The following is a 57,671-nucleotide window of genomic DNA, read 5'->3' as shown; positions in this document are numbered from 1 at the left end:
CACGGAACCGAGATTGATGAGCACGTTTTTATATGCGCCCCAGATGCCCGTCTCCAGCGCCTTTGCGCCGACTTCGAGATCGGATTTGGATGCGATGTTCCCATGCTCCGCCATTTGCAGCATCTGTGGCCAGCAGCGGTCGGCGATGCGCATCGTCGAGAGCGGGACGTCGATGGCCTTTTTGAGGCCGTCCTGCATGGCCTGGCTCCGCACATCTTTCTGTTCGGGCGTTTCTTTCGGAAGTCCGAGCGCGGCCATATAGTCGTTGAAAGCATTGGTGTCGGCATCGATCATGGGGATCAGGTCGCGCATCGCCGCGTCGAGGGGTGGAATCAGTTCGCGCATGATAGCGTCCTTCTCCTCGAATTTCCTCTTGCCGTAGGTCATCCAGCCGACCATCGCTCCGAGGCCCGCGCCCATGGACGCGATAAGAGCGGAGGCACTGCCGCCGCCCGGAGCGGGGGTGCGCGCGCCGAGCAGTTCGACGAATCCCCGCACAGTGAGTGATGCCAGAGGTTCCTGCGCGCCGTCCTCGATCATATAGTCGATGATGCGTTTTTGCGGTTCGAAGCGCGACACGGAATTCAGTCCGAGGCGTTCGACGGCGAGGCGTATTTTTTGATGCTCGTCGATGATAAAGAGATTTTCCCTTTCGATGTAGTAGTCGGCGGCCATGAGCAGGGCTTCGAGCGGGATGAGTCCGACAAGCTCGGATCCAGCGACCGCCAGATTCAGGGCGCGGGCATCGGCGGCCACTTCCTCGAACGCGACATGCGGGGGAGTGACCTTGTAGTTGTCGAGGTTGATCGAGACTTGTGCCATGTTGTATTCGTCGACCCACCACCCGATGGCCTTCACCGCTTCGAGCCGACCAGGTTCGCCCGGGCCGCGGCCCTGCTCACGGATATTCAACGCGATGCGGTGCGCCTGCTCTTTTGTGCCCAGCACATTCACGTTGTAGGCAATGAGGAAGAAACGCGCGCCGGTGCACGTCGCACCCCATGCTGGGACAAACGCTGCGGGGCCATAGTCGGGCTTCCATTCCTCCGTCACGATACGATCGGCAAGACCCTCATACTCGCCCGCGCGTATCTGCCGCAGCGATTTCCGGTACTCGCGTGTCGATGCTTCCTCGTAGAGGTATATGGGAATGCCGAGTTCCTCGCCCGCTCGCCGCCCGAATTCGTGCGCGAGGGCGACACAGTCCTCCATCGTCACTCCAGCGACAGGCACGAAGGGGCAGACGTCCATCGCCCCAACACGCGGATGTTCTCCCGACTGCGTGCGCATGTCGATGAGCGATTGCGCAGCGCGGGCAGAGTTGAGAGCGCCTTCGACCACCGCCTCGGGCGAGCCGACGAAGGTATACACCGTACGGTTGGTCGATTTTCCGGGATCGACATCGAGAAGCGTACAACCCGGAGTTTTACGGATGCTTTCGGCGATGGCTTCGATGATGCGGGGGTCGCGGCCTTCCGAAAAATTCGGAACACACTCAACGATTTTTTTCATGGAGATGCGGGGAGAGAAGGTGAGAGGGGATGAATGGCGCGGGCGCGCCCCGTGAGACCGGAGCGCGCCCGCAAAAATAGAGCGATTCCCTCGCTCGGACAACTAGCCGCGGTGCGGCTACTTGATTACCACCGCGGTGCCGCTGGCCGTGACCATGAGCATACCGCCGCTCGCTCCGAGGTTTTCGTAGTCGAGGTCGATGCCGACAATCGCGTTTGCGCCCATCTGCTGCGCGCGTTCGGTCATCTCCTGCAGCGCAATGTCCTTGGCCGTGCGCAATTCGTTTTCATAGGTCGCCGAGCGTCCGCCGACGATGTCGCGGATGCCCGCAAAAAAATCCTTGAAGATGTTCGCGCCAAGAATGGCTTCGCCGGTCACGATCCCTTTGTACTCGACGATGGAACGGCCTTCGACGGTGTTTGTTGTTGTGAGTAACATGATTGACCCCTTGTGGTGATTGTGTCGTATTGACGTGACCAGTGTGATACGGCGTTATCGGTACCGGGATGCGTCGATCCCAAGTTCTTCGATTTTTCTGTAGACGGTCTTTCGATCGACATCCATACGTTCGGCCACGGCGCTGATGTTGCCGCGATGATCTTCGAGCGCTTGTGTAATAAACGCGGTCTCGGCTGCCTGCACAACACTCCGCATATACTCTTTGAACGGCAGGTCTGACGCGGCAGGATTCGTATTCCCCGCGGGCGGGGAGGTATGAGTCTGAACAGGAATATCGACGGCCAGGATGGAATCGCCCGTGGCGGTGACAAGCGCGCGCTTCATCAGGTTCTCGAGTTCGCGGACGTTGCCCGGCCAGTCGTATCGCATCATCACCTGCAATGCTTCCGGGTGTATGTGGGCCACCGTGCCTCCTGCAATCGACGCATGTTTGCGAAGGAACGTATCCGCGAGGAGGGGAAGATCGTCGCGCCGCTCACGGAGCGGCGGGAGCTGCACCGGCACCTCGTTCAGGCGGTAGAAGAGGTCCGCGCGGAATTCGCCCGCTGCTATCATCGCCGTGAGATCACGATGTGTGGCCGCAATCACGCGCACATCGATGGGGATGGAATCATTGCCGCCCAGGCGCTGAATCTCGCGTTCCTGCAGGACGCGCAACAACTTCGTCTGCATTTGCAGAGGGACATCTCCTATTTCATCCAGAAACACGGTGCCGCCCTGCGCTTCTTCGAATTTGCCGATCCTCTGCCGGAGAGCTCCCGTGAAGGCGTTCCGTTCATGGCCGAACAGCTCGCTTTCGAGCAGCGTCTCGGGGAGAGCCGCGCAGTTAACCACGATAAACGGGCCATTCCGACGCGCGCTCGAGTAGTGGACCGCGCGGGCGGCCAGTTCCTTGCCGGTACCCGTTTCGCCCAATAGAAGAACCGTGAGATCCGTATCGGCCACGCGGCGGAGCAGCGAGAACACCTTGTGCATCGCCTCATTCTGTGTGACGATGTTTCCGAAGGCCGAGGTGTCGCGCACGGTTTCGCGGAGTCTCTCGAGTTCGCGGTCGCGCGAGCGGGCGTCGAGCGCGCGGCGGATTTTTACCCGCAGCTCGGCATTGTCGCACGGCTTCGTGATGTAGTCGAACGCGCCGAGCCGCATGGCCTCGACGGCGGTATTGATGGATCCGAATCCGGTGATCATGATTGCCGGTGTATCGGGAGCGTGAACCGACAGCCACTGCAGCAACTCGATGCCGTTCATCCCTTCCATCACGAGATCGGAAAGCAGTAGGTCGTAGCGGGCGTCTAGGAGCAGGGGCATGGCGTCACGCGCATCGCCGCAACTGCGCACCGCATACCCCTCGTCTTCCAGCAGCGCCGTCGTTGCGATCCGGAAAGCCTTATCGTCGTCGACAATCAGAATGTGTTCGTTCATCGGGCTGCGTGGTCTGCGTGTGATAGGATGCGGGCGTGGAAATCAGGCGGCCGCGTGCTGCGTGACAGGCAGTGTGATGGTAAACGTGGTTCCCGCGCCCGGCTCGCTTTCGACGTTGATGGAGCCGCCATGAAGGGATACAATGCCGTAGACGACGGAAAGGCCAAGGCCGACTCCGCTCACTTTTCCCTTCGTCGTAAAAAAGGCGTCGAAGATTTTGGGCAGATGCTCGCGGGGTATGCCCGTCCCGGTATCGGTGACAGACACGGCGATGGTTGCGCCGTCACAGTGACCACGGATGTCGAGCATCCCGCCTTCCGGCATCGCATCACGGGCATTGAGCACCAGGTTGAGGAACACCTGTTTCAGTTTGTCCGCGATTCCATCGACGCGTGGCAGATCGGAGGCGAGATGCAGGTGTTGTTCAATGCCGCATTCCCGCAGGTCGTTGGACACAAGTGCAAGCACGTCGCGCAGCACTTCGCCTAGATCCACCGGGGAGAGTTCCTCGCGCACGATGGAGGTGCGGTATAGATCGAGCAACTGCCGCGTCAATCGCGACATGCGTTCGATTTCCTCGTGCGCAACTTCTATCAGATCGCGACCCTTTACGTCGGAGGGCAGGCGTGTGAGCGCAGTCTGCAGGCAGCTTCGGATATTATGCACGGGATTGTTGACCTCGTGCGCGAGTTGCGCGGCGAGTTTACCCGAGGCGGCCAGCCGTTCGTTCTTGATGATCTCTTCCTGCGCTTCGCGCAGTTTGTTGAGCGCGTCATCGAGGTCCTTGTTCCGGCCCACCAGATCCGCATTCACCTCCGCGAGGCGGCGGATCGTGTCCTTCAGTGCGGAGCCCATCGCGACAAAACGGGCGGCCAGATCCGAAAATTCGTCCCTCCCGCGCACATCGATGCCGATGTCATAATTGCCGCGGGCAATTTCCGCCGTACCGCGCACCAGTGCGTTTATCGGACGCGTGATGCCTCGCGCAATGACATGACCCAGCACCGTCGTCACGGCGAGGAAGAGAAGGGACAGGAACACAAAGGCGTCCCGCACGGGCTGCATCCCCTCGCGCAGTGCTCGTCCGATGGGTTTTGCGAGGAGGTAGCGCAGCGCGCGCGTGTGGCCGTGTCCGCTCCCGAATACTCGCTCGAGGGCGACATAGGACTCATCCCCTGAAACAAAGCGCACAGGTTCAGCGGCGGGTGCGGTCGACGCGTCGCGTGCGCCCGCGACGCCGACAAAGGCGGCGGCCAGGCGCTGCGCCTCGGCCTCCGGCACGTTCGACAGCAGGACCCTCGCATCATCCAGGATAACCACGTCGCTGCCGGTCGCGCGGCGCAGTGTCAAAACATCGGACACACGTATCCGATATCCGAGCGTCAGAGAGCCGAAGACGGTGGACCCGATACGGAAGGGCGCGGTGACGATGCGATAGGGTTGTGCATCAAGCGCGCAGAGGTCTGTGGAGGGCGTCCCCTGCAGCGCGGCTTCGACTGTCGGCAATCCGACAAAAGGGCTGACGGTCTTGCGGCCCTCGAGTAGTCCGGCCAGAGGCCGTCCCTGCGCGTCGGTGAGCAACAGAAGATCGGTGACGGTTGTGTTCGAGATTTCCGCGGCAAGCTGTTCCGCCGTGCCGGCGTCTCCCAATTCGATGACGGCGCGCAGGCGCGGCGATTCGGCGATCACGGTGCAACTGCGAACGAGCTGTTCGGCCTGCAGGTCGCCGAGCACGGCGAGTGTGGAGGCGTTGGTCTGCAGCTCGGCGCCGAAGGTGGCCTCGATACGCGAGCGCATCCACCTGTCGGCGATGAAAAACGTGATCAGGAGAAGCGAGACCACGACCCCGTAAATGGAGACAAGTATTTTGTTTCGGAACCTCATTCAGAATCGGACGGCGAGCTGCGAAACGATCTGATCGCTGATTTTGCTTTGTGTCGCGGCGAGCCGGGAATGCCGCCAGGCGAGTTTTGCAAGCACGTTTCTGTCGATACGGTACACAAGTCCGCTTTCGATGTCCAGTATGTCGTCGTCCCACGCGGAGGCCTGCGCCTGCGTGTCGTCGAGGCGGGCGTCGTCAAACGTGATTCCACTCAGACGGGTGGCAAGCGTGAGGCGTGGTGAGACCGCGTACGAGACTTCCGCGTTATACCCGAGAGCGCGGAAGTGTTCATCGCGCTGTTCGAGCGGGTACCGTGAATCGGACCAGGTACCCTGCGCGTACACGGCAAGATGGCCGATCGTCACCTCGGCATCGATTTCGGCAGTGTATTGTTTGTAGTCCCGGACGTTCACCACACGGCCGAGGCGCGCAGAGTCCTGCGCCGCATCGGCGAGATAGGCACCGAAGCACAAGCCGCCGCCCAGAATCCAACCCTGTAGCGGTTCGACGGTGATTCGCAGGACCTTCCCGAAGTCGCCATTCGTATTCAGCGCACGATTCCCGGGCGCGCTTACAGTACCATTTGTGAGCGCTGCGGCGAAACCGACGATGCCAGAGGAACCGTACACCATCGCGCCGATGTCGTAGATGCCGAAATCCATGAGACGCATGCCGCCTCCGGCGCCACGACGGCGTTGCAAGTCCTGCGTCGGAACGCGTTCGGCCGGCAGGGCGGTGGAATAGTCGTACGGAGCGGGGAGACTGTACAAGGTGTTCCGCATCGCGAAACGTCGTTCACCGAGATTGCCGAAAGGGATGTCGAATTTTCCAACCTGGAGATTGAGGCCGAGAGGGAGATCCATCACTCGAATCGCGAGAAAGTCGAAGGTCGGATCCTCGTTTTGGAACACACGGAGTCCGCTGAGGAAGGAGACGTTTTCAGCCACGATTGCATCGGCAAAAAAATCAACCCTCCAACCGAACGTGGCCCGTCCCTGTGCCGTCGTACGGTTTGATATCGTGCGATCCGTCTGTATACCATGAACGGCCGCTTCGCCGCTGAACACAATTTGAGACAACACCTGTCCGTGTATCAAAAGGAAAAGGATCGAGCCGGTCAACAGAGTGTGCAGAAGCATCGCCGAAGGCCTGCGTGATGGTGTGTGTGGAGATGGAGTGGCCATGGTCGACTCCGGTGAATCGTGTGTCGCTGGAATGGCATGAGACGATGCGACTCCCGGCACGATCTGCGCGGCGCGTGGCGAGACTCGTGGCGGCGTGTACGGGGTATCGTGAGGTTGAACGCGTATTCGACAGGACATCCGCGCCTCACAGCACAAAATCAATTGTCAGATTGTCGCCAGGACGCAGCGTCACCGTACGTTGTGATACATGCGCGCGTCCATACCAGCAGTGGACCACATACTCGCCCGGTGGTATGTCGGAGATCTCATACATGCCCCGTTCATCCGGAGCGGAAAAAAAAGGATTGTCCAGCACCAGGATGATCGCGTTCATCGATGCGTGGATGTCGCAGTACACACGCACGATGCCGGGCGTATCAAAACGGACGGATCTCGAATCACCCTTGGGATATCGTCCGAGATCGAAGTCCCCTGGCTCGGAATACGAAAAGACATTGTGGAACACATTATCCTGATTCGGGAATTCGACGGTGGTCCCCGCAAGTATTGCGAGCACCTGGGGCCGGAACTGCATGCCCCGCTGATCGAGTACGGGTCTTTTTGCCGACGCCGGGAATTTCATGCCTTTGAACACCGGGCTCTCGAGGTAGACAACCACTTTTTCAGCGAGTGTCGGACGTCCTTCCGTTGCACTGTCCGAAGCGGCGGCGAGCGCCTTCGCAATCGCGTATTTGTTAAGAAGCGCGAAACGGCGCACCGCGTCTTCAGGTGATTCGTGCGTGGTGGCAACAACATTTCCCCGAATCGTGGCTGCCGCTCGCGCGGACTGTGCCTCCGCCTGATACTGCGTTAACACACAACACGCTGCCACAAGCAGGAATAATCCCGCCCGCAGATGCATGCTGGGTCGTGATGGCTGTATCGTGGTGGCAGCGTAAAGGTGCATACTGGTCGCGCTCAAATTCTGGAGAACAGGTTGAGGACAATAAAATACAGAGCGACACGCATGAAAACAGGACTCGATGGATGAAAAAAAATGCTTGACACGCTCCATGTCTTGTGTTATGTTTGAATGTAGATAAAAGACTCGATTATCGATATGGCTATAATTTTCTCAAAAGGATGTGAATACGGCATGCAGGCGGCGTTATTCATCGCAACGCAGCACGAGCGCCGTGTGGGTATCAAGGAGATAGCCCAGGAGCTTCAGATTCCGGTGCATTTTCTCGCGAAGATACTGCAGACACTCAGCGAAAAGGGAATCCTGCAGTCGTTCAAGGGAAGCAGCGGGGGTTTCACGCTCAACGGCGAGCCATCGGCCATCAGGTTGTTCGATATCGTGCAGGCGATAGACGGCGACCAATTGTTTTGCCGGTGTGTCCTGGGTTTCCCCAACTGCGGCGACGAGCATCCCTGCCCGGTCCATCAGATCTGGGGTGAATTGCGGAATACGATCCGGGACATGCTCTCGAAGGAATCACTCGAGGATCTGCTCCCGATCTCACGCAGCAAAATAGCGTCACTGCTCGACCCCGTCACCTCGTTGATGGAGACGCGACTCACATCCGCCTGACAACAAGCACGTGTCCGCGGCCCAAGTGCGGCGGACGTTCAGAATTACAAGACAGAAAGCACCTCGTAGATGAAAAAGCAGTTTGAACGACGAAGCGTTGGGAAGGGCCAGCAGCTCCGATTTTGGGTACAGAGCGCGTTTATAGTCCTTTGCCTGTGGATAGGAGTGGAATTTGTCCTGTGGCACCATGCGCACAGCAGCGGCGCAGTGCCGCCGGTGAACAGGCCTCCGGGAGTTGAAGGATTTCTCCCGATCAGCGCTCTCATGAGTTTCTGGTATTGGATACAGACGGGCGACTTTCATGGAGTCCATCCCGCCGGCACCGTGATCCTCGCCGCGATACTGGGCATGTCGATCGTCTTTAAAAAATCGTTCTGCAGTTGGTTCTGTCCGATAGGGACCCTGTCCGAGAACATCGGCGAATTCGGCAGGAAGCTGTTCGGCAGGAATTTTACACCGTGGAAGTGGCTCGATATTCCGTTGCGGGCTGTGAAGTACCTCCTGCTCTCGTTTCTTGTGTATGTGGTATTCTTCCAGATGGATGCCGCGTCACTGGGCGCATTTCTCGAAAGCCCCTACAACCGCGTGGCCGATGTGAAGATGATGCTCTTTTTTACCGACCTGTCGCGCACAGCCGTCATCATACTTGTGGCGCTCGTGCTGCTGTCGCTGCCCATCAAGAATTTCTGGTGTCGCTACCTGTGTCCCTACGGCGCGCTGCTCGGATTTGCCGGCCTGTTCAGTCCCTTCCGTATCACACGCAATCCGGACACCTGCATCGACTGCTCGAAGTGCACCAAGGTCTGCCCCGCCGCGATTCGTGTGGACGTTGCCCGCGTGGTGATGTCGGACGAATGCACGAGCTGTCTGGCGTGTGTCGACATCTGTCCCGTGAAAAACACGCTGCAACTCAAGGCGAAACCCCGCGCGCGATTCGAGGTGACGCCGGTGCGGCTCGCGGTCACCATCATCACCCTTTTCCTGCTCGTCACGGGCGGTGCAATGCTCAGCGGCAATTGGAAAAGCAGCGTGACCGAGCAGGAGTACAGCCGCCGCATCAAGGATATCGATAATCCGATCTATCAGCACAACCAGGGAAGTGCGCCGTCGGAAGAAGCAACGCGTATTGCCGAGTCGGAACACTGATCCCGGCGTCGCGTGCGCAGCCATAGGAAGCATCCGGTCAAATACTGATATTTCAGCAATACAAACTCCTATTATCACGAAACCCGTCATGAAACACCTCCTGATCGTTCTCACAGCGCTCTTGTGCGTCCTCAGCTCCTCGTCCGCGCAGGAGATTCGTTTTTCCGGCCAGCTTCGCGAGCGGAGCGAATTGGATGCAAAGAGCTTCCGCATTGGTCAGAATCCCGACGTCTTTCATCTCCTGCGCACACGGCTGAAAGCGCTGGCGCGGCTGAATCCCAACGTCCAGGTCGCCGTCGAAGTGCAGGATGCCCGCACGTTCGGACAAAAGAAGTCGACGTTGAACACGGGTTCACCGGCGTTCGATCTGCGGCAGGGGTATGTAGAGGTTGCGAGTCTGAGCGAGTCCGCATTCGGCTTCCGACTTGGCCGGCAGGTCTTCGCCTGGGGCAATGAGCGTTTGATCGGCCCCATCGAGTGGAACAATTTCAGCCAGTCGTTCGACGCGGGCATGGTGACATACCGGTCGGGCGCGGTGTCGGCCGAGGTGTTTGGCGCGGCGGTGGCGCGGAACGACAACGGCACGTCGTACAATCGCGACGTGTTCGCTTCGGGACTCGCGGCGGCGTGGAAGCCCGCGGGCGCCGGGAGCACAGCGCAACTGCTGTTGGTGTTCGACAATCCGAAGGACACGGCGGTGCGCCAGAATCGTTACACCGCGTGGCTGCAGGTGCAAGGCGCGTATAGTGGATTCGACTACTCCATCGACGGCGCCTACCAGTTCGGCGACTATATCATGCGCAACGGGACGTTTAGTATCGGAGCACACATGCTCGGTCTCCGCGCCGGATATACCATCGACGAAGGATCCGCGCTTCGGATCGGCGTCGGCTTCGACCGCCTCTCGGGCAAGGACACGGATCCGGCATCGAAGACGTACGGCGTCTTCAACACGCTGTACGCAAGCAATCACGCCAAATACGGACACATGGATTATTTCCCTTCGACGGCATTGGACCTGGGACTGAACGATCTCTATTTCCAGGTCAGCGCAAAACCCGCCGGCTCGCTCGGAGTGAACGCCGATGTGCATCTGTTCAGCACCGCCAGCGATCCCGTGGCGCTGCCCGGCGCAGCGCCTGAGACCACCGGGTCGATCGGTATGGAACTCGATACATACGTCACCTGGACGGTCGCCGAGGCCGTGCAGATGAGCGCCGGGTATGCCGTGTTCGACGGAGCGAAGGACCGCATCATGCTGCCCGGTCGCAAGACCACGAACTGGGCCTATGCCATGACCACTGTCAACTTCTAGAAGGTTCCACCGCAGAAGGCGAAACCAGAGAGGATGCACGTATGAAATCACTTCTCCGTTTCTTCATCCCGCCTCCGGCCTGGCGATTCCCCGTGCTTGTGCTTCTCGGCATACTCGTCGGACTCGGAGGCGTGGTGCTGCACATTTCCAACGCGACATCCTACATGTCGAACGATCCGGCGGCGTGTATGAACTGCCATGTGATGGCGCCGCAGTACGCGACATGGCAGCATGGCAGTCACGGCCGTGTGGCAACATGCAACGACTGCCACGTGCCGCAGGATAACATCGTCCGGACCTATGCATTTAAAGCCCAGGACGGATTGCGTCACGCGACGATGTTCACCCTGCGGCTCGAGCCGCAAGTGATACAGATCAAGGAGGCCGGGGCCGACGCCGTGCAGGAGAATTGCAAGCGGTGCCACGATAAGCTTCTGCACACGGTTTCGCTCACCTCCATGACGGGACACGATGCCCGCGCAGGAGAGGGTGTGTACTGCTGGCACTGCCATCGCGAGGTGCCGCACGGCCGCGTCAACAGTCTTGCGTCCACACCGTACGCGCGTGTGCCGATTCCCACGACGATCGTTCCGGAATGGCTCGAAAAAGATGTGCGCACATCGTCCTCCCCCGTGCGTTGACGCGGCGGACCGACGGCACAGGGTCAGCATTTTCATTCACGCATACAGACACCATAATCCCACACACCTATGAAACGTCGCATCATGGATCTGATTCAGGAAAAGCCCTGGCTTGGCTGGGCCATTTTCCTCGCCACCGTCATCGTGGTATTTCTTGTGGGCTTGTTCGGCGCCTCCATCATGGAGAGGCGCGGCGAAGCCCAGCTCGCATACCAGATGGTCAAACCGATCAACGACTGGGAGCCGCGCAATGAGGTCTGGGGCGAGAACTTCCCGCGCGAGTACGAAACGTATTCCGCCACGGCCGACACGAGCTTCGCGAGCAAACACGGAGGATCCGCCAAGATCGATTATCTCGAGAAGTATCCGAACCTCGTGATCCTCTGGGCCGGCTACGCGTTCTCACGCGATTACAACCAGGGGCGCGGCCACTATCACGCGATCGAAGACATACGGAACACGCTGCGCACCGGTGTGCCCCAGCCGGGCACCTGCTGGTCGTGCAAGAGCACCGACGTGCCCCGCGTGATCGAACAGCGTGGCGCGGCGGACTTCTACAAGGACAAGTGGGCAAATCTCGGAAGCGAGATTGTGAACAACATCGGATGCCAGGACTGTCACGACCCCAAGTCGATGAATCTCCGCATCACACGCCCCGCGCTCATCGAGGCATATCAGCGCATGGGCAAGGATATCACCAAGGCCACGCATCAGGAGATGCGTTCGCTCGTGTGTGCACAGTGTCACGTCGAATACTACTTCAAAGGCAAGGAGGAGAAGTATCTCACCTTCCCGTGGGACAACGGGTTCTCCGCCGAGGACATGGAGAAGTATTACGACGGCGTGGAGCACAAGGACTTCGAGCACAAACTCAGCAAAACGCCGATCCTCAAGGCGCAGCATCCCGACTTCGAATTGTACATGACCGGCATCCACGCGCAGCGCGGAGTGTCGTGCGCCGACTGCCACATGCCATACCGCAGCGAGGGCGGCGTAAAGTTCACAGATCACAAGATTCAGAGCCCGCTGTACAATATCGCCAACTCGTGCCAGGTGTGTCATCGTGAAAGCGAACAGAACCTGATTAATAACGTCCACGACCGCCAGGACAAGATCGAGGAATTGCGCGGATCAGCCGAGAGTGCGATAGCCCGCGCGCACATCGAAGCCAAGGCCGCATGGGACGCCGGAGCGACGGACGCGGAAATGAAGCCCGTGCTCGCGCTGATCCGTCAGGCGCAGTGGCGCTGGGACTATGTCGCCGCCGCCAACGGCGTGGGCTTCCACTCGCCCGTCGAATCCGGCCGTCTGCTCGGCGCGTCGATCGACCGTGCGCAGGAGGCGCGCGTGCAGCTCAGCCGTGTGCTTGCAAAACATGGTGTCACGGGTCCCGTCGTCCTGCCCGATATCAGCACCAAGGCAAAGGCGCAGGCGTACATCGGACTCGACATGCCGAAACTCATTGCCGAAAAAACTGAATTCAAGAACACCGTATTGCCCGAATGGGACAAGAAGGCGGCCGCACGCCAGGCGGCGATGCCCAAGGAAAAAAAGTAACCTATACCATGAGTGAACTGATCGACAACACCGCACAAAAAAAACAGCAGCTCAAGGAACTGATCCGCGAGCTGCACAAAACAAACGACACTGCGGATGTGAAAGCGCGCGTGTCGGAAATGCTCGGCGAGGTCCCCTACGGACTTGTCGTGGAAGTGGAGCAGGAATTGATGAACGAGGGCCTGCCCCACGAAGAGGTAATCAACCTCTGCGACATGCACGGCGAAGTGCTCAAGGGCAACATATCGCTGGCAGGCATGAAGGACGTCGCCCCGGGCCATCCGGTGCATACCTTCATGGAGGAAAACCGCGCGCTGGAAGGCGAGATCGACGCGCTCCGCCCACTGCTGGCCGAACTCGACTCGGTGACCGAGCAGAACGCGCTCGCCGATGCGATCAACACCATCCGACCGGTATTCAACCGGCTCATGGGTGTGGACACACACTACCGACGCAAGGAGAATCTTGTCTTCCCGTACCTCGAGAAATACGGAGTGACAGGCCCACCCACGGTCATGTGGGCGAAACATGACCAGATTCGCGATCAGCTCCGCGCCGCGTCGGAGGTGCTCGCGCAGGCCGGAGAGCTGACGGTGGACGAAGTATTCACCGTGTCGGAGTTGGTTCTGAAGCCCGCGATCAAAGGCATTCAGGAAATGGTGTTCAAGGAGGAACAGATACTTTTCCCGATGTGTCTCGACCGGCTGACCGATGTGGAATGGTTCGAAATTGCGCGGCAGAGTCCCGAAATCGGATTCTGCCTCGTTGATCCGCGCGACGAATGGAAACCCGACCTGGGTGAAGGAGTCGTGCCCGCGGGTCCGGTCGGCGAACGTATACAGATGCCGAGCGGAAGCTTTTCGCTGCCGGAACTGACCGCCGTATTGAACACACTGCCGGTGGATCTTACCTGGGTAGATAAGGATGACACAGTCCGATATTTCACGCAGGGCCGGGAGCGCATTTTCGACCGGAACCGGGCAATACTCGGGAGGAAGGTGCAGTTCTGCCATCCCCCGTCGAGCGTCCATGTTGTTCAGAAAATTCTCGACGATTTCCGGAGCGGGACGCAGGACCGCGCCGCCTTTTGGATCACCCTTGGCGGCAAGTTCATCCACATCGAATATTTCGCGGTGCGCGGCATCGACGGCGAGTATCTCGGCACGCTGGAAGTGAGCCAGGATCTGACAGCAAAACGCGCGCTCACGGGCGAGCAGCGTATTCTCGACTACGTTTCCTGAGCCGGTGCAATGATGACACACACACTGAGGAAGGGAAGCCCGACATGCACATAATGCCGGAAACAAACATCGCCGCGCTGCTCGAAGTATACCCGCAGCTCGAAGAAGCGTTGCTCGCGCATTCGCCGGCGTTTGCGACACCGCGAAACGCCGTATTGCGCAGCGCGATCGCAAAGGTCACCACGATTGCACAACTGGCGGCTCTCGACAAAACGACGCCGGGCGCGCTCGTGAATCTGCTCCGCGAACGCGTGGGCCAGAACGAGACGCGCGATGCCGCGGCGCAGGACGGCGCGCATGACGGCACGCCCTCGTGGGTTGTGTCCGCGACAGTGCTGGTGCGTTACGACGCGCGCGAGGATCTGGCCGCCGGGGTACATCCCGCGCAGCGAGTGATGCGGGAACTTTCGGAACTTCCGGCGGGCGGCGTGTATCAACTCGTCACGCCCTTCCGGCCGGGTCCACTCATCGACATGGCGCATGGCCGCGGGTACGAATCGTGGACGCGCAAGGACGCCGAGGGCGCAGTCATCACATTTTTCTCGGTCGCCGGGGCTTGACACGCGCCGGAATAAACAATCTCCGGTCGGCAGCCCGGTACAGAAAGGACATTGCCACACCCCACATACCTCAATCCCCATCACGGTGCATCATGAAAAAGTACCTCTCTCTCCTCGCGGCAATGCTTGTCTTCGCGGTGGTCCCGATGACCGCGCAGCAATGCGTCACGTGTCACAAAATGAAAACGCCACAGATCGTCAGCGACTGGCAGCTCAGCAAACATGCGCAGAACTCGATCGGCTGCGACGACTGCCACGGCGACAAACACAACGGACCGTCCAATGTGAAGGAGGCCCGCATCCCGACCCCGGAAACATGCAAGACCTGCCACGCGGATCAGGTCGCGCAGTACCGAAAAGGCAAACACTCGATTGCGTGGGCGTCGATGAAAGCAATGCCCACGGCGCATTTCCAGCCGATGGCGATGACCGTTGGCATGAAAGGATGCGGCGGCTGCCACAAGATCGGTGAAAAGAGTGAAGCCGACATCACCGAACTCAAAAAGACGAGCCCCGGTTTCGGCACTGCCGCCTGTGACGCGTGCCACACGCGGCACACATTTTCCACGACCGAGGCACGGCAGCCGCAGGCATGTCAGACCTGCCACACGGGCTTCGACCACGCGCAGTGGGAGATGTACTCGGGTTCCAAACACGGTGTGCGGTATCTCCTGAAACAGAACAAGACCCTGCCCGAGGGCACGGCCGCTCCGACCTGTCAGGACTGTCACATGCAGGAGGGCAATCATGAAGTACGCACGGCCTGGGGCTTCCTCGCGGTGAGACTTCCCATGCCCGATGATGCGCAGTGGACAGCCGACCGCGCCACGATTCTCCAGGCGCTCGGCGTGCTCGATCCTTCCGGCAAACCCACCGCGCGGCTCGATGTGGTCAAGGCCGCCGATGTGGCGCGCCTCACACAGGAATCGTGGCAAACAGAGCGCGACAAGATGCAGCGCACCTGCAACAAGTGTCACGCATCCGAGTTTGCGAAGGGCGAACTCGCGAAGGGCGACGACATGATCCGCGAAGCCGATCACGTCATGGCCGAGGCCATACGCATCGTGGCCGCTCTGTACAAGGACGGCGTCCTCGCCAAGCCGAAAAACTACAACTTTGATTTCCCGGATCTGCTCACATTCCACGATGCCCCGACCGTCATCGAACAGAAACTGTTTGTGATGTTCCTCGAGCATCGCATGCGCGCCTTCCAGGGCACCTTCCATGCGAACCCCGACTATGCGCTTTGGTATGGATGGAGCGAACTCCAGCGAGATCTGACCGAAATACGCACCATCGCGGCGGATCTTCGGGAGAAGGCGAAGAAATAGGGCGTTCACAACGCAGTATTCAAGCGCAAACATACGGGGGCGGGAACACCGCTCCCGTTTTTTATGCAGGGCACAAAGCGGGGCGGACGCACGTACTAGTCGACGCCGGGCGTGGCTAGGAGATCGAGGCGGGTCGGAGTAAGTTGGCGGAAAACGAACCTGTCAACGGAGGAGGTCACAATGGCGCGAAATATCGTGGGGATGATACTGGTGCTGGCCTGCTTGGCGGGATGCGGCGGCAATTACGCTCCGCTCGACACTGTCCAATCCGTCGACCTGCAACGGTACACCGGGTTGTGGAACGAGATCGCCTCGAAGCCGGTGAGTCAGCAGGAAGGATGCCGCTGCACGACGGCCGAGTACTCGATCCGCGAGGACGGCGACATCCGCGTCGTGAACACCTGCCGGAAGGGTGGGGAAATCAGCCAGGCGGAAGGCAAGGCCTTCATCGTCCCGAACACGAACAACACAAAACTGCGAGTGCAGTTTTTCTGGCCTTTCCGCGGAGACTACTGGATACTCGATCTCGCGGACGATTATTCCTACGCGGTTGTGGGCCTTCCGAGCCGCAAGTACTTCTGGATATTGTCGCGGACACCCCGGATGCATCCCGACACCTTGCGCATGCTCACCGACCGGCTCGCCGCGCGCGGCTTCGACACGGCCACCATGCAAGTTACCACCCACGATTGCGACGGTTTGAAATCCAATTAGTTCTGCGTACATTGCGGTTCTCTTGCCGTCGTAGCTCAGTTGGTTAGAGCGCCAGATTGTGGATCTGGAGGTCATAGGTTCGATCCCTATCGACGGTACCACACCCCTGACGGGGCCGCATCCTCCCACTTCGAGTCCATCCTGAGGATACCCATGGCGAATCGAGGCACTCTTCCACGCACGGTGCGTGGTTTCCGCGACGTGAGCCCGAATCTGAACGAACTGCGGTGGAGGATCATCAACGCCGCATCGGCCGTGTACCGCAGCTACGGCTTCGAGCACTGGGACACGCCCGTGGTGGAGTACGCCGAATGTCTCGGCAAGTATCTGCCCGATTCCGACACGATAGACCAGGGCGTCTATTCATTCAGGAATCCGGAGCGCGAACCCATCCTCGACACCGACGGGCGGGAACTGCGCGACAACGACAACAACGTGCTGTTGGAGAATCACTTCCTGTCGCTGCGCTACGACCTCACCGCGCCGCTCGCGCGAAAATACGCAAGCGACCTGTGGGACGACCGTCACACGGCGAAGGACCGCAAAGTCGGCATGCCGCTGTTCCGCCGTTTCCAGTACGGACCCGTGTACCGCTTCGAGGCGAAACTCGACCCGGGACGGTTCCGCGAATTCTGGCAGCTCGATTTCGACACGGTCGGTGTTGCCGACATCACGTGTGATGCCGAGGTGTGCTGCATCCTGAGCGACGCGCTCGAGGCAATCGGTCTCGCACGCGGCACCTATGAAGTGCGTGTCAACAACCGCAAGTTACACGCGGGTCTTTTCCAAAAACTGGGTCTGGAAGAGCAGGGCATTGGCGGCGACATCATGCGCGTGCTCGACAAGTACGACAAGATCGGTCGCGACGGCATCGCCGGCGAACTCGGACCCGGCCGCACGGATTCATCGGGCGCCCGCATTCCCGGACTTGCGCTCCCCGATTCCGCGATAGCATCACTGCTCGACTACGTGGAACTCTCGTCGGTCGAAGGCGACAGATCCACCATGCTCGCGCGGCTCGAGCCGCTGCTCGGCCAGACTCCAGCGGGCAGGGAAGGCCTCGATGAACTGATCCTGATTCACCAGACGCTCGCGGGACTTGGCTACGGCGACGACCGTGTGCGTTTTGATCCGTCCATCGCGCGCGGGCTCGCCTATTACACCGGGCCGGTATTCGAAGCGGTGTCGACGCTCGAAGTGCGCGACGAATCGGGATTGCTCAGGCGCTTTGGCGCGATCAGCGGCGGAGGCCGCTACGACAATCTCGTCGAAAAACTTCTGCATGTGCCCGTGCCGGCCACGGGCGCATCGATCGGCGTCGACCGACTCGCGGAGTTGTTATCGCTGCAGGGCGAGGGCAAAGGCATGCGCGGCCCGGTGCTGGTGACGGTGATGGACAGGCCGCGTATGGCCGAGTATCAGGCGCTTGCGCAACAGCTTCGCGCGGCGGGCATCGAGACGGAAGTGTATTACGGCGGTGAGAAGCGCCTGAAGGGCCAGTTCGCCTATGCAGATGCGCGCGGCTGTCCCGTAGCCATCATTGCCGGCGGGAATGAATTCGAGAAGGGGACCGTATCGATAAAGGATCTCTACCTCGGAAAAGAATACGCAAAGAACGCCGAGAACCGGGAAACCTGGCTCGCGGCGAATCCGGCGCAGGTGGAAGTGACCGTGACCGACATGGTCGAAACAGTCAAGGGGATGCTCGCACGATCATGATCGTCGCTCACGACAGAAGGTACACGCTCGACGACGTACTCGCGGTTGTACGCGGCGAGAAGGTGGAGCTTGCGGCGGAGACTGCCGCGATGCTCGAGACACGCCGCGCCCAGGTGGTACGGTACGTACGCGAACACCGCGCCCCGTCGTATGGATTCAACCGCGGCTTCGGTCACAATGTGGATCAACGCGTCGACGGCGAAGAACGAATCAAATTGCTGCAGGAGAACCTGATCCGTTCACATGCGGCGGGCATGGGGCCGCTCGTACCGCGGGACATCGTCCGCGCTGTGCTTTTTGTGCGCGCACTGTCGTTGACACGCGGCGCCAGCGCCGTGCGGCCGTTGATCGTCGAAACACTTCTCGAAATGCTCAACCGCGGGGTGACACCGTGTATCCCCTGGTACGGCTCGGTGGGTGCCAGCGGCGATCTTGCTCCGTTATCCCACGTCGCCCTCGTGATGATAGCAACAGATACACGCGACGGCGAGGCGTGGTACGGAGACGACGAAACGCCGATCCCCGCGTGTGAAGCCATGCGTCGCGCCGGCATCGAACCCGTGCAGCTTGAGATGAAGGAAGGCCTCGCGCTGAACAACGGAACGACGTTCAGCACCGGCGCGGGGATATTCGCCTACGACCGCATGTGCACGCTGATCAAAACCGCCTCGATCGCGACAGCGATGAGCACGCAGGTCATGCTCGGATCCGACCGGCCGTTCCGCGACGATCTGCTCGCGCTCCGCCCGCACGAGGGCGCGCGCACCATCGCCCGCTGGGTGCGGCAGTTGATGGACGGCTCGCCGATCCGCGAGACACACCGCGGCTTCGACATCGACGGCGAGGTGCAGGATCCGTACAATCTTCGATGCGCCCCACAGATACTCGGCACATGCCACGACCTGCTCGAGGAGGCACGCGCAACATTCGAAATCGAACTGAACAGCGCCACCGACAATCCGCTCATCCTTCCGCAACACGATCCTTTGACCGGAGCGGAGTCGTGGACCGACATCGTTTCGGGAGGCAATTTTCACGCGATGCCCGTCGCCGTGAAGCTGTACAATCTGATGCAGGCGGCCGCCATCATGGCCAAACTCTCGAACACCCGCTGCGCGCGGTATGTGGACGGGAAAAAGAACAAGGGCCTGAACGAGGACGTCAAGTGGCGCGACGAATGGCGTGACGACGATGCGCTGCTCGACGCCGTATCGTCGGGTATGATGATTCCCGAATACGCATCCGCGGCCCTGGCGAACCATATCTGGGGCGCGGCCATGCCGTCGCATCTGTTCTCGATCGCGACGGACGCGGGTCAGGAAGATCATGTGAGCATGGCGGCCGGACTCGCGGCCCGGCTGTGGGACACACTTCCACGCCTTGCAGACATTCTTGCAATCGAGCTCGCCTTTGCCGCCCAGGCCGCAGAGTCGCGACGACAGGCCGAGGCCGTTCCGACAAAGATATCCCTGTTCCTCGACGAGGAGGATGATCACGAGGAGCCGCTGCCTGATTCTGATGCCGCCGAGCGTTCTATCCGCGCCGAAGAGCGAGCAGAGCTGCGCGCTCTCAAGGAGGTGCTGGAACAACGCGCCACCGAGGTCATGAACAGGCGGCTTGCCGTATCCCGTGATGAGGACGCGGAGCAGCGAGCTGCGGGGCCGCGCGTCGTCCGTGTGGAACTCGCCGCGCGCCACCGCATCGATCCCGACGCGCGTGTCCTGAGTCCAGTGTGCGAACGTGTACGCGCGCGTATACTCGAGGTCTTCCCGGCCGTGACCGAGGACCGGTACATGTCGCGCGAGCTGCGAGAGCTGTCACGCCTTGTGCTCGAGGGGGGCGTGGCCGGCGTCGCCGCCGACGCGCTCGTTTGATGCAGGCACTCCGTGCCGACTATTTCGCCGCGATCTCGAACAGACGCACCGTAACCGGCGCCCCGCGTCCTTCAAGCGCGGGTGAGGGGAAGCTGCGACTCCATACCTCGCGGTAGCGCACACCTGCGGCCGCCATGTGTTTCTCGACATACCGGTCTTCCGTGCCGAGACTCTCGATGACAAAGCGTGTTGATGTGGTGGAGAAGATGTTAGACAGCTCGAGGTTTTGCAGCCATGGCGATGCGAGTCCCGCAGCGTCGACGATACGGATATCAGGGCGCCGCTCGAGCGATATCACACCGATGTCCATATAGACGAGCACACTGTCGTTGTGAAACGCGCGCCGGTTCAACTCTCCGGCGCAGGCGCGCATCGCCTCCACATATCCACTGCGCATCGTGCGCAACACCGGTCCCGTCGTGGACACGTGCAGCCAGAGAGCGGCCGCGAATTGTACACCCGCCACGCACAGCACGAGTCGCGTCCAGAGACGCTGATTCGCGAACTGCGAGGTAAGCGCCACCAGTGAGGGTGCAGAAATCAGAAAGGGGAGCGTATAGCGGCCCGCGCTCTGCAGTGAGGGGAGTTTCAGAGAATAGAACACGCATCCTGCAAGGGGGAAAAGCAACAGCGGCAGCACGAGGCGCAGCCGCTCGCGCGTGGCGGCGTTGCTTCGTCGCCACAACAACACCGGCACCACAGACGCACACAGCGCCGCTCCGCCATATCCCGTGGTTATGACGGATCCGAGCTGCGTCCAGACGCGTGTATTGATCCAAAGGACACCGTACTCCGATTTGGCAAAGAACGTGGAGGGCAGGACGTCGCCGAAGTTCATAAAAAGCGCGAGACCCGCTGCAAGAAGCACAAACGCCGCGCCCGAGGCGAGCGCGGCAACCCGCGTCCTGACATGCGGCCGTTTCGCCGTGATAATACCTGCACAAAGGACGGGGATCAGCAGACCCGCTTCGGGGCGCAACAAAACAAGCAGTCCACAGGCGGAACCAAGCAGAAGCCAGCCCGCCGCCGCCGGATGCTTCGTTCTTTCGACAAGAAAGTAGTACAAGCAGAGCACCCATATCACAGCGGCCGCAGCAAACGACGCCTCGATAAATGCGCCACTCCATCGCCAGAGGTGCAGGTTCGCCGCTGTCAGGGCCCCCGCGGCGAGGGGTACGATGCTTCCGCGTGCGCCTAGCAGCCGGGTGAGAGTGTACACTCCGGCAATGGCAGCCATTCCCGCGAGCAGGGACAGAGCCATGCCGATTTCCATATACGCATGTGTGCACGCGCGGAGGCAGACAAATCCCGCGGTAAAGAGGGGACTCGTGGTCATGAAGACGCGGTCGCCCGCATTGACGCCCCAGCCCGCACCTTCGTGAATGTTCTCGATAATTGCGGCATGGATGAACGCATCGTCCGTTCCGGGGTAATCGGGCGCAACAATCCAGCGAAGTATCGCGGGACTGCAGCAGAGCAGCACCAGAACCGCATTGTATAAAATGCGTGATGACGAGAAAGGCGGTTTCACTTTCGGGATACGGGCGGATTGATGCGGAAAGCCGTTCAAAGCAGCGTTGCCGGCGAATTTTTCGGGAACGGCCGTACGTCGAAACGGGTTGGCGCGTGACGCGCGGCAGGCACTGTGTGCGCAACGCGCCAATATCCGCCGTTCGGGCCGGAAAACAAACCTGGAAGAGCACCGACATACCGTTCTTGTTTTCCTTGACCCTTTTCCCTAGATTTACTTGCTTGAGTGTTCTGTGACAGTGAAACAGACAGATTACCATATTCCCATCCGTATCTCGGGTCTGGCCGATGGCGAACATACGTTCGACATTACGGCTCGTCCTGACGAGATTGGTCTGCCCGCCGAGTACAACGAGGAAGTCGTCGTACATGCGGTGATGGACAAAACACATGCGCAGCTCATACTGCGCGTCGCACTCTCTTCAGGCGCAACGTTCCCGTGCGACCGTTGTCTCGAGCCGGTCCGGATTCCCTTTGCCGGTGAATTTTCTCTTTTCTACGCACGCGAATTATCGTCCGCCCGCGAATTGGACGAAGAAGACGTGCGCATTATCGATCCAAACCAGCCCGTAATCGACATATCGGCCGATGTGCGAGACTTCGCACTGCTCGCGATACCGATGCGCCGCATTCACGAAGAGGATGCGGACGGGAATCCGAGCTGCCCTGTCACGATACCGGAGGAGCATCTGGATTCGGGGGCAGACAAGATCGATCCCCGCTGGGAAGCCCTGCAAAAACTTCGAAACGAAACGACATAACGCAACCATACACCAAGGATCCAACACCATGCCGAATCCAACCCATCGCCACTCGAAGACGCGTTCGCGGAAACGCCGCACGCATTACAAGGCAGAGGCCCCCTCAGTGAGCACCTGCTCGAATTGCGGCGAGGCGAAACTCCAGCACCGCGTGTGTCCGAACTGCGGATACTACAACGGCCGTTCCATCGTTTCACCCAAGGCCTAAGGTTTCGCGCGCAATTACCGCATAGGGCGCGGCTTCAACGCCGCGCGTGTTGCGGTTGATGCGCCGGATACATCCCGCGTGAGCGTTTCTCCGGTCAAGATTGCCGTCGACGCCATGGGCGGCGACTTCGCGCCCGAAGCGGCCGTGCGCGGCGCGCTCGAATGCGTCGCCGATCCGCGCTGCGATTTCGGCGTCGTACTTTTTGGCGACGAGCAACGTATCCAGCCCTTCCTTCCCGCCGGTCCTCTTCCCGAAGGGATAACCGTTGTACACACACGGGAAACGATCGGAATGGGGGAGAGCGCCACTACAGCCCTGAAGAGCAAGCGCGATTCCTCGATCGTGCGTGCTCTTGAAGCGCACAAGGCCGGGGAAGTTCATGGTTTCATCAGCGCGGGGAATACCGGCGCTGTCATGGCCGCGTCCACTCTGATTCTCGGGCGGCTGCCCGGTGTTGCACGTCCGACCATTGGGACGTTCCTTCCTTCGCAGAAGGGCTGGACACTTGTCATCGACGCGGGCGCCAACGTCGATTCCAAACCGCATCATCTTGCACAATTCGGTGTCATGGGCGCCGTGTTGACGGAACTGCTGCGCGGAGTCGAGAACCCGAGCGTCGGGCTCCTCAACGTGGGCGAGGAGGAGGGCAAGGGCAACGAAGCGACTATCGAGGCCTACAAGCTGCTGAAGAATGCTCCGCTGCGTTTCGCCGGCAACGTCGAAGGACGAGACATTCTCAAAGGCACGGTGGACGTAGTCGTCTGCGACGGATTCACAGGCAACATCATTCTCAAGTTTGCCGAATCGATTCCCGGATTCCTGAAGGCGAAGTTCACAGAACTCGCCCAACGGGGACTCGTCGCGAAGCTCTCGCTGGGACTGCTGCGCAGCCCCATGCGCGCCATGATGAAGGAGTGGGATTATCAGGAACACGGTGGCGTGCCGCTGCTCGGAGTGAACGGTGTGAGCATCATCGGGCATGGCAGTTCGTCTCCCCGCGCCATCAAACACATGATTCTCAAAGCCAAAGAAATGATTGACCGGCGCGTGAACGAGCGCATCGCTGAGGCAATGGCGACGCTCCCTCCCGCTGCCTAACCAACACGCACATAGAAAGACCATATGAAGACCGTCAACATCACCGCCATCGGCCATTACGCGCCCGATACTGTTTACGACAACGCGCATTTTGTGTCGTATCTCGATACCACCGACGAGTGGATACTGTCGCGCACAGGCATCCGCGAACGGCGCGCCCTTCTCGACGGCGCTACATCAGATCTCGGCGCCGAGGCCGCCCGTCGCGCCCTCGCAATGCGCGGGATCGGTCCGGAAGAAGTGGACCTGATCGTCGTCGCGACCGTCACACCCGACATGTTCTTCCCCAGCACGGCCGCTCTGATCCAGAACAAAATCGGAGCAAAAAACGCGTGGGGTTTCGACCTCAGCGGCGCCTGCTCGGGATTCCTCTATGCCCTCGCAACGGGATCGCAGTTTATTCAGGCGGGCACGTACAAAAAGGTGCTGGTGATCGGCGCGGATAAAATGACCGCCATCGCCGATAGAAACGATCGCAATACCGTTATCCTGTTTGGAGACGGCGGTGCGGCAGTGCTGCTCGAGCCGGGCGACGAACCGGGCTATGGCATCGTTGACTGGGTGAATTATATGGACGGGAGCGGCGAGGACGCGCTGCACATGAAGGGCGGCGGAAGCCGCAATCCCGCGACGCACGAAACGGTGGACAAGGGCTGGCATTACATCTACCAGGACGGAAAGGCCGTTTTCAAAGTCGCAGTCGTGGGCATGGCCGACGTCTCGGTCGAAATCATGAAACGGAACAACCTCTCCAGCGAAGACGTCGCGTGGCTGGTGCCGCATCAGGCGAACATGCGCATCATTCAGGCCACTGCCGAGCGCATGGGCATCGGTATGGACAAGGTGATGGTGAATATCGACCGATACGGAAACACCACCGCAGCAACGATCCCAAGCTGTCTGGCCGAATACTACGGCAACGGTTCACTCAAGCGTGGTGACCGCCTCGTTCTCGCTGCCTTCGGCGCGGGGTACACCTGGGGCGGCGCATACGTCCGCTGGTCGATCTAAGGGGCGTACGATGAAGACCGCGTTTCTATTCCCCGGACAGGCGTCACAATTTGTGGGCATGGCGAAGGATCTTGTCGAAGCGTATCCCGCAGCCCGCGAGCTCTTTAACATCGCAAACGACATCATGGGCGACGATCTCTCGCGGATTTGCTTCGAGGGTCCGGAAGACGTGCTCAAGCAGACCAAGTACACGCAGCCGGCGATTTTCACACATAGCGTCGTGGTGACGCGTCTGCTCGGCGCGAAGGCCGACGCCGCGGCCGGTCATTCACTCGGCGAATATTCGGCGCTTGTCGCCGCCGGTGCTCTTACCTTCGAGGACGGGCTCCGTCTCGTGAAGAGGCGTGGTGAACTCATGCAGGAAGCCGGTGTGCGGTCGCCCGGCGCGATGGCTGCAGTCATCGGCGCGGAACCCGAACTTGTGGAACAGTGTTGCACGGAAGCCGCGGCCGCGGGTATTGTTCAGACTGCCAACTTCAATTCGCCAGGCCAGATCGTCATTTCGGGCAGTGTCGAAGGAGTCGACAAGGCGATCGAGCTTCTCAAGGCGCGGGGTGTCCGGCTGGCAAAGAAGCTCCCGGTCAGCGGAGCGTTCCATTCCCCGCTGATGCAGTTTGCACAGGACGAAATCGGGGAAACGCTCGCGGCCACGCCCGTCAGTGATCCCACTTTCCCGGTGTATACCAACGTTACGGGCGAAGCGGTACACGATGCGGCCACTGTGCGCGAAATGCTCTTCCGACAGATCACGAGTCCGGTGCTGTGGGAGGCAAGCATGCGTAACATGCTGCGCGACGGCGTGACCCATTTCCGTGAAGTGGGTCCGGGCAACGTTCTTCAGGGGCTGTTGAAGCGCATTGAACCCGACGCCGAGTGCCTGTGCATCGGCACAGCCGCCGATCTGCATTAAACCGACGTCATCTGCAAGAGGAGAGCCACATGCTTCCGTTCGAAAATAAAATCGCACTGATCACCGGCGGCGCGCGTGGCATCGGCCGCGAAATAGCGAGGGAATTTGCCGTTCAAGGCGCAAACATCGTGATCTTCGACCGCGCCTTCCCGCCGGATTTCGAGACGTTTCTCGCCGAAGTGCAGGCCATGGGCCGCACGGCGGAGGGCCGCGCGGTGGATATCACCGACGCCGCTGCTGTTGACGCCGCGGTCGATGCAGTCGCGGCATCACTTGGCCGCATCGACGTGCTCATCAACAATGCGGGCATTACGCGCGACAAGCTGCTCATGCGCATGACCGACGACGACTGGGACGCCGTGCTCACCGTGAACCTGAAGGGCGCATTTCTCATGACACGCGCGGCCTCGCGTATCATGATGCGCCAGCGTTTCGGCCGCATTGTGAACATCAGTTCCGTCGTCGGCGTGATGGGCAATGCCGGGCAGTCGAATTATTCCGCATCGAAGGCGGGCCTGATCGGGTTCACGAAATCGATCGCGAAGGAACTCGCAGGCCGCAACATCACCGTCAACGCCATCGCCCCCGGATACATCGAAACCGAGATGACCGCGGTGCTCAGCGAGGAGCAGCGCGCAGCGTTTATGACTGTTATCCCGCTCAAACGAGGCGGGACACCCGCCGATGTCGCGGGAGCCGCCGCATTCCTCGCTTCCGAAAAATCTGCGTATATTACTGGACAGGTCCTTTGCGTCGATGGCGGCATGGTGATGTAAGGGCCTCACATCGCTCGTTCTCTCAAAACACATACTTTTCTGTCCCACCCTTCAATCGGAGTTTTCCCATGTCCGAAGAGCTCGTCCAAAAAGTCAAACAGATCATCGTCAGCAAACTCGGCGTCGAAGAGAGCCAGATCACAGAGAGCGCGTCGTTCACGAACGACCTCGGCGCGGACTCCCTCGACACAGTGGAACTGGTGATGGAACTCGAGAAGGCATTCAATCTCACCATCGCGGATGAGGATGCCGAAAAGATCACCACCGTCGGCGACGCCGTCAAATACATCACCACCCACGTGTCCTGATTCGAGATGCGGCCGGCGTTCGCGCGGCCGCACCCCACTCCGCTCCGGCAAGGACCCGGGGCACCACACCATTTGGAGGTTGTACATGAAGAAGCGCCGCGTCGTTATTACGGGCATGGGAACCATCAATCCCCTGGGCAACACCGTTGAGGAGTATTGGAACAATCTCCTCGCCGGCGCCAGTGGAGTCGGGCCCATCACTCGATTCGACACGTCCGCCTACCGCACCAACATCGCCGCCGAAGTGAAGAACTTCGATCCGACGACGTTTTTCGACCGCAAGATGGCGCAGCGGATGGATCCGTTCACACATTACGCAGTAGCGTCCGCCGTTCAGGCGGTTGCGTCCGCCGGTCTTGACACAGGAGGCGTCGACAAGGATCGCGCCGGCGTCGTGGTCGGGTCCGGTATCGGAGGAATGTGGACTAATTTCCAGCAGCAGAAGCTCTTTCACGAGAGTGGTCCGCGCCAGATCAGCCCGTTTTTCGTCCCGATGCTGATCACCGACATCGCGGCCGGATACATTTCGATCATGTTCGGATATAAAGGTCCGAATTACGGCACGGTCTCGGCCTGTGCCACCGCCTCGCACGCGATTGGTGATGCGTACATGCTCATCGAGCGCGACATGGCCGACGTCATGGTCACGGGCGGCGCCGAAGCGGCGATCACCCCGATGGGCCTCGGCGGGTTCGGCGCAATGCGGGCTCTGTCGACACGCAACGACGATCCTGCGACCGCGAGCCGTCCCTTCGACAAGGACCGTGACGGTTTTGTCATGGGCGAGGGCTCGGGCATCGTGATCCTCGAGGAACTCGAACACGCGCTCGCGCGCGGCGCCAACATCATCTGCGAGTTGTGCGGCATCGGTTTCACCGGCGACGCATACCACATCACGGAACCGGCTCCGGGCGGCGAAGGCGCCGTGCGTTCGATGAAGCTGGCAATAAAGGACGCCGGCATGCAGCCCGAGGAAATCGATCTCGTGAACGCGCATGGCACGTCGACACCGTATAACGACAGGAACGAGACGGCCGCCATCAAGTCGGTCTTCGGCAGCCACGCGTCGAAGTTGAAGGTCAACTCCACCAAATCTATGATCGGTCACCTGCTTGGCGCCGCCGGCGGTGTCGAGGTTATCGCCACAGCGCTCATGGTGCAGCAGAACAAAGTGCATGCGACGCTCAATCAGATCACACCCGATCCGGACTGCGATCTCGATTACGTGCCCGGCGCCGCCATCGACCATGTGGTGAACGCGGCCGTCACAAACACCTTCGGCTTCGGCGGACACAACACGTCGATAGTCCTCAAGAAGTACAACGGCGCATGAGGGGTTGACCACCTTCCTGTATGTTCCGCCTGCTGAAGATCCTCCTCGCACCACGCAGCACCTCGCGAAAAACACCTGTTGTCCCGCCCTCGCAACAGGAGGAGGAAGGACGCGTTGCGCTGACCGCGACTGTCGATTTCGACAGCGCGGAATTTACACGCCGCACCGGGTACCATGTGCGGCACGAGAAGTATTTCATCCAGGCGATCGTCCACCGGTCGTATCTGCAGTTGTGCCCGCCGAGCATCACAAAGTCGAACGAGCGCATGGAATTTCTCGGCGATGCGATTCTGAATCTCGTGGTGGCCGAGCATCTCTACAACCTCTTTCCCGATGCGGAGGAAGGGGAACTGTCGAAACTCCGGGCGCGTGTTGTCAGCAGGACGGCGCTCTCGGAGTGCGCGCGTCGGCTCGAGTTCGAGGACTTCCTCCTCATGAGTCCGAGCGCGCATCAATCGATCCGCTCCGGAAGCGACTCGATTCTGGTGGATGCCGTTGAAGCGTTTGTCGCCGCCATTTATCTCGACGGCGGCTACAAGGCGGCAAAGACGTTCATCGAGGATCAGCTTCTCTCGCAGTTCCCAAGCTCGCGCCTCACAACCGACGACAACTACAAAAGCCGTCTGCTCGAATTCGCGCAGGCCCGCGGCATGGGCATTCCCCGCTACGTGACCATCGACGAGAGCGGGCCCGATCACAGCCCCATTTTTACCGTTGAAGTGCAGGTAAACGGCGTCCCTGTCGGCATAGGCGCCGGTGGCAGCAAGAAAGCGGCGGAACAAAAGGCCGCGGCCAAGGCCCTTGAATTTCTCACCGTCCCTGAAGCGCCAGGCGCTTCATAGCACCGCATCCCGCACACATCCATCCCCGTCATCCCCGTACAGCACCTGCCCGGACCATGGCCCCGAAGCCAGGGCACCGGGAGCCCTCTTCACCAACCCGAAAGCCCGCCATGAATACGACCCGCATCATCGATGAAACGTTTGACGTGCGCCATCTCGGTCCCAGCGTGCAGGAAGAGCGCGACATGCTCGCCCTGCTGGGTGTGCCGAACCTCGACGCGCTGATCGAGGAAACAGTACCGCAGAGCATTCGCCTCGGCGATCCGCTCCCCCTCTCCGAAGGATTGAGCGAGCAGGAACTGCTGCACGAACTCGCGGCGGTAGCTTCTAAAAACAAGACCTACACATCCTTTATTGGTATGGGCTATTACGGCACCTACACGCCGACGGTCATTCTTCGGAATATCCTCGAGAATCCGGGCTGGTACACGCAGTACACCCCTTATCAGGCCGAGATTGCACAGGGCCGCCTTGAGGCGATGCTCAATTTCCAGACGCTCGTGACCGACCTGACAGGCATGGCGGTCGCGAACGCCTCGTTGCTCGACGAGGGCACGGCTGCTGGCGAGGCGATGATCATGGTCGCGGGTATTGTGCACAGGAAATCGGACCGCGCAGGGAGCATGAAGTTTTTTGTGTCGGACACGGTGTACCCGCAGACGCTCGACGTGCTGAAGACCCGCGCCCTCCCGCTCGGATTCGAAATCGTGGTGGGAAACCACGCCGATGCGCAGCTCGACGCCTCGTTCTTCGGCGCATTGGTGCAGTACCCCGCGCAGGACGGCCAGGTGATCGACTATCGCGCCTTCATCGATGCCGCGCACGCGCAGGGCATTCAGGTTGTGGTGGCGGCGGACATGATGAGTCTCGTGCACCTGACGCCTCCGGGTGAATTCGGCGCTGATGTGGTGGTTGGAAGCGCACAGCGCTTCGGTGTGCCCATGGGATACGGCGGACCGCACGCGGCCTTTTTTGCGACAAAGCAGGAATACATCCGCATGATGCCCGGGCGCATCATAGGTGTGTCGGTGGACGCGCAGGAACATCCCGCGTTCCGCATGACACTGCAGACCCGCGAGCAGCACATCAAACGCGACAAGGCGACATCGAATATCTGCACCGCTCAGGCGCTTCTTGCAGTGATGGCCGGCATGTATGCCGTGTATCACGGTCCGCAGGGGCTGCGCCGCATAGCAGGCAACATTCATGCGGCCGCCTGCGCGATCGACCACGGCCTTGTGCGCCTCGGTTTTGAACAGCGCAACACGCTGTTCTTCGACACGCTGCGCGTGCGTGTTCCGGATGCGGCGCTGCTGCGTGCCCGCGCCGAAGCCGCGCAGGTGAATTTCCGCTACTTCGAGAACGGCGACGTCGGAATCGCAGTCGATGAGACGACGGGAGTCCGCGAAATTCAGCTCGTGCTATCGCTGTTTGCGGGGTTGAAGGGTTCGGATGCAAAGTCCGCCGACGTATTCGAAGGCGTCGACACAACGTATCCCGCGCCTCACGGCCGCTCGAGCGAATTTCTGACGCACCCGATCTTCAACATGAATCATTCGGAGACGGAACTGCTGCGCTATATCAAGCGCCTCGAGAACAAGGATCTATCGCTCGCGCATTCGATGATTCCTCTCGGTTCCTGCACGATGAAGCTGAACGCAACAACCGAGCTTATTCCCATCACATGGCCCGCGTTTTCGGCCATGCATCCCTTCGCGCCTGAAGAACAGGCAGAGGGCTACGCCGAAATATTCCGCGGACTCGAAGACGCGTTATGCCGCATCACCGGATTCACCGCATGTTCACTGCAGCCGAACTCGGGCGCGCAGGGTGAGTATGCCGGACTGATGGTCATCCGCGCCTATCAGCATGGCCGGGGTGAAACGCAGCGCGATGTGACACTCATCCCCGCTTCAGCGCATGGGACAAATCCGGCAAGCGCCGTCATGGCGGGATGCAAGGTGGTGGTGGTGGCCTGCGACGCGATGGGGAACATCGACATCGCGGACCTGCGGGCAAAGGCCTCGGAGCACAGCGCGCAGCTCATGGCCCTGATGGTGACGTATCCGTCGACACACGGCGTATTCGAAGAGACCATCCGCGAAGTCTGTTCCATCATCCATGAACACGGCGGACAGGTGTACATGGACGGCGCAAACATGAACGCGCAGGTCGGCCTCACCAGTCCCGCGGCCATCGGTGCCGACGTATGTCACATCAACCTGCACAAGACCTTCGCGATTCCACACGGCGGCGGTGGACCGGGCATGGGCCCGATCTGCGTCGCGCCGCATCTCGCGCCGTATCTCCCGGGTAATCCCGTCGTCAGCACTGGCGGAGAGAAGTCGATCACCGCCATCTCATCGGCTCCGTGGGGAAGCGCCAGCATCCTTCTCATTTCCTACGCATACATCCGTATGCTCGGTGCGCGAGGCCTGACCGATTCGTCGAAGTTTGCAATCCTGAACGCCAACTATCTCAAGGCCCGGCTCGAGAACCACTACCCGATTCTCTACGTGGGATCCAACGGCCGCGTGGCGCATGAATTCATCCTGGATCTGCGCCCCTTCAAGGACGCGCATATCGAAGCCGAGGATGTGGCGAAGCGTCTCATGGATTATAACTTCCACGCGCCGACGGTGTCGTTCCCGGTCGCGGGCACGCTGATGATCGAACCCACGGAAAGCGAATCCAAAGCCGAGCTCGACCGTTTCGCGGAGGCCCTCATTGCGATCCGCGGCGAGATACAGGACGTGCTTGACGGGAAACTCGGCGAACACGACAATCCGTTGAAAAATGCTCCGCATACCGCGCACGCCGCGACGGGAGACAACTGGCCGCATTCGTATTCGCGCGAGCGGGCAGTCTATCCTCTACCCTACGTCCGCATCAACAAATTCTGGCCCGCAGTCGGCCGTGTAAACAACTCGTACGGCGACAGGAACGTGGTCTGTACCTGCCCGCCGATCGAATCGTACATGTAACATCCCTCCGGAATGTCCACTGGACGGGGACGCGACGCGTCCCCGTTTTTTTTACGATCCGTATCCGTTCTTCGACGGAGGGCACCCAGCTTAACGGAGCGGCGCCTCGTGTGCGCAATTTGTGGGAACGTTGCAGGGACTGCCGCGTGACGGCAGGGTTTTGTATCATTGTGTCATGCCAAGCAATGTGGAAATAAAAGCGCGCGTCACGCGAATCGAGGACATCGAACCCAGGGTGCGCCTGCTGTGCGGTGAGGAACCGCAGCATATCACACAGGATGACACGTTCTTTGTGTCCGCACGCGGCCGTCTGAAGTTGCGAGACTTCGGGGACGGCAGCGGAGAATTGATCCACTACGAGCGCGACGACATCGACGGACCGAAGCAGTCCAGATACGTACTCGCCCCGACATCCTCACCCGCTGCTCTGCGCCTGGCGCTGGAAAACGCTCTCGGCATTTCCGGACGCGTACGGAAGTCGCGGCTCTTGTACATGCTGGGCAGGACGCGCGTGCACCTCGACAGAGTCGAAGGGCTCGGCGATTTTCTGGAATTGGAAGTTGTGCTCGGCGAGACTGAATCCGCGGAGAGCGGATCGGACGAGGCCCGCAGAATCCTGTCCCTGCTTGGCCTCGGCGACGATTGCCTGGTCGCCGGCGCCTATGTGGACCTGCTCCAACACAGCGATCACCATCGCGTAACAGAACAGCACACGAGTGCAGAAACTGGAGCCACCGTGTCATGATGACGATCCATATACGGAACATGGTCTGCAACCGCTGCATTCGTGTCGTTCGCGACGAACTGTCCGCCCTCGGTCACGATGTGCGCAGCATCTCCCTCGGCGAAGCGGTGTTGAGTGAACAGCCCGGCGAGGAAGGGATGACGCGGCTGCGAAGCATGCTGCTGGAGAACGGATTCGAACTCATCGAGGATGCGCGACTGCAAACCATCGAACGCATCAAACGCGCCGTGCTGCAAATTGCCCGCGAGGACGCGGCAGGACGTCCGCGAGGATGGCGTGTATCGGACGCGCTGGCCGCGGAGATCGGCAGGGACTATTCCGGACTCAGCGCTCTTTTTTCCTCGGTCGAGGGAGTGACCATCGAACAGTTTCTCATTCTTCAGCGCATCGAATACGCGAAAGAGCTGCTCAAATACGGTGAACTGACACTGAGCGAAATTGCCGACCGGTTGGGATACAGCAGCGTGCAGCATCTCTCAAGCCAATTTAAAAAGGTGACAGGTTTGACGCCGAGCCGGTTTCGTTCCATGGCCTCCGAGGCGCGTATTCCGCTCGACCGCGTTGGCCGGCGTTCAAGGCCGGGGGGATAATGTCGCGGGTGTAAACAATTTCCGGAATTGTATAAAGAAAGAGCCAGCATCCCGGAGTAGTTTGTCTTTCGAATTTTCCACAATCCGAAAGAACGGCGATGAACACCGATACTCTGCAAATAGAAGGCATGACCTGCGCGAGCTGTGTGCTGCGCGTGGAGAAGGTGCTGAAAAAAATAGACGGAATCGAAGACGCCACCGTGAATCTCGCTACGGAGCAGGCGCGGGTCCGGTACGACGCTTCGAAGGTCTCGTTCGAGGACATGCGCGCCGCGGTTTCGGACGCGGGATATACGCTGCGCGCGCAGCCTGATGCCGACGCCCCGGTGGCGGAAGCAGGACCGAACACACACGAAGACAGCCTGCATCGCGACCTGTTAACTTCAGCGGTCCTGACGGTGCCCATCATGCTGCTGGGCATGGCATCGATGCTGTCGGGGTACGAGGCCTGGTCTCCTTTTTCCCTTCGGACCACCAATCTCATTCTTCTTGCACTCACCGCGCCGGTGATGCTGGTTCCGGGCAGGCGCTTTTTTGTCGCTGCATGGAAAGCAGCGCGGCACAAGGTGGCCGACATGAACACGCTCGTCGCCGTCGGCACCGGGGCGGCCTTTGTCTACAGCGCCGCCGCCGCCCTCGCACCCGAGGCCTTCGGCGCAGCGCACCACGCGCCGCACGTGTACTTCGACACAAGCGCCACGATCATCACGCTGATCCTTCTCGGCAAGCGGCTCGAAGCGCGTGCGAAACGCAAGGCGTCGGATGCCATACGTGCGTTGTTGCGGCTGCAGCCCGACACAGCGCGGCTGCTGCGCGGGGATATCGAGGAGGATGTGCCACTGGCCGCAATACGCGTGGGTGATATGGTCCGCGTCCGACCCGGCGAGCGTATTCCGGTGGATGGAACCGTGCTTCGCGGCTCGGGGTATGCGGACGAATCGATGCTGACAGGCGAAAGCGCCCCGGTGGAAAAGGGAACGGGCGACACACTGACAGGAGGCACCATTCTGATGAGCGGCAGTCTCGTGTGTACAGCGACGGCCATCGGATCGTCGACCGTGCTGGCGCGTATCGTTGCGATGGTCGAGCAGGCGCAGGGGTCGAAGGCGCCGGTGCAGCAGTACGTGGACCGCATCGCGGCCGTCTTTGTGCCGGTGGTGATCGTACTCGCGGCGCTGACATTTGTGCTGTGGCTCGGCGTCGGAGGAATCGGAGTATCGGATGCGCTTCTCCGCTGTGTTGCAGTGCTCATCATCGCCTGTCCCTGCGCGCTGGGACTCGCGACGCCGGCCGCTGTAATGGTGGCGTCGGGAGTGGGCGCGCGGCTTGGCGTCCTTGTTCGTGATGCTGCCAGTCTGGAACAGCTTCATGCTGTGCGGGTCGTGGCGTTCGACAAAACGGGAACAATCACGGAGGGGCGGCCAGCAGTGGTGCGCATCGACGCGCTTGGCGGATTCGAGCAGGACGACATTCTCGCCCGCGGGGCGGCGCTCGAACGCTTGTCGGAGCATCCGCTTGCAGACGCCGTGGTCCGGCACGCCCGCGAGGCGGGTATCGTTCCCTCCGATCCGGACTCATTCCAATCGTACCCCGGTCTCGGTGTGGCAGGGACCATCAACGGTATGCCCGTCCTCGCGGGAAATCTCTCACTCCTTCGCGAATTTTCCGTGTCGGCTGGCGGAGCCGCTTCGCTGGTGGACGAGCATACGGGTGCGGGTTGGACCTGCATCGTCATTGCGATCGACGGCGTGACCGCGGGTGTCATCTCGGTGGCCGATCATGTGAAAGACGGCGCGGCGGGCGCACTTGCAGCCCTGCGCGAACTTGGCATCGAGACGGTGATGCTCACAGGTGATACAGAGAACGCAGCGCGGCATATCGCCGCGGAAACAGGCGTGAGCCGCGTGATTGCCGGCGTGCTGCCCGAGCAAAAGGCGGGACACATCGCCGCACTGCAGGGCGGGGGCACGATTGTCGCGATGGCGGGCGACGGAGTCAACGACGCGCCCGCACTCGCGCAGGCCGACGTGGGCATCGCCATGGGCACCGGCAGCGACATAGCCATGGACGCCGCCGGCCTGACACTCGCGGGCGGCGATCTGCGGGCGCTGGTGCGCGCGGTCCGCCTCTCGGCGAAGATGCGCGTCACCATCCGGCAGAACCTTTTCTGGGCCTTTGTCTACAATGTGACGGGCATACCACTCGCGGCATTCGGACTCCTCGATCCGATGATCGCCGCGGCGGCCATGGCGCTTAGCTCGGTGAGCGTGCTCGGTAATGCGCTCCGGCTCCGTCGCTTCCAGGGTTGAAGGTGCAGAAGCTGCACATGCGGGAAAAAAAGTGCTGTGTGCAGTTCTCCCGTCGGTGTAGTTTGACGATGGTACTTGGAGAAACACACAATGATTCTACGTGTCACCCTCGGCATGCTCGCAGTGTTCGCCGTTACTATCGCCGTGATGCTCGTATGGCCCGAGCCATCCATCACGAGGGAACCCGGCATTCTCTGCCCCGATGAACCGTTGCAGGAGGAATGCGAGATATCGGAACCGATACAACTCGAAGGTTACACCCTCACGCCGGTCGCGACATACGACATACGCGCGCTGATCCTCAGCAGGAAGGAATACTCCGATGACGCATCGGATCTGTCGCCTATCGATCTGGCTCTCGGCTGGGGAGCCATGTCGAATCAATCAGTCATCGACAATCTCGATATCTCGCAATCGAACAGATTCTATCTCTGGCGAACCTCACGGCTTCCCATCTCGATGAAACAAATCTCGATTTCGAGCGCCAACACACACATCATTCCCGCCAACGAAACGATTCGAGAGGGACTCGATGCGGTGATGCGCGGAAGCATTGTGCATATGAGCGGCATGCTGGTACGCGTGAGCGGACCGGGAGGATTCCGCTGGGGCACATCCCTGCGACGAGACGATACGGGGAACGGCGCCTGCGAACTGATGTACGTTGATGAATTGAGCGTCGAGAACTGACACAACACAATATCACAGAATTCGCGTGGGCGCATGGCACTGCATCCGTTTGTGCTGCCCACGCATCGTATCCGTATGAATACACGCATCGACGCAATCCTGAAGACGCATCGCGTCTTCGCAGTAGTAGGCCTCTCCGACAATCCCTTCCGGACCAGCCACCGCATCGCGATGGATCTGCTGGAGGCCGGGTACACCGTCATTCCGGTAAATCCGTCCATCGCTCTGTGGCATGGACGCGCGTGTTACCCCGATCTGCGCGCCATTCCGGTTCCGGTGGATGTGGTGAATATCTTCCGTCGCTCCGAATATGTCGCGCCCATCGTGGATGACGCGATTGCGATCGGAGCGAAAGCCGTCTGGATGCAGGTGGGCGTCATCGACCCGGCGTCCGCGCAGCGCGCGCTTGCGGCCGGACTCGACGTGGTGATGGATCGCTGCGTTTCGGTGGAACTGGCAATGCTCGAGTAGGAGCGGGCGAAAACTCAGCCCTCGGCTTCAGCGGAGACCGTTATCTCAAGTGACTCGTCGTCGATTGTCACATGGATCGTGTTGGGACGGCAGCACACCTGACAGTCTTCCACAAAGACCTGGTCCATGCCTTCGCTGATGTCGACAAGGATCTCGTTGATCTCGAAACACCAGGCGCAGCGGAATGTCTTCGTTTTCATGGCTGACCTCGCCACAATGTATCGTACTGTTCCGCCCCGCACAAGGGAAATACACGAGGCGGGTGCAGCGTTCGCAACAGGACTACACGCCGTGCGTTTTCATCGCGGCGGAGCAACGTCGGCGGGATTCTCACCGCCGGTGTGGTCGTGTTCACGGGATTCCGTGCTGTCCCCGATACTCGATCCCACGCCAGCCGCGGGGTGTGTGAGTATTTCCTCGAGCAGGCTTTCGGCTTTCTCGACGAGCTGGCACGGCACCATCACTTTGAACTCGTTGATGATACGACCCATGTAGTCGCCCACCGCATTGAACATCGTGTAATCTGGTCCGCCAAACGTGAGAGTGCTGGATACACGGGAAAAGGCAACTGCAGGGATATCCTGCTGCTTGAGGCATTCGACGATATAATGCGCCCCCGCTTCATCGTTGGTGCCGTACACGCGGGCCATTCCTTCGTAGATCTCATATTTCTGGTGTTCCTCGCAGAGGAACATGTTTGAACTGGTCTTGCCGCAATCGCCGCAGAACGGGGTGCAGCAGACGATGCAAACGCCCCTCGCCGCCTGTTCCGGATGCCGTCTGCACATAACGCCGTCAACAAACAGGGATCCGCAATGCGGACAGAATTCGTCTTCCTGCATCACGGGATTTCCGCAGTCCGCGCATTGGTATTCGGATTCGCGTGTTTCGTCGGCCATAAGACCTCCTTCGATGTCGTGTACGCAAGACACGGTTTTTCGGTGTCACAAACAAATGTCCGCGGGTGCGGTCACTCCTTGAGACTCTTCTCGTACTCGGTTGCGAACTGTTCGATGGCGCGCAGCATCACCATGGCGAGATGCGACTGTCCGGCCTGTGACGAGAGGAAGGCCTCGTCCTTCGGATTCGAGAGGAAGCCGGCCTCCACAAGCACGCTGGGCATCGAGGCGCCGACAAGCACGTAAAATCCCGCCTGTTTGACGCCCAGACTCTTGAGCTTTTTCCCTGCGCGAACCTCTTCGTGGAAAAGATCCGCGAAGCGTTCGCTGTATTTCACATAGGCGCTTTGCGCCATGGTGATGATGATGAAGTTTTCGTTTGTGAGTTTTTGGTAGCGCTTCTCGTAATCTTTTTCGAGTCGTATCACGGAGTTTTCAAATTCTGCGACACGAATCGCCTCTTCGGTCCGGCCGGGCCGCAGCAGGTAGATTTCCGTGCCGGAGGCCGTCGAAGGTTTTTTCTCGGTAGAGTTGCAGTGGATCGAAATGAACAGTTTGCCTTCGGCCTCGTTGGCGATTTTTCCGCGGCGGTCGAGTTCGATGAACCTGTCGTCGTCGCGTGTGAACACGACGCGGACTCCTTTCAGATTCTGTTCGATAAGCGCGCCGAGTTTTAATGCGATGCCGAGGGTGATGTTTTTCTCCTTGATGCCCGACACACCGATGGCGCCCGGATCGCGGCCGCCGTGTCCGGCGTCGATGACGATGCAATCGAGCGCCCACTTGCTTTTTGTCCGTTCCTTGCGCGGCTTTTTATCCTGCTCCTCATCCGAGAGTATGCGGCCGACTTCAGCGGTCCGGTACAGGGTAAGGAGCAGATCATCGCTGCCGGCGTCCTTCAGGATGGAACGCGCCTCGATGCCTGGTCCAAGCGAAATTTCGATGCGGGCCTGATCACCGAGCTGCACCGCCGAAATCGATCGTACATCATTTCCGACCAACGGCGTCTGACGAAATTCGTTTTCATCCACAGTGGCATGCGGAATAGTGAGCACAAACACGCCGCCGTCACCGTCTTCAGTCACGGGCTTTTCCAACACCTTCTTTGCATGGATGCGCAGCACCGTGCCGTTTTTACGGACGTCGACCGTCGCGCGCGGTATATCGAAATGTGCCGCGCTTTCCTCGGCGATCACGTGCGGAGCGAGACGTTCGCTGCCGCGGTCACTGACGCGGGGTTCATCCGGTGTGGGAGTGCGTGCCTCACGCGTGCCGCCGGCCTGCTGCGGGGTCGAAAGCACAAGGGGCGGCTCCGTGTACCTGTTGACAAGCGCGAGGAAGGCGTCGAGCGGCACAAAGAAGCGGGAGTCCTTCACACGGACGGGCAGAGGCAGTTGTTCCACACGCTGAATAACATTCGACGCGTGATCGATCACCGGAACGAAGGGATTCTCGGCCGAAAGCTTCAACCTCCGGGTGCCTACGAGCAGCTCGATGCGTTTCATGGACGCATCCGAGAAGAGACGAAACGATCCCGCCGCTGCAAGTTCATCGGCGGAGGCATATATCACACTGCGGTCGGCAAAGGATTGGATTGAATGACTCGTGCCGCCCTGCTGCACTGTGATGGTACGCAGGGGTTGCGGCACCGCCGAGCACAAGGGCACGATGAGCGCGACGGCAAACAGGATGTGGATCATCATGCCGCGTGCGCGGTTGTTCCTGCGGAAGATTCGAAGCGGAATCACTGCGGGCTTCCTAGCGGAAGTTCACGAACTGCGTGTCGTAGGGAAGGTCCGCTTCGCGTACATGCTGGATCACGGTCTGGAGGTCGTCGATCTTCGCGCCGGTGACGCGCACCTGGTCCTCTTGTATCGCTGCCTGCACCTTCAGCTTGGTATCCTTGATCATGCGGACGAGTTCGCGCGCATTGTCCTTGTCGATGCCCGCTTGCAGTGTCACGATTTGGCGCTGCATGCCTCCGGACGCGTCGTCGATCTTCCCGTACTGCAGGGCCTTGACCGGAATGCCGCGCTTGATCAGCTTGTTCTGCAGCATGTCGAGAATCGCCTTGCGTTTGAAGTCGTCGTCGGCCAGGATCACGATCTGGCGGTCCTTCTGATTCAGCTCGATGCGGCTCTTCGATCCCTTGAAGTCGTACCGCGTGAGCATCTCCTTCTGGGTCTGATGAAACGCGTTGTCCACTTCCTGCATGTCGATGCGGGAAACGATGTCGAAGGAATGTTGTGATGCCATGGCTTCACCGTAGACGTTTAATTACCACAACTGTTTTGTCGTCGGCGTAGACGCCGTGTGTGCCGAAAATCTGCGCGTCCTGCACAATCTCGGCGCAGATCGTTTTTGCGGGTTTGTCCGCACGCGCCGCGAGCATGTCGGCGAGACGCTGTTCGCCGTATTCCTCGCTGCCATTGTTGGCTTCCGTGATGCCGTCGGTATACAGGAGCAGGATGTCGTTTTTAGCGAGGTTGATGCCGGCCACCGTGAACGTCGCGTCGGGAAGCAGGCCGATGATGGGACCCGTGACCGTCAACGAGCTGCACGAACGTGTGGCCGCGTGGTAGTGAATGGGCGCCGGATGCCCCGCGTTTGCATAGAGGAGCAGTCCGTCCTTGACGTCGAATAATTCGCAGTAGAACAGGGACAGCAGGCGGTCGTCGGGGAAAATTTTGCGGTTGATGGTGTTGATACGCCTGATGGCGGACGAGATTTTCGACTCATACTCGACGCTCATCATCAACGCGCCCGAGACAAACAGGGCTTGGACGGCCGCGGGAAAGCCCTTGCTTGCCGCGTCACCCACCGCGACGCCGAGGCGGTCGGAGTCGCCCGGCGTGGTGTAGTAGTTGAAGAAGTCGCCGCCGACCGTGCGTTCAGGCATACTGATGCCGTACAGCTCGTAGCGGCCGAACTGGTATTCGTGCGCCGGAAGGATCTGGCGCTGCAGTTCGGCGGCGTGTTCGAGTTCGTTCTCCAGAATACGTTTTTCCGCCTCGCTGCGACGGCGTTCGAGGAGCTGCGTGACCGCCTGCGCCACGATGTTCATCGTATAGCGCAGTTCCTCGTCGCTCACTACCGTGTTGAAGGCCATCAGGTATTCATAATAGGCGGTTCTGCCGATGCGCACGGTGCCTCCCATGCCGGTGGCGGAATAGCGCTTGATGCCTTTTTTCCTCAGCGTGCGGTTGGTTTCGTCGGCGAGAACTGTGCGGCTGCGCGCCACCTGGTCGAACACCTCGTAGTCTTTCAGCGCGATCTCGAAACCCACGCCGACTTCCTCGATGGTGCCCTGCTCATATACGAGCCGGTAGGTGCGCGTCTCCTGCCGCAGTTGCCAGATGCGGCCGCCGATGATGTTGATCCGGTCGTTCGACACAAACTCGCGGAGGATCGCGATCAGCATCTCCTCTTCCGAGGCGTAGTCGATAAGACCGATCTTCTCGATGGTCTTGTACAAGGTGCGTTGTGTCATCGTCATACGGGTGCCTCTCGGTCGTGCGCCTGCCGGTTCAGAGCGTGCGCCATGCAATGAGGAGGACGACGAGCATCACCGCTCCTCCTGTGAAAAAAGGATACTGATGGCCTGCGGCCTGAAACATGAAGCTTCCGAAAACAGGACCGACGGCACGCCCCAGCGCGCCGAGCGACTGGTTGATACCGAGGATGCTGCCCTGTTCATGAGGGTCGGCGTATTTCGAGAGCAGGCCGAGTACCATGGGTGTGACAAGTCCGGATCCGAATGCCAGCACGGTCAGCACCGCGTGGAGGTACCAGGTGCCCATGCGGAAGGGGATCAGCGAGAGACCGACCGCGGTGAGCGCGGCGCCGATGAAAAAGAGCGTGCGCTCCCCGACCCGGCGTGTGAGGATGCGGATCAGTCCGCCCTGCGTGATCGCGCCCACAATGCCCAGGTACCCGAAGAGATATCCTACCTCATGATCCGAATATCCGAATTCGCGCGTGGTCAGGATGGGGAAGGTCGCGTAGATGTTTGCGTAGCCGAACGTGACGAGAAAGAACAGCAGCAGGAGCACGCCCACCTTCGGCCGCGAGACGGCCTCCCGGAGTGCCTGCACGTTGAACGCCATGGAGACGCGGGTTGTGTCGGCGCTGTGTACCGTCGGCTCCGGAAGTATGGTGAGCGTGAGAAGCAGCGCGATGAACGACAGCCCCGCCGCGGCAAGTCCGGGAATCTCGTACCCGTACACGCTCAACAGGCCGCCGATGACGGGTCCGAACACAAATCCCAGCCCGAAGGCGGCGCCGATCAGTCCCATCCCTTTCGCGCGTTCATGCACGGGGGTCACATCGGCGATGTACGCCTGCGCGGCGCTGATGTTGGAGCCGCCGATGCCGGCCAGCATACGCGAAGCGAAGAGCATGAACAGTGATCCGGCCAGACCGAAGAGCACATACCCGATCACCGTAAACACGAGACCGACGGCCAGCACCGGCCGTCGTCCGATACGATCGGACCAGCGGCCCCACAGGGGCGTAAAAAGCAACTGCATGAGGGAAAATGACGCCACCAGCAGACCGACCGTAAAATCGGATGCGCCGAATCCTCTTTGTGCGTACAGCGGGAGGATGGGGATGACGATGCCGAATCCGAGCAGGTCGACGAACACGATGATGAAGATGATGAAGAGCGGGGTTTTTTTCATCGAGGCCAGTCAGGATTACGCGGAACAGGGGGTCATGTGTGCATGGCGTGCAGATTTCGCCGTCGGTGAGAAGGATAAAGGTGCGCATTTTCCTGCATCAACAAAGGTATCGACGCGGCGAGGCAATTCCAAGGTTACGAGACGCGTCAGGGGCGCAGTTCCTGATCATCCATCATCCTGCTACATTGGTCTTTTCACCAACGCTTGGAGCCCCATGGCACAGCATCGCAGATCTCTTCGAGCACGCACGACGAGTGCGGCGGCACTGTGGATATTCGCGGCAGCTTTTCTGACGGCGCACGCGCAATTGTCCAGGCCCGAGGGCTACGAACGCTGGAAGGGCGGATCATTGCCAGGCGCAGCGGCGCAGGGTGCGCCGGAGCAGCGCCAGGAGTTCTCACATGCCGCGCGGGTGATCTTCGACGACAATTCGTGGAGCGACGGCTTCGGGCGGCCGGGCATCGATGCCGCGAGTGTGCGTGCCATCGCGCGCGGCGCGGACGGCCGTTTCTATGTCGGAGGTGATTTCACGGTGGCAGGCGGTGTTCGCGCGCGGAATATCGCATCATGGGATCCCGCCACAGCGACATGGGCGTCTGTCGGCAGCGGCTTCGACGGTCCTGTGAACGGCCTCGTCTGGGCTCCTTCCGGCCTCTATGCAGTCGGCGCGTTCCGTCGTTCAGGATCACTTACGCTGAATGGTGTTGCACACTGGAACGGCGTCTCATGGGAGGCCCTCGGCTCGGTAAAGACGGGCGTCGCGGGTGCGGTGTACACCATCACAGCGGTCGGGGCGGACTCTATCCTCGTCGGCGGCGCGTTTAATGAAGCGGGCGGTGTACTTGCGCGTAATGTGGCCGTGTGGAATTCTGCAGGCCGCGTGTGGTCCGGTCTTACCGGCACGTTGTCACACACACATGGTCCCGCGTACGCCGCACATTTGCTGTACGACAGTGTGTTGTACGTTGCAGGATCCTTCACTCACGCCGGAGGCAAAGCTGCGGCGAATATCGCCGCATACGATTTTCGCAGAGGTGCATGGGAGCCACTCAGCGATGCATCCGGCAACGGTGTCCCGAACCTCGTGACACTGCTGGCCAAGGATACATCGTCGGACCGCATTGTCGTGGGCGGCGCCTTCCTGTCCGCATCCCCCGCAGCGCAGTCAAATCTTCTGGAGTGGGAACCGGCGCAGCGCACATGGCGCGCGCCGACTCCTCACGTGGCGGAAATTCCGGTGGCTTTCTCCTCACACCCCACGCGCATGCTCGCGACCGCGGCGGACGAACGCGGTGATGCGTCGCACCTGTACCGCTTCGACGGCGCGTGGCAGCAGTGCGGCCGCAGGATGCCGGGACTCGTCGAAACAATCGTTCCACTGTCCGACGGCACCATCCTGTGCGGCGGCTCGTTCCTCTCGATGGAGGGTACTCCGGCTGCCACCATTGCACATGTCGATGCGGGCGGATCCGTGCCTGTCTCGCGCACCGATTTCCGCGGCGGCGTATGGGCTTCGGCGAACGTCTTTGTCGACGCCATCGCGCGCATCGGAGACGACGTGTATGTCGCCGGGGCGTTCCGCTCTGCCGACACGGTGATCACAAACAACATTGCACGATGGAATAGAACCACGAGGACATGGTCCGCGCTCGGCCCCGACACTGCGCGCGGAGTGTACGGCGAAGTGTATACCATGCGAAGCAGCGGGAGCGATCTGTACATCGGCGGATTCTTTTTCGGCGCCGGTCCGACCGATGCGCAGCACATCGCACGATGGGATTCGCGTGCGGGTGCATGGAGCCGGCTGGGACCGGCCTCCATCGCGCATCCGAACGGCGCGGTGACCGCGCTCGCCGTCGATCGCGATCTTCTCTTCGCCGCGGGCGCGTTTTCGACGGTGGACACTTTTGCCGTGCTCGGCCTGTCCGCCTGGAACATGCGTACGCTTTCATGGCAGGCGGCGGATCTTGGACTTAAATATCTGTATCGTTCCGCCACCATCGACGCGATTGATGCGGACGACAGTGTGCTCTACGTCACAGGATTCTTCGAACCCCTCGCAGGCATTGCCTACACGGCCCTCGCGCGATACGAGAAACAGGCCTGGCGTACCATGACACGAGGGATCAGCGGCACCGTCGCCGCGCTGCGTGTTGACGGTGACAATGTGTACATCGGAGGCGAGTTCACGGACATCGACAATGTGCCAGCGAATAATGTCGCGTCCTGGAACAGGATCACCCTTCGCTTCTCCGCGTTGGGTGAAGGAACAGACGGGCCCGTCCGCACACTCGCCGCGCGCGACGGGCGTGTCTTTGCGGCAGGCGAATTTACACAGGCGGGCGCGGATCCCGCGTCGAACATCGCACGCTGGAACGGTTGGAAATGGCAGCCGCTCGGATCGGGTACGGACGCACCCGTTCTTTCGCTCGATGTGGAGGCATACAGTGTTTTCGCCGGCGGCTCGTTTACACAGGCAGGAGCAAAAACATCGCTCCACCTCGGGGAATGGGACGACAAGGCGCTGGGTATCCCCGATCTTGCTCCTGCCCCGCACGGACTCGTGCTCAAGGCCTATCCCAATCCCGCGCGCGAGCAGACACGGCTGCTCGTCTCCGCACCGGAAGGACAGATACTCGAGACCTCGCTGTTCTCGGTGCTCGGCGTCCGTATTGCGCGGCTGGAGGACGTCTCCGTATCGCACGATGGACGCGCGGATTGTGTTGTGCCGCTGCACGGACTCGCTGCCGGGGTGTATGTGCTTCGTGTTGCGACACAAGAACACAGCGCGTCGACACTTCTTCTCGTCGAGTAAACGGGGCACGGGCACGACGCCCGCCCGCCCGCCATTGCGGAGCATCGCGGGAAGACGCATCTTTGTTCCGACATGGCCTCTTTTGCAGATATTGCGATCCCCAACGTCCCAAAACATGCGCTGACATACGGTGTGCCGGAGGGACTGGCCTCGTCGGTTGAGGCGGGCCGGCGTGTTGTCGTGCCGCTCGGACGTCGTCCGGTCATGGGATTTGTTCTCGCGGTGCACGATACGGCGCCGGCGTTCCGTGTCAAGGCGATCGAGGAGGTCCTGGATCCGTCTCCCGTTTTTTCGCCGTTGTTGATGCGGCTCTGCGACTGGGTGGCGCGGTATTATTGCTGTGGTCTCGGCGACGCGCTGAAAGCTGCATTGCCGAAAGGCATGGACATCGGATCGGAACGGTACGTATCGCTTGCGTCCGATGACGAGCGGGTGCTGGCCCGCGCGATCGGCACTTCAAAAACGAAACGTATGATCGTGGAGGCGCTGCTGACCGGGGAGCTGCTGTCGGAAGCCGTGCTGCGCGATATCGCCGGGCTCACATCAATAAGTGCACAGTTGCATGCGCTTGAAAAGGACGGCGCGGTGACCGTGGAATCGGTCATCGGCGTGCCGCAGGCGCGGAAAAAAATGATCAATGTCGTGCGGCTTCTTCCGCCATGGAACAGGCAGGAGAAGATCTCCGAGCTGATGGAACTGCTCGAGAAGCGCGCGCCGAAACAGGTGGACGTACTCGCGGTACTCTGGTCCGCACTCTCGCGCAGTCGTCCGACAGTGCCCATGCCCGAAGTGCTTGCAACAGCGCGTGCCAGCGCCGCAGCCGTCCGTGCTCTCGAGGAAAAGGAAATCGTCGAGGTGCTGCAGGAGGAAGTGACGCGTGAGCCGCGCCTGTTGTATGAAGAAGTACCGAAGTCGTTTACACTCACGGAGGATCAGACGCAGGTGCTTGCCGCGGTCAGCTCATGCATCGACGCGGGCGGGTATCACGGACTGCTCTTGCACGGCGTCACTGCGAGCGGGAAGACGCAGGTGTACATCGAGGCGATCCGCCACACCCTGACGAAGGACAGGCGCGCGCTTGTGCTCGTGCCCGAGATCGCGCTCACACCGCAACTGGTGTTCCGGTTCCGGCACGCGTTCGGCAAGGACGTCGCGGTGCTGCACAGCCGCATGTCGGTGGGTGAGCGATATGACGCCTGGCGCAACACACTTGCGGGGCGATACCGCATCGTGGTCGGCGTCCGTTCCGCGGTGTTCGCGCCTCTCGAAAACGTCGGCCTCATCGTGGTCGACGAAGAGCACGAGTCGAGCTACAAACAGACGGACCAGCAGCCGCGTTATCACGCGCGGGATGCCGCCCTGATGCGCGGGCGTTTCGAGAATGCCACAGTGCTGCTCGGTACGGCCACCCCATCCGCCGAGAGCTGGCACAACGCCGCGAACGGCAAACTGGATCTGCTTCGCATGCCGCGCCGCATCGATGCCGCCGTCCTGCCCACGGTAAGCATCGTGGACATGACGGAACAGCGTCGCCAGTCGCGTGCACGCGGCCCTTTCTCCGACGAACTGCTGCGCGGCATCGGCGAACGGATCGCGCGGAACGAGTCGAGCATCGTGCTCCACAACCGACGCGGGTACGCGCCCTTTCTCGAATGCCGCGACTGCGGGCATGTGGAGGAGTGCACCAACTGCAGCGTCACGATGGTTGTGCACAAGGACCGGAACCAGTTGCGCTGCCATTACTGCGGCGCATCGCGCACGCCACCGGGCGTGTGCCCGCGCTGCGGCGGAACGGCGCTCGATCCCGTGGGCGCGGGCACACAGCGCGTCGAGGAGGAACTTGCATCGGTACTCCCTGCGGCGCGGTTGCTGCGCATGGACTTCGACACAACCCGGAAAAAGGGATCACACGATCTTATTCTCTCGTCTTTCGGCGAGGGCGAGGCCGACGTGCTTCTCGGCACGCAGATGGTGGCAAAGGGGCTCGATTTCGAGCGGGTGACCCTGGTGGGAGTTGTCTCGGCGGAGCAGTCGCTCATGCTGCCGGATTTTCGCGCAGGCGAACGCGCCTTCCAGTTGTTGACGCAGGTTGCAGGCAGATCGGGGCGTGGTACGGCACCGGGTGAAGTTCTGATACAGAGCGTGCGGCCGGACCATCCGGTGCTGCAGCGCGTCGTCGCGCACGACTTCGAAGGATTCATCGCCGCGGAGCTCGAGAGCAGGAAGGCGTTTACGTATCCCCCGTATTCGCGGCTCGTGCTGCTTCTGTTCTCCGGATCGCGGGAGGACGCCGTCTCCGGCGCCGCGCGCGCCTGGCATGCCGCGCTTCAGCGTAGGGCGACCTGCTTCACGATGTACCCGCCGCAGCCGGCGGTGATACAACGCCTCAACAATCGTTACCGGCATCAGATACTTGTCCGTGTCAGCAAGTCGAAGGATCCTGACGGCAGCATCTTTGCACGGATTCTCCGGGATGCCGAAGAGGATGTCATGCGTGTGAAGACGGCGCGCAGCGTTCGCGTGGATGTGGATGTTGATCCGCAGCAGATGCTCTGAGCGCAAACCCTGACGCGTGTCGGCATCCGCGTGACGCGCAGGTGCCGTCTCCCGAAATTGCGCCGCACACACCGACACGTATCCATAGTCACCGATACACTCCCGTATCTACCACTCTCCGCACAATTCCCGACAACCATGAAGCCCGCAGAACGCACATCCAGTATTGCCGAATCGATTTTCGCCACGATGACACGTCTGGCCTTCGAGCACAAGGCCGTCAATCTCGGGCAGGGCTTTCCGGATTTTGACGGTCCGCAATGGATAGTGGACGACGCCCTCGCGGCGATGCGCGACGGCCGAAACCAATACGCGCCCATGCCCGGCGTGCTGTCGCTGCGCGAAGCAATCGCCTCGTATCAACACACATGGCACGGGCAGGACTGGGATCCCGAATCCGAGATCACCGTCACTGCAGGCGCGACGGAAGCCCTGTTTTCCTCCATGCTGGCGTTCCTCGATCCGGGCGACGAAGTGATTCTGTTCGAACCATTCTACGACTCGTATCAGGCGAATGTGCTGCTGGCGGGAGCCGTACCCGTGTACGTGACATTACACCGTCCCGACTTCACGTTTGATCCGTCAGAACTCGCAGCCCGCATCAGCGCGCGCACACGCATGATCATCGTCAACACGCCGCACAATCCCACCGGGAAGGTGTTTTCTCGCGAAGAACTCGCGGTCGTCGCGGAGCTGGCGCGGCGCCACAATCTGCTTGTGCTGAGCGACGAGGTGTACGAATTCCTGCTCTACGACGATGCCGTCCATGTGCCGATCGCGTCGCTGCCCGGCATGCGCGAGCGCACCATCACCATCTCCTCGACAGGCAAAACATTCGGGATGACGGGCTGGAAGATAGGTTTCTCCATGGCCGCGCCCGCTCTGACCAGGGCCATACGAACGGTGCATCAGTTCGTGACGTTTGCCGTGAATACACCTGCGCAGCATGCCATGTCACGCGCGCTGCTGCGGCTCGATTCGTACCTTCCGGATTTCCGCGCCACATACACGCATAAGCGCGATATGCTCTGCGCCGGCTTGGCTGATACGCCATTCCGGCCGCACCTTCCGCGCGGCAGCTACTTCGTGATGGCCGATCTCCCCCGTTCGACAGAGGAAGACGACATCGCGTGCGCCACACGGCTTGTGCGCGATGCGGGAGTCGCGGTCATCCCGCCCTCGGTGTTCTACGCGTCATCCAATGAGGGTGCGTCGATGCTGCGGTTCTGCTTCGCAAAAAAGGATGAAACGATTCGCGCGGGTCTCGCGCGTCTGCGCGCGGAATAATACCGCGCCGCCTGTTGTTACTGCTTCTTGCTTAGGTAGCCGATGATGCCGCCCACGAGCAGTCCGACGCCCAAAGCGCCAAGCACTGCAGTGAAGGGATGCACCTTGATGTACTCCTCGGTTTTCTCGACCGCCGGTTCCAGACTCTCCTCGCGAATGCGCTGGATCTTCTCTTTTGCGCCGCTCTGAAATTCCTGCGCCTTCTGTTTGAGACCTTCGACAAACTGCTGCGAACGCGACTGGAGGTCGTTCTTTTTCTGGATGTACGCCGTGTACAGGCCGCGCAGCTTCTCCTCCACCGCCTGTTTCTGTTCGCCGTACCTCTCGCCGATCAAGGCGACGAGTTCCGCGAAGTTGCCCTGCACACGCAGGAGTTCCTCTTCGCTGAGCCGATCCCAGGTCACTGCAACGTGGCCCTTGAAACCGTCCCATTCGCTTTCAAATTTTGGAATGCTCATGATACCCTCCTGATGCAAATACTGATCAACGTTTTCCGCGCCGGGAGCCGGTTCAGCAGCAGTGCTGCAATCGTCCACATCCCCGGCAGGAATGCGGCGTGTGGACAAGAAATCTACACCGGTTCAACCGGATGCGCAAGGCAGATTTTTCGGAAGAAAAAACAAGAGGCGGCCCGCGCCGCCTCTTGTGCCTTACAGGAGGTGTAGCTGTGTCACTTCATCAGCGTCATACGACGTATGATGACTGTGCCTTGAGACTCGAGCCGATAAAGGTAGAGGCCTGAGGGCGCAGTGTCTGCGTGCCATACAGCGGTATGGCTGCCCGCGTCCTTTTCGCCGTCGACCAGGGTGGCCACTTCCGTGCCGAGCAGCGAGTACACACGCAGAGAAACGCGGCCCTTCGTCGGAAGTGTGAACAGGATGGTCGTGGACGGGTTAAAAGGATTCGGGAAATTCTGGGATAGCGTGATCTTATCCGGGATGGCAACCGGAGTCTCTGCGCCGGTTGTGCCGTTGCTTCTGCGGGCGGACATCTCCGCGTTTCCGGCGCCCGCCATCACATCGGTGTTGCCGTTTGCGGGGGTATACAGCACGTTCGAAACCATGATGTTCATCGATCCGTCCGAGAGGCCATTGAGCGCGAAGCTGCCCCTCTGATCGGTGGTTCCGAACCATGTGACGCCCTCTTCATTGCTCGCGAACACCCAGGCGTTCGGCAGCGCCTGGCCGGTATACGCATCGTTGACGCGTCCAGTGAGGACGGCAAGGCCGGACTCCTGCTGCGGTTCGAGTTCGAAGGTGTATTCGCTGGGAGACGTGAAACCCGGAACACCCGACCAGTCGCGATTGCCGTACATATACGCGCCGACGAATCCGATACCTCGTGCGCGAAGGACGGAACCCTCGGGCGCGTCGAACGAGAAGGAGCCGTCGATGCGTGTCGTGGTGGTACGTGTTGCGCCGGTCTGCGGATGAACCGCTTCGACCAGTGCGAGCGGGACGGGGGACTTGTCGGCGGCGCTGACGACCGTGCCAGCGAAACGCGTGCCGGCCGGGGCCGCTGTCGCGAGCGCGAAGTCAATGCCGTTCGTGTTTGCGGGAGCAACCACCACCACGGCGGTCGCGAGTGCCGGATCGATCACGTTGTTGTAGTACTGGGCATCGAAACCATGGGCCACGGCAAACACGGTGTATTCACCCGAGGGGAGCCCGATGATTGAGTATGCGCCGCTCGAATCCGTTCGTGTGCCGATTTCGTATGCAACGGTTTTGCCGCGCACGGACACATACGCATGGGCGATCGGCGAATTGTCCTTCGCACTTGTCACTGTTCCACTGATGCTTCCACCCGCGGCGAGCACGAAGTTGATGCCGCCGACCGGAAGTGTGCCGACCTGCACGGTCGTGGCGGTCTGCAGTGTTGCCGCGTCGTCGTAGTACTCCTGCAGGAAGCCCTGGCCACCCGCCGCGACGTAGTATTGTCCGGAGGGCAGGCCCTTCAGTTCATACGTGCCATCAGCCGCGGTGAGAGTGCTCGCGAAAAAGCGACGCGTGTTCTGCGGAGGCAGTGTGACGTCGGGGACGGCCCATACTTTCACCGCTGCACCGGCAACATGCAAGGAGCCGTCGGTCACGACGCCGCCGATCGCACCGCCGAAACGCGAGAGGGTGAAATTGATGCCACTGACTATGCCTGAACCGGGTACAACAACAGCGTCGGCGGTCGCCGCATCAAGCTTCTCGTTGTACCACTCGGCATTGTACTGCATGGCGGTGGCGCGCACCTTGTATGTGCCGGCGGGGACTGCCGCGTGGAACTCGCCATTGCGGTCGGTGTATGCAAACATGATCGGCTTCGTGGTTGCATTGCCGGATTGTATCCAGATCTCCGCATGCGCGACCGGTGTATTGTCGGACGCGTCAACAACACGGCCGCTTATGCCGGGCAGACGCGTCAGCGCAAAGTCTATATTGTCGGTTGTCTGATCCTCGACCACGGCTACCTTGGTTGCATGTGCCAGATCAACCGCACCGTCGAAGAACACCTGCGAGAATCCGTCGTGATACGCGGCCACATAATACTCGCCTGAAGGCAAGCCCGTGATATTGTACACGCCATTCGAATCAGTGACAGCCGACATGCCGCCGTTGGACGGTCGGGATGGATCGGTGCTGGAATGGAGGATGACCGTCACCGTCGAGGCCGCGAGCGGGCTGTTGTCAGACGCATTTGTCACACGACCGCTGATGATGCCTCCCGTGCCCAGCGAAAAGTCTATGCCTGTGACATCGGGTCCGGCGGCGTTCAGAGTGACAGCCGTTGCGGAATCGTACGCGCGCTTGTTGTCGTAGTATTCAGACAGGAAGCCGGGTGCGGAGGCCTCCAGCTTGTACACACCTCCGGGAAGTGCAAGCGCGTACGTGCCATCCTGCCCGGCGCGTGTGCCGTAGCGCGCGATGGGCTGCGTGTTGGTATGCGGTACCGTCGTCGCGAAAATGTGCGCGTATGGGATCGGCGTCGCGTTGGAGCTTCTCACAGTGCCCGTGATTGCAGGCAGGCCCGCGAGAGCAAAGTCGATTCCGGTAGTGGTATTGCCGTCGGCGACATGGACCTTCGTCGCGTTTACGGGGTCGGTTGCCTGATCGAAGTACTGCACAGCATATCCTTCTTTCGAGGCGGTGACGACGTAGGATCCGGGTGCCAGGCCACCGAGGGTGTATTTCCCGTCGGGGTCGGTCACCACGCCGGGAACAATACCGGAGCTGTTTGTCGGATTTTTCACGCCGGGATACAAAGACACGTATGCGCCCTCCACGGGCGTGTTATCACGGGCCCGCACGACGCGTCCGCTGATTCGTCCACCCGTTCCGAGAGAGAAGTCGACATTATCGCGGCGGGGGTGTGAGGCATCGAGCTGAAGTTGAGTTGCCAGAGCGGGGTCGTGGGTATTGTTGAAATACTCGGTGACAAATCCCTGCGCCTCGGCGCGAACGGTAAAGGATCCGCCGCTGACGGGAAGCTGATACGAGCCGTCTGCCGCGCTTCGCGCCACAAAGGGCCGCGACACCGGCGGGACGGGAAGCATGTTCTCGGCGTAGATCAGAGCCCCCTGGACCGGAGTTCCAGCGGCGGTCTTGACAATTCCGGTGATCAGATACGTGGCGGGATGTATGATCGGATCCCTTGTGAGCATAAAGTCGATATGGTCGATCGTCGCATTCGCCGAGACGACAACAGTGTCCGCATCGCGCGGATTCGATTTCATGTCATAATACTGGGTGGCATATCCCTGCGCATACGCGGCGAGGATATAGGAGCCCGGGGTCATACCTTCGATGGAATACACGCCGTTGTGATCCGTCTTGCCGTTGTACACAGGCATCGTGTTGGGCTGACTCGAGTGCAGGACCGCCTGAACCTCTACGCCGATGATGGGCGTGCTGTCCTTCACATTGACGACACGGCCCGTGATGCCGGCAGCTTTTGCGAGAACGAAGTCGACCCCGCTTCGCTGCGGTTGCGTGCTGTCGCTCTGTATGCGTGTGGCCGTCGTTTGGTCCGCGGCGTTATCGTAATATTCCGCGAGGAAGCCCTGCGCGTCCGCGATGACGTAGAAGTTGCCAAACATCGTGCGGAGCGAGTAGGCGCCATGCGCGTCCGTGGTCGTTTCGATCGGCACGAGGGTGGGGATCATGGGATCAAAGGCGGAGACGCGAGCGCCTGCGATCGGCTGTCCCGTTGCATCATTCACCGTGCCCGATATAGTGTAGTCGCGGGCGCCGGAGATGTCGTAGTCGACCATAAACGGCGCTATGGCCGTCAGTGTCGTGGAGCCGACTGTGCCGTTGACTATCACATGACCCGCTTGAATGAGGACGGGCGAAGACGGGTGGGGCATCGGCGTGAAGTCGCCGTCGGGAGTGATTGTGCCTATATATTTTGGCTCAACGGACCACATCACATTGATCACGGGCACTTCCACGGGCGGAAGGTTGCTCGCTTGATATTCGAAGCCACGAACCGTGAAGTGTACAGTGGTACCCATCTTGAAGATGAGCGGTTTCGAGGGATCGGGGGAGGCGGGTTCTATCGTGAGAAAAACACGGTTCTGCGCGGCGGCGAGGCCGGTTAGGCAGAGTAGCAGCAGTAATCCGAGTCGTAGCGTCTTGACCATGGCTATACTCCTCTCTTCATGATGTAACAACCGCAGGGGTCCTGATAACTCAGGATTGACAACGCGGAGGTGAAACCGGTTACGGATGGCGAGGATAAAATACCGGTTCCTCCCCGCGGCGTCAAGGCATATAAACAAAAACCGCCGCGAATGCGGCGGTTTTTGCAAAACGGGTGTAGAGGATCTTATTTGACCAGAACCATCTTCTTGGTGATCGAGGTGGTCTTTCCGTCCACCGTGCTGCTCAGGCGGTAGAAATATGTGCCGCTGTTCAGGTCGTTTCCGGTGAACTGGGTGCTGTACTTGCCCGGGGCGAGGATGCCGTCGGCCAGAGTGGCGACAAGCTGTCCCGCGGTGTTGTACACACCGACAAACACCGTTGCCGTGCGGGCCACGTCGAACTTGATCGTGGTGCTCGGGTTGAACGGATTCGGGTAGTTCTGCTCGAGCGAGAAGCTTCCCGGCACGGTCTGATCGATGGGCTGCACGCCCGTCTGCGCGCCGAGGGAGGCACGAAGGAGAGCGACAGCATACTTTGTATTGTGGATACCGTGGCTCCAATCGTTCTTTACGAAGTAGTAGTTCCACGTTGCGCCGTACCATTCGGGATGCGACTTGTAGGTAAGCGAATCCTTCTTGAAGTCGACCGACATGTTGATGGGTTCACCGTCGGCGCCCTTCGGGAGGATGCTCTTCAGTGTGGCGAGCATACCGTCGATTTCCTTCACAACGGCTTCGATCGAACCGTTGCCGTCGTAGTCCGCACCGGCCTGGATGTCGTCGAACGAGTCGACCTTTGAGCCGTGGCAGGTCTTGCAGGACGTGACGATGTCATTGCCGGCAGCGTCCTTCATTTCCATTTCATGGTTCGAATGGACGCTCGAGCCGTTGATACGAGTGGCCATGTGGCAGGTGACGCAACCGTCATCGAGACCCTGGTGTGTGCCGATGCCCTGAATGGGCGTGCCGTAGTCGTAGCCGTTGGTGCCGAGGTACATGTCGGCCTGCGGGCTGTAGTGCGGGTAGAAGCGATCGCGGAAGACGAGCTTCTGCATTTCCACAACGATCTTGTTATCGGTGCGCGCGCGGTGGCAGTTCATACAGAGCTGGCCCTTGCCGCCCACTTCCGCGGGAACAACATAGCCGTTGGCAAGTTTGTCACGGGTCACGATACGAAGCTGATAGGGATTGGCTTCGCTGTGCGGATCGTGGCAGGCAACGCAGGAGATCGATTCGACGATTTCGACACCGGCATAGTTCGGCGCCGCGGGGTTCTTCGCGAACCTGGCGAAAGCGTCGCCGTTATGGCACGGCCAGCAGGAGGTGCGGCCGGCTTCTTCGCCGGAGAGAGGCATGGTCGCGTGGCTCGATGCCGCCCAGTAGCTGCCGATGCGATGCTTGTTCGGCGCATCGTGGCACTGCATGCAGGAACCGGCCTCGGAATTCACACCGATGAGTTTCTTGTTGCCGCCGCCGGAAACGTGCGCCTGGCCGGGGCCGTGACACGCTTCGCACATGATATTCGCAACCGCAGCAACAGCCGGGAAGTTGGTATTCATGTTGCGGACCGACGTGGAGTCGTTCAGCGGAATCAGGTATTCGTTGTTCCAGAACGTAAACGGTTTGTACCATGTGGTGTCAAAACCCGTCTGTTTCGCGAGGAAGCCGTAGTTGCCGTTGTCGGCGTTCTGATCCCAACCCGTCGTGTGGCAGCGGACGCAGTTTTTGCTGTACACGCCCATAAAGGTCGAGCCGTATCCCTCGACTTCGAGCTGACCGCTGATGCCACGTGTAAACATTGTGGCGTGGCGGGTCTTCTCCCATTCCGTTTTCACGGCCGCGTGGCAGGTGCCGCAGTTCAGGCCCGTGCTCGGCATACCGACGTAGGTCGACGCCTGCAAGGTGTCGAGAGCGACCTTGCCGCTGTCGACTTCAACCTGGACGATGTACTCGCCGGCAATGTCGGGGATGAAGCGCACGAAACGATTCGCGGGCGTGTCAATCGCCGCGGTCGAATTTGCGGGTTTGGCGACAATCGTCCACGCGTGCGTGGTGATCGCGCCTGATTCCTCCGTGCTCAGGTACACTTTCATGTTGATCGGCACGACCCGCAGACCCGTCGAAACAGGGAATGTGCCTGCTGGGGCAGTTCCGTAGAGCCGCGGCGACATGGCGACCCTGTGGACCTTCACCGCGATGGACTGTGCTCCCGCATCCTGCACGAATCCCGCCAGGAACAGGCCGAGCAGGATCATCGCAATTGGTGCGACTCTCTTCATAATAAAACCTCCGGTGGTTAAAGTGCTTCAGACCGGAACGGCGCCTTTGTTGCAGTTCCGGTCCTTCATACACGACAAAAGATATACCACCTCTTTTTAGTTTAATTAAGACAATTCGGCATCCCTATGTCTCAAAAGAAACAGCGAAAATGAATAAAAATAAGTACCTAATGTGGATAACTCGTGTACGAATTGCCTGAATTCCGGGCTGGAATTTCTGTCTTCCGGGTCAAAGCGCCCCGAGCCCTTCCCAAATCTGAAAATCGAGAGAAAGGAGATCGAGTCTGTCGGAAACGTGATGCAGGTTTCCCTTTTTGTTCTTGGAGGCGAGTTGGATACATTCGTTGATACTGAGCAAAAATCCATGAAAAACGTTCTCATTATCTCGTATTACTTCCCGCCTTCCGGCGGACCCGGCGTTCAAAGGGTACTGAAATTCGCCAAATACCTGCGTTCCTTCGGATGGAGGCCGGTCATTCTCACTGTCAAGGACGCCGACTACCCCGCGAGGGACGAGTCCCTGCTGGATGAAATCCCGCCTGATATGCCCGTGTACCGCACAAAGATATTCGAGCCGTACGACGTGTACCGGAAAGTGACGGGGAAAAAGGTGGGAACGCCGGTTGACGTCAATACCATCCCGAAACCGGGCGAGAAGCGCTCGTTGAGCGAGACGATGGCCGAGTTCATACGGGCAACGTTTTTTATCCCCGATGCACGAATCGGTTGGTACAGGCACGCCGTGCGAGAGGGGCTCGACATCATCCGGCGGGAGAATATCCATGCCATTTATTCATCGTCCCCTCCATACACATGCTCCGTCATTGCCCGGGCGTTGAAAAAGAAAACAGGTCTCCCTTGGATCGCGGGTTTCCGCGATCCCTGGCGCGGTTTTCTTTCCACGCCTAAACGCTGGTTTTTGCCCGCCATGATCGACAGACATTTCGAATGCGGGACTTTCAACGATTGTGATCGTATGGAAGTAGCGTGGATCGGGATATTGAAGGACTTTCACGCGAAGTATCCCGATATTCCGACCGGGAAGGTTCACCACCTGCCGAACGGCTACGACAGCGCCGATTTCCCGAGCGTCGAGTTCCACACGCGCGACCTGTTTACGATCACGTACACGGGATCCATGTATGGGAAACGCAATCCCGAGAGTTTCCTTGCAGGTGTTGCGATGGCGGTGGAGCGCGGCGATGTGGATCCGGCGCGCATCCGGCTGCAGTTTATCGGCCGTTTCGGTGCCGAAGTGCGCGCGATGTTCAACCACCCGACGTTGCAGTCGTCGATTGTCGTGAAGGAGTACATGCCGCACGCGGAAAGTGTGAGGCACCTTTTCCAGTCGAACGCGCTGTTGATGATCGTCGACGACTTTCAGGGGAATGAGGAAATCGTGCCAGGTAAGGTGTACGAATACATGGGCGCGGGCAAACCCATCATCACGCTCGCACCCGAAGGCGCGGTCGCCGAAGTGATTCGCGATACACGATCGGGACGTGTCTGCCGTTCCGGCGATATCGAGGCAATCTCCCGCATCGTTGCGTCCTACTATGCGGAATGGCGTGAGGGCACTCTGGGTCTGGAACAGGACAGGGAGGCCATCGCGCGATTTGAGCGCAGGGAAGTGACACATCGCCTGGCCCTGTTGCTCGATGAGGTGACGCAGTAGTCCAGCCCGGTGAGAATACAGCCTCGGCTGCAGTGCAACAAGAATATGCCGGTGCGGGACTACCGCACCGGCAATAATTCCGTAATGAGTTGGGTTATTTTCCTAGTATCGCGAGAAGGACTCCGGCAGCGATTGCGGTCCCTATGACGCCAGCAACGTTCGGGCCCATAGCGTGCATGAGCAGATAA

At 60.2% G+C, this 57,671-nt stretch carries 47 protein-coding genes and 1 tRNA gene (2 of these 48 cut by a window edge); 31 read left to right on the top strand and 17 right to left on the bottom strand.

Annotation, left to right across the window (positions count from 1 at the left end):
- The 6 genes from ftcD to HY962_10840 all read right to left on the bottom strand — a co-directional run.
- Positions 1–1,512, bottom strand: the 5' portion of a protein-coding gene (gene ftcD / locus HY962_10865) for a glutamate formimidoyltransferase (protein MBI5647422.1). It extends 111 nt beyond the left edge of the window; only the first 1,512 of its 1,623 coding nucleotides appear in the window; its start codon is at positions 1,510–1,512; its stop codon lies beyond the left edge, outside the window.
- A 117-nt stretch (positions 1,513–1,629) separates the two neighbouring features.
- A complete protein-coding gene (locus HY962_10860; protein ID MBI5647421.1) occupies positions 1,630–1,950 on the bottom strand; it encodes a heavy metal-binding domain-containing protein in 321 nt (106 codons plus the stop codon).
- Between the two features lie 54 nt (positions 1,951–2,004).
- The gene (locus tag HY962_10855; protein MBI5647420.1) at positions 2,005–3,393 is read right to left on the bottom strand and encodes a sigma-54-dependent Fis family transcriptional regulator; all 1,389 of its coding nucleotides are present in this window, start codon (positions 3,391–3,393) and stop codon (positions 2,005–2,007) included.
- Positions 3,394–3,435: 42 nt separating this feature from the next.
- Positions 3,436–5,277: a HAMP domain-containing protein gene (locus HY962_10850; GenBank protein ID MBI5647419.1), complete on the bottom strand. Its 1,842-nt coding sequence runs from the start codon at positions 5,275–5,277 to the stop codon at positions 3,436–3,438.
- On the bottom strand, positions 5,278–6,459 hold the full coding sequence (locus HY962_10845) for a hypothetical protein (protein MBI5647418.1): 1,182 nt from the start codon (positions 6,457–6,459) through the stop codon (positions 5,278–5,280).
- 145 nt (positions 6,460–6,604) lie between these two features.
- Positions 6,605–7,366, bottom strand: coding sequence for a hypothetical protein (locus tag HY962_10840; GenBank protein ID MBI5647417.1), 762 nt, complete (start codon positions 7,364–7,366; stop codon positions 6,605–6,607).
- 153 nt (positions 7,367–7,519) lie between these two features.
- On the opposite strand from HY962_10840, the gene HY962_10835 reads away from it, so the two are divergent.
- From HY962_10835 to HY962_10780, 12 genes are all read left to right on the top strand, one after another.
- A complete protein-coding gene (locus HY962_10835) occupies positions 7,520–7,993 on the top strand; it encodes an Rrf2 family transcriptional regulator (GenBank protein ID MBI5647416.1) in 474 nt (157 codons plus the stop codon).
- 69 nt (positions 7,994–8,062) lie between these two features.
- Entirely contained in the window at positions 8,063–9,139 is a 1,077-nt protein-coding gene (locus HY962_10830; protein MBI5647415.1) for a 4Fe-4S binding protein, read from the top strand.
- A gap of 88 nt (positions 9,140–9,227) precedes the next feature.
- A complete protein-coding gene (locus tag HY962_10825; GenBank protein ID MBI5647414.1) occupies positions 9,228–10,454 on the top strand; it encodes an alginate export family protein in 1,227 nt (408 codons plus the stop codon).
- 41 nt (positions 10,455–10,495) lie between these two features.
- Positions 10,496–11,095: a cytochrome c nitrite reductase small subunit gene (gene nrfH, locus HY962_10820; GenBank protein ID MBI5647413.1), complete on the top strand. Its 600-nt coding sequence runs from the start codon at positions 10,496–10,498 to the stop codon at positions 11,093–11,095.
- 69 nt (positions 11,096–11,164) lie between these two features.
- Positions 11,165–12,652 (top strand): ammonia-forming cytochrome c nitrite reductase, encoded by a 1,488-nt coding sequence (nrfA, locus tag HY962_10815; GenBank protein MBI5647412.1) that lies wholly within the window; start codon positions 11,165–11,167, stop codon positions 12,650–12,652.
- Between the two features lie 8 nt (positions 12,653–12,660).
- Positions 12,661–13,893, top strand: a complete 1,233-nt coding sequence (locus HY962_10810) for a DUF438 domain-containing protein (GenBank protein MBI5647411.1) — start codon at positions 12,661–12,663, stop codon at positions 13,891–13,893.
- Between the two features lie 44 nt (positions 13,894–13,937).
- Entirely contained in the window at positions 13,938–14,453 is a 516-nt protein-coding gene (locus HY962_10805) for a DUF2249 domain-containing protein (GenBank protein MBI5647410.1), read from the top strand.
- Between the two features lie 92 nt (positions 14,454–14,545).
- Entirely contained in the window at positions 14,546–15,784 is a 1,239-nt protein-coding gene (locus HY962_10800) for a cytochrome C (GenBank protein MBI5647409.1), read from the top strand.
- 180 nt (positions 15,785–15,964) lie between these two features.
- Positions 15,965–16,498 carry a lipocalin family protein gene (locus HY962_10795; protein ID MBI5647408.1) on the top strand — a complete coding sequence of 178 codons (534 nt, stop codon included), beginning with the start codon at positions 15,965–15,967 and terminating at the stop codon, positions 16,496–16,498.
- 24 nt (positions 16,499–16,522) lie between these two features.
- A tRNA-His gene (locus HY962_10790) sits at positions 16,523–16,599 on the top strand.
- A gap of 52 nt (positions 16,600–16,651) precedes the next feature.
- Complete coding sequence (hisS, locus tag HY962_10785) at positions 16,652–18,217, top strand: histidine--tRNA ligase (GenBank protein ID MBI5647407.1); 1,566 nt, start codon at positions 16,652–16,654, stop codon at positions 18,215–18,217.
- Positions 18,214–20,091 (top strand): aromatic amino acid lyase, encoded by a 1,878-nt coding sequence (locus HY962_10780; GenBank protein MBI5647406.1) that lies wholly within the window; start codon positions 18,214–18,216, stop codon positions 20,089–20,091. Before hisS ends, HY962_10780 begins: the two co-directional genes overlap by 4 nt.
- 19 nt (positions 20,092–20,110) lie before the next feature.
- Here HY962_10780 and HY962_10775 read toward each other — a convergent pair whose 3' ends face one another.
- Positions 20,111–21,622, bottom strand: coding sequence for a hypothetical protein (locus tag HY962_10775; protein MBI5647405.1), 1,512 nt, complete (start codon positions 21,620–21,622; stop codon positions 20,111–20,113).
- A gap of 238 nt (positions 21,623–21,860) precedes the next feature.
- Here HY962_10775 and HY962_10770 point away from each other — a divergent pair, with 238 nt between their 5' ends.
- From HY962_10770 to HY962_10700, 15 genes are all read left to right on the top strand, one after another.
- Entirely contained in the window at positions 21,861–22,382 is a 522-nt protein-coding gene (locus HY962_10770; protein MBI5647404.1) for a DUF177 domain-containing protein, read from the top strand.
- Between the two features lie 28 nt (positions 22,383–22,410).
- The gene (gene rpmF, locus HY962_10765) at positions 22,411–22,590 is read left to right on the top strand and encodes a 50S ribosomal protein L32 (GenBank protein MBI5647403.1); all 180 of its coding nucleotides are present in this window, start codon (positions 22,411–22,413) and stop codon (positions 22,588–22,590) included.
- Positions 22,591–22,704: 114 nt separating this feature from the next.
- Positions 22,705–23,688, top strand: a complete 984-nt coding sequence (plsX, locus tag HY962_10760; GenBank protein ID MBI5647402.1) for a phosphate acyltransferase PlsX — start codon at positions 22,705–22,707, stop codon at positions 23,686–23,688.
- A gap of 24 nt (positions 23,689–23,712) precedes the next feature.
- Positions 23,713–24,699, top strand: a complete 987-nt coding sequence (locus HY962_10755) for a ketoacyl-ACP synthase III (protein MBI5647401.1) — start codon at positions 23,713–23,715, stop codon at positions 24,697–24,699.
- 10 nt (positions 24,700–24,709) lie between these two features.
- Positions 24,710–25,609, top strand: a complete 900-nt coding sequence (gene fabD, locus HY962_10750) for an ACP S-malonyltransferase (protein MBI5647400.1) — start codon at positions 24,710–24,712, stop codon at positions 25,607–25,609.
- Positions 25,610–25,638: 29 nt separating this feature from the next.
- Positions 25,639–26,385, top strand: a complete 747-nt coding sequence (fabG, locus tag HY962_10745) for a 3-oxoacyl-[acyl-carrier-protein] reductase (GenBank protein ID MBI5647399.1) — start codon at positions 25,639–25,641, stop codon at positions 26,383–26,385.
- Between the two features lie 68 nt (positions 26,386–26,453).
- The gene (locus tag HY962_10740; GenBank protein MBI5647398.1) at positions 26,454–26,693 is read left to right on the top strand and encodes an acyl carrier protein; all 240 of its coding nucleotides are present in this window, start codon (positions 26,454–26,456) and stop codon (positions 26,691–26,693) included.
- An 85-nt stretch (positions 26,694–26,778) separates the two neighbouring features.
- On the top strand, positions 26,779–28,026 hold the full coding sequence (gene fabF, locus HY962_10735) for a beta-ketoacyl-ACP synthase II (protein MBI5647397.1): 1,248 nt from the start codon (positions 26,779–26,781) through the stop codon (positions 28,024–28,026).
- 20 nt (positions 28,027–28,046) lie between these two features.
- Positions 28,047–28,868, top strand: a complete 822-nt coding sequence (gene rnc, locus HY962_10730; protein ID MBI5647396.1) for a ribonuclease III — start codon at positions 28,047–28,049, stop codon at positions 28,866–28,868.
- A gap of 110 nt (positions 28,869–28,978) precedes the next feature.
- Positions 28,979–31,852, top strand: a complete 2,874-nt coding sequence (gcvP, locus tag HY962_10725) for an aminomethyl-transferring glycine dehydrogenase (GenBank protein MBI5647395.1) — start codon at positions 28,979–28,981, stop codon at positions 31,850–31,852.
- 175 nt (positions 31,853–32,027) lie between these two features.
- Positions 32,028–32,597, top strand: a complete 570-nt coding sequence (locus HY962_10720) for a class IV adenylate cyclase (GenBank protein ID MBI5647394.1) — start codon at positions 32,028–32,030, stop codon at positions 32,595–32,597.
- A complete protein-coding gene (locus tag HY962_10715) occupies positions 32,597–33,187 on the top strand; it encodes a helix-turn-helix transcriptional regulator (protein ID MBI5647393.1) in 591 nt (196 codons plus the stop codon). The genes HY962_10720 and HY962_10715 overlap by 1 nt, the downstream gene beginning before the upstream one ends.
- Before the next feature lie 98 nt (positions 33,188–33,285).
- Complete coding sequence (locus tag HY962_10710) at positions 33,286–35,496, top strand: copper-translocating P-type ATPase (GenBank protein MBI5647392.1); 2,211 nt, start codon at positions 33,286–33,288, stop codon at positions 35,494–35,496.
- A gap of 90 nt (positions 35,497–35,586) precedes the next feature.
- Positions 35,587–36,186: a hypothetical protein gene (locus HY962_10705; protein MBI5647391.1), complete on the top strand. Its 600-nt coding sequence runs from the start codon at positions 35,587–35,589 to the stop codon at positions 36,184–36,186.
- A gap of 75 nt (positions 36,187–36,261) precedes the next feature.
- Positions 36,262–36,657 carry a CoA-binding protein gene (locus tag HY962_10700; protein ID MBI5647390.1) on the top strand — a complete coding sequence of 132 codons (396 nt, stop codon included), beginning with the start codon at positions 36,262–36,264 and terminating at the stop codon, positions 36,655–36,657.
- Positions 36,658–36,671: 14 nt separating this feature from the next.
- Here the strand turns inward: HY962_10700 and HY962_10695 are convergent, their stop codons facing one another.
- The 6 genes from HY962_10695 to HY962_10670 all read right to left on the bottom strand — a co-directional run bounded on the left by HY962_10695 (position 36,672) and on the right by HY962_10670 (position 42,238).
- The gene (locus HY962_10695) at positions 36,672–36,857 is read right to left on the bottom strand and encodes a CPXCG motif-containing cysteine-rich protein (GenBank protein ID MBI5647389.1); all 186 of its coding nucleotides are present in this window, start codon (positions 36,855–36,857) and stop codon (positions 36,672–36,674) included.
- 99 nt (positions 36,858–36,956) lie between these two features.
- Entirely contained in the window at positions 36,957–37,556 is a 600-nt protein-coding gene (locus HY962_10690; GenBank protein MBI5647388.1) for a DUF2007 domain-containing protein, read from the bottom strand.
- Between the two features lie 71 nt (positions 37,557–37,627).
- Positions 37,628–39,304, bottom strand: coding sequence for an N-acetylmuramoyl-L-alanine amidase (locus tag HY962_10685; GenBank protein MBI5647387.1), 1,677 nt, complete (start codon positions 39,302–39,304; stop codon positions 37,628–37,630).
- A gap of 10 nt (positions 39,305–39,314) precedes the next feature.
- The gene (locus HY962_10680) at positions 39,315–39,812 is read right to left on the bottom strand and encodes a YajQ family cyclic di-GMP-binding protein (GenBank protein ID MBI5647386.1); all 498 of its coding nucleotides are present in this window, start codon (positions 39,810–39,812) and stop codon (positions 39,315–39,317) included.
- A 4-nt stretch (positions 39,813–39,816) separates the two neighbouring features.
- Entirely contained in the window at positions 39,817–41,052 is a 1,236-nt protein-coding gene (locus HY962_10675; protein MBI5647385.1) for a PP2C family protein-serine/threonine phosphatase, read from the bottom strand.
- Positions 41,053–41,083: 31 nt separating this feature from the next.
- Positions 41,084–42,238: an MFS transporter gene (locus HY962_10670; GenBank protein ID MBI5647384.1), complete on the bottom strand. Its 1,155-nt coding sequence runs from the start codon at positions 42,236–42,238 to the stop codon at positions 41,084–41,086.
- Between the two features lie 214 nt (positions 42,239–42,452).
- On the opposite strand from HY962_10670, the gene HY962_10665 reads away from it, so the two are divergent.
- From HY962_10665 to HY962_10655, 3 genes are all read left to right on the top strand, one after another.
- Entirely contained in the window at positions 42,453–45,053 is a 2,601-nt protein-coding gene (locus HY962_10665) for a T9SS type A sorting domain-containing protein (GenBank protein ID MBI5647383.1), read from the top strand.
- Positions 45,054–45,125: 72 nt separating this feature from the next.
- Positions 45,126–47,609 carry a primosomal protein N' gene (gene priA, locus HY962_10660; protein ID MBI5647382.1) on the top strand — a complete coding sequence of 828 codons (2,484 nt, stop codon included), beginning with the start codon at positions 45,126–45,128 and terminating at the stop codon, positions 47,607–47,609.
- A gap of 138 nt (positions 47,610–47,747) precedes the next feature.
- Positions 47,748–48,896 carry an aminotransferase class I/II-fold pyridoxal phosphate-dependent enzyme gene (locus HY962_10655; protein MBI5647381.1) on the top strand — a complete coding sequence of 383 codons (1,149 nt, stop codon included), beginning with the start codon at positions 47,748–47,750 and terminating at the stop codon, positions 48,894–48,896.
- 17 nt (positions 48,897–48,913) lie between these two features.
- Here HY962_10655 and HY962_10650 read toward each other — a convergent pair whose 3' ends face one another.
- The 3 genes from HY962_10650 to HY962_10640 all read right to left on the bottom strand — a co-directional run bounded on the left by HY962_10650 (position 48,914) and on the right by HY962_10640 (position 55,808).
- Positions 48,914–49,354: a hypothetical protein gene (locus tag HY962_10650; GenBank protein ID MBI5647380.1), complete on the bottom strand. Its 441-nt coding sequence runs from the start codon at positions 49,352–49,354 to the stop codon at positions 48,914–48,916.
- Between the two features lie 212 nt (positions 49,355–49,566).
- A complete protein-coding gene (locus HY962_10645) occupies positions 49,567–53,529 on the bottom strand; it encodes a carboxypeptidase regulatory-like domain-containing protein (GenBank protein MBI5647379.1) in 3,963 nt (1,320 codons plus the stop codon).
- Between the two features lie 185 nt (positions 53,530–53,714).
- Entirely contained in the window at positions 53,715–55,808 is a 2,094-nt protein-coding gene (locus tag HY962_10640) for a T9SS type A sorting domain-containing protein (protein ID MBI5647378.1), read from the bottom strand.
- Positions 55,809–56,172: 364 nt separating this feature from the next.
- On the opposite strand from HY962_10640, the gene HY962_10635 reads away from it, so the two are divergent.
- A complete protein-coding gene (locus tag HY962_10635; protein MBI5647377.1) occupies positions 56,173–57,483 on the top strand; it encodes a glycosyltransferase in 1,311 nt (436 codons plus the stop codon).
- Positions 57,484–57,577: 94 nt separating this feature from the next.
- Here HY962_10635 and HY962_10630 read toward each other — a convergent pair whose 3' ends face one another.
- Positions 57,578–57,671, bottom strand: partial view of a sodium ion-translocating decarboxylase subunit beta gene (locus tag HY962_10630; protein MBI5647376.1) — the final stretch only. Its footprint extends 1,040 nt past the window's final position; the window shows 94 of its 1,134 coding nt (coding positions 1,041–1,134); the start codon falls outside the window, past its right edge; the stop codon is at positions 57,578–57,580.

This window comes from Ignavibacteriota bacterium, from assembly GCA_016218045.1.
Taxonomy (GTDB): domain Bacteria; phylum Bacteroidota; class Ignavibacteria; order SZUA-365; family SZUA-365; genus JACRFB01.
The sequence above is the reverse complement of the archived record's forward strand: the minus strand, read 5'-3'. Positions and strand labels throughout refer to the sequence as shown.

What these genes read in the sequence shown, in the direction of transcription:
- HY962_10675 (MBI5647385.1), bottom strand. Translation starts at nt 41,052, where the DNA reads ATGACGATGACACAACGCACCTTGTACAAGACCATCGAGAAGATCGGT.
- HY962_10860 (MBI5647421.1), bottom strand. Translation starts at nt 1,950, where the DNA reads ATGTTACTCACAACAACAAACACCGTCGAAGGCCGTTCCATCGTCGAG.
- fabF (MBI5647397.1), top strand. Translation starts at nt 26,779, where the DNA reads ATGAAGAAGCGCCGCGTCGTTATTACGGGCATGGGAACCATCAATCCC.
- HY962_10720 (MBI5647394.1), top strand. Translation starts at nt 32,028, where the DNA reads ATGCCAAGCAATGTGGAAATAAAAGCGCGCGTCACGCGAATCGAGGAC.
- HY962_10740 (MBI5647398.1), top strand. Translation starts at nt 26,454, where the DNA reads ATGTCCGAAGAGCTCGTCCAAAAAGTCAAACAGATCATCGTCAGCAAA.
- nrfH (MBI5647413.1), top strand. Translation starts at nt 10,496, where the DNA reads ATGAAATCACTTCTCCGTTTCTTCATCCCGCCTCCGGCCTGGCGATTC.
- HY962_10780 (MBI5647406.1), top strand. Translation starts at nt 18,214, where the DNA reads ATGATCGTCGCTCACGACAGAAGGTACACGCTCGACGACGTACTCGCG.
- HY962_10690 (MBI5647388.1), bottom strand. Translation starts at nt 37,556, where the DNA reads ATGGCCGACGAAACACGCGAATCCGAATACCAATGCGCGGACTGCGGA.
- nrfA (MBI5647412.1), top strand. Translation starts at nt 11,165, where the DNA reads ATGAAACGTCGCATCATGGATCTGATTCAGGAAAAGCCCTGGCTTGGC.
- HY962_10650 (MBI5647380.1), bottom strand. Translation starts at nt 49,354, where the DNA reads ATGAGCATTCCAAAATTTGAAAGCGAATGGGACGGTTTCAAGGGCCAC.
- HY962_10755 (MBI5647401.1), top strand. Translation starts at nt 23,713, where the DNA reads ATGAAGACCGTCAACATCACCGCCATCGGCCATTACGCGCCCGATACT.
- HY962_10635 (MBI5647377.1), top strand. Translation starts at nt 56,173, where the DNA reads ATGAAAAACGTTCTCATTATCTCGTATTACTTCCCGCCTTCCGGCGGA.
- HY962_10810 (MBI5647411.1), top strand. Translation starts at nt 12,661, where the DNA reads ATGAGTGAACTGATCGACAACACCGCACAAAAAAAACAGCAGCTCAAG.
- HY962_10840 (MBI5647417.1), bottom strand. Translation starts at nt 7,366, where the DNA reads ATGCACCTTTACGCTGCCACCACGATACAGCCATCACGACCCAGCATG.
- HY962_10710 (MBI5647392.1), top strand. Translation starts at nt 33,286, where the DNA reads ATGAACACCGATACTCTGCAAATAGAAGGCATGACCTGCGCGAGCTGT.
- HY962_10855 (MBI5647420.1), bottom strand. Translation starts at nt 3,393, where the DNA reads ATGAACGAACACATTCTGATTGTCGACGACGATAAGGCTTTCCGGATC.
- HY962_10850 (MBI5647419.1), bottom strand. Translation starts at nt 5,277, where the DNA reads ATGAGGTTCCGAAACAAAATACTTGTCTCCATTTACGGGGTCGTGGTC.
- rpmF (MBI5647403.1), top strand. Translation starts at nt 22,411, where the DNA reads ATGCCGAATCCAACCCATCGCCACTCGAAGACGCGTTCGCGGAAACGC.
- HY962_10800 (MBI5647409.1), top strand. Translation starts at nt 14,546, where the DNA reads ATGAAAAAGTACCTCTCTCTCCTCGCGGCAATGCTTGTCTTCGCGGTG.
- HY962_10845 (MBI5647418.1), bottom strand. Translation starts at nt 6,459, where the DNA reads ATGGCCACTCCATCTCCACACACACCATCACGCAGGCCTTCGGCGATG.
- fabD (MBI5647400.1), top strand. Translation starts at nt 24,710, where the DNA reads ATGAAGACCGCGTTTCTATTCCCCGGACAGGCGTCACAATTTGTGGGC.
- HY962_10835 (MBI5647416.1), top strand. Translation starts at nt 7,520, where the DNA reads ATGGCTATAATTTTCTCAAAAGGATGTGAATACGGCATGCAGGCGGCG.
- HY962_10680 (MBI5647386.1), bottom strand. Translation starts at nt 39,812, where the DNA reads ATGGCATCACAACATTCCTTCGACATCGTTTCCCGCATCGACATGCAG.
- hisS (MBI5647407.1), top strand. Translation starts at nt 16,652, where the DNA reads ATGGCGAATCGAGGCACTCTTCCACGCACGGTGCGTGGTTTCCGCGAC.
- HY962_10700 (MBI5647390.1), top strand. Translation starts at nt 36,262, where the DNA reads ATGAATACACGCATCGACGCAATCCTGAAGACGCATCGCGTCTTCGCA.
- HY962_10705 (MBI5647391.1), top strand. Translation starts at nt 35,587, where the DNA reads ATGATTCTACGTGTCACCCTCGGCATGCTCGCAGTGTTCGCCGTTACT.
- HY962_10825 (MBI5647414.1), top strand. Translation starts at nt 9,228, where the DNA reads ATGAAACACCTCCTGATCGTTCTCACAGCGCTCTTGTGCGTCCTCAGC.
- rnc (MBI5647396.1), top strand. Translation starts at nt 28,047, where the DNA reads ATGTTCCGCCTGCTGAAGATCCTCCTCGCACCACGCAGCACCTCGCGA.
- HY962_10645 (MBI5647379.1), bottom strand. Translation starts at nt 53,529, where the DNA reads ATGGTCAAGACGCTACGACTCGGATTACTGCTGCTACTCTGCCTAACC.
- HY962_10795 (MBI5647408.1), top strand. Translation starts at nt 15,965, where the DNA reads ATGGCGCGAAATATCGTGGGGATGATACTGGTGCTGGCCTGCTTGGCG.
- HY962_10640 (MBI5647378.1), bottom strand. Translation starts at nt 55,808, where the DNA reads ATGAAGAGAGTCGCACCAATTGCGATGATCCTGCTCGGCCTGTTCCTG.
- HY962_10670 (MBI5647384.1), bottom strand. Translation starts at nt 42,238, where the DNA reads ATGAAAAAAACCCCGCTCTTCATCATCTTCATCATCGTGTTCGTCGAC.
- fabG (MBI5647399.1), top strand. Translation starts at nt 25,639, where the DNA reads ATGCTTCCGTTCGAAAATAAAATCGCACTGATCACCGGCGGCGCGCGT.
- HY962_10830 (MBI5647415.1), top strand. Translation starts at nt 8,063, where the DNA reads ATGAAAAAGCAGTTTGAACGACGAAGCGTTGGGAAGGGCCAGCAGCTC.
- HY962_10655 (MBI5647381.1), top strand. Translation starts at nt 47,748, where the DNA reads ATGAAGCCCGCAGAACGCACATCCAGTATTGCCGAATCGATTTTCGCC.
- HY962_10805 (MBI5647410.1), top strand. Translation starts at nt 13,938, where the DNA reads ATGCACATAATGCCGGAAACAAACATCGCCGCGCTGCTCGAAGTATAC.
- HY962_10665 (MBI5647383.1), top strand. Translation starts at nt 42,453, where the DNA reads ATGGCACAGCATCGCAGATCTCTTCGAGCACGCACGACGAGTGCGGCG.
- priA (MBI5647382.1), top strand. Translation starts at nt 45,126, where the DNA reads ATGGCCTCTTTTGCAGATATTGCGATCCCCAACGTCCCAAAACATGCG.
- plsX (MBI5647402.1), top strand. Translation starts at nt 22,705, where the DNA reads ATGGGCGGCGACTTCGCGCCCGAAGCGGCCGTGCGCGGCGCGCTCGAA.
- HY962_10715 (MBI5647393.1), top strand. Translation starts at nt 32,597, where the DNA reads ATGACGATCCATATACGGAACATGGTCTGCAACCGCTGCATTCGTGTC.
- gcvP (MBI5647395.1), top strand. Translation starts at nt 28,979, where the DNA reads ATGAATACGACCCGCATCATCGATGAAACGTTTGACGTGCGCCATCTC.
- HY962_10695 (MBI5647389.1), bottom strand. Translation starts at nt 36,857, where the DNA reads ATGAAAACGAAGACATTCCGCTGCGCCTGGTGTTTCGAGATCAACGAG.